Origin of the sequence: Paenibacillus sp. Leaf72 (genome assembly GCF_001422685.1) — a bacterium.
Lineage (GTDB): Bacteria > Bacillota > Bacilli > Paenibacillales > Paenibacillaceae > Pristimantibacillus.
On sequence record NZ_LMLV01000001.1, the window covers coordinates 865073 to 922743 of the forward strand.

Consider the following 57671-nt stretch of genomic DNA (forward strand, 5'->3'; position numbering starts at 1 on the left):
GCTTCGACGACCAATCCAGCAGCGTACGCTCATTATCCAGCAAATGCAGATCTGACTCCTGAAAAGCCTTATAAATAACAGGCACCTTCTGATACACTTCCTCGCGCATCCCTTTTACCTGCGTGTACATATACTTCATATATTCCGAATCATAACGCACATTGCGGCGGGCTAGAAGAACGATAAAATGGCTAGCCGTTTCCAGCTGTTTCTTCGCTCCCCAGGATACTTCAGCCAGCTTCGCGCGCAGCTCCTGGTTTTGAACAATGATAAATTTCCATGGCTCCAGCCCAATGGAGCTAGGAGACAGCCTGCCCGTTTCCAAAATAAAATGAAAATCCTCATCGGATATTTTTCGCTCGGGGTCAAATTCCTTCGTCGCATGCCTGAACCACAACGCGTCCAGGATCTGCTGTTTTTTTGCTTCGTAATCGTTCATGCTTCGCTTCCTTTCCAAACCGATAAATTAATCATAATGGAATTTTCGGCTTGAAACAAGGGGATGACTTTATGCCGCCTGCCAGGCTCCTAACACTTGTGAACAGGCGAACAACGCCCGCCAGCATCAGCTTCCTGACAGTGGCGGGCGTTGTTGAATAGCCATACATAGGCTTTAAATCGGCATATTATTTCTTACTGTGCTTGCCGCCAGCATATTTTGCCGTCCTTGCATCCTGAATGAGACCGCTCCAGTTCAGCCCGTAGCCGAAATCGTACGCATGGCCTGCTGTGTCCACATACACATCCATATCATGCGGCGTGTCTTCAAGCTGCTCTTCTACCGTCAACATGTCCCGCGGCATTTGGAATGGCAGCAGGCCAGATGGCTCGGAAGCACCGATAAGCGTCTCCAGCAGAGCCTGCTCCTGCAAGCCAAAATGGGCAATAATAGCATCCGCTTCAGCTTCAAATTCAGCGACTACCGCTGGGTTGCTGAGCGTAATCGAAACGATAACGGGCTTGCCCTTCATTTTCGCTTTCGTGTCCAGCACCATATCCAGATCGGATTCATTGGCAACGGTAACCGTCTTCCCTTTGTAGCTGCGATTCAGCACATCGCGAGCATCGCCTGCAAGACTCGTCTCACGAGCATGTACAGCCGTATAAGGACGGTATTGAAGGCTGACCGGCACATAGCCATTTCCGCCCGCTTCGGCGTCTGCCTTGCTGTAGCCCATCGTGCTATGAGGGCTTTCGATACACACCAATGCGAAATCCGCCTGCTCAGGGTTGTCCGTCACGTCAAAATACTTCTGGACCGTATCCACACTAATTGGATAACCCTCGAAGGACGGTATCGGCAGGCCGAGCCAGCTCGCACCCTCCGGCCGGAACTTCCTAGGAATATAGACGGTCAGGCGCCCGCTTGCAGCAGGGAGCGGCAGCGTCTGCCCTTTATTTTTCAGCAGCACCATCGATTTCAGCTGGGCTTCATAGCCTGCCGCCATGAAAGTCGGGGAACCGACCGTCGCAGCCGTCTGCGCCACTTCCAAATAAGGATTTTCAAAGAGGCCAAGCCGGAAAATATTTTTCAGCAGCCGCACCGCCGATTGCTCGAAACGGCTGCGCATGAACGCCTCGCCATGCTGCTGCACGCCGATCTGATAAGCTTCAATAACCGGACCCGTCTCATTGTTGCCGCCAAATTGGTCTACGCCAGCCATGAGCAGCTTGTAATGGCGCTCCGCTACGCTGTAGCCTTCCTCCACACCCCAGCAGCGGCCGCCGCTCATCAGCCTCGTAATGTCATCGCCTTCATCTGCAGTAATGCCCCAGTCCGTGCAGACGACGCCATCGTAGCCGTACCGTTCGCGCAGCAAATCGTTTATGAGGTAGCTGTTGTAGGAGTTGCCGACATTTTCGCCATTAACCGGGTCTTGTCCCTGCGAAATCGTATAGTAAGGCATAACCGCAGAAGCTTTTCCGGTCTTGCCATCCAGCTTGAACGCCCCTTCCGTAAAAGGTCGCAAATGCTGCTCAAATTGCTCTCCTGGATAAACGGCATATTTGCCATAGCCAAAATGCGCATCACGGCCGCCTTCGCCCGAGCCGCCGCCCGGCCAATGCTTCACCATCGCATTCACGCTGTCATATCCCCAGCCTTCGGCAATTTCTTGCTCACCCTCCGACGTCTGGAAGCCGTCAATATAAGCACGGCCCATATCGGTGGACAGCTGGGGATCTTCGCCGAACGTCATGCCAAATCGGAACCAGCGCGGATCGGTGCCAATATCGACCTGTGGCGACAACGCCGTGCCAATGCCAAGTGCCCGATACTCCTTCGCTGCAACCTCGCCGAATTTTTTCGCTTCCTCCGGATCAAACGTAGCGGCAAGCCCCATCGTCTCTGGCCACATCGAGATGCTGCCGCCAGCTCCGGCATTAAATTCCTTCGTCGAATCCGTCGCGTGCCTCGGATCTGAGCTCGTATTTACCGGAATGCCCAGCCCTAAGCCTTCAACGTACGCCTGCATCGTATTGTTCCACTGCGCCGCCGTTTCCGGGCTTTCCACCATCGTCAGCAGCACATGGCGCAAATGATCCTGCTCCAGAAAAGCAAGCTGCTGGTCCGTCAGCGCATACGAGTCCGCGCCACTGTCCGCGTAGGCTTTGCCCCCATAGGTTCCGGGGTGCCAGCCCAGGCTAGCCGGAACAGCCTGATGGCTGCTGTAGAGCATAAGCCCGGCGATTTGCTCAACGCTCATTTTCGAAGCGAGATCTTCGGCCCGCTCCTGCGGACTAAGACGCCAATCCTCATATTTATCCAGCTTGCCATCCTTGTTCAAATCTTTAAAATAAAAACCGTCCTGCTCCAAAATACGGACGCCGGACAAGGTGGAATAGCCGAGCTTCGGCCCATTTTTATTATGAATATATTGAATAGTCGTAGCCTGATCACGCTTATCTGCCAAACCGATCCCATCCCTTCGCCTGCCTGTAGATGTCTTGCTCACCTTCTAAGTATAGCGAATTCCGCCCTGCCCAGGCTAATCGTATTCCGACTTTTTAGTTGTGATATTAAGACTATTATCAAGGTGAAACGGCTGTCGCCATCCTCTTGCAGCGCAGCGCTTTTCAATCCGAGAAATATAGAGAAAGGATAGCGTTACAATATCCTTTCCTATATTTCAAGGATGAGCCTAATAAATCCTTATATTTTGAAAAAATGGCCGCAGAGCACATTCGCGCTCCGCAGCCATTAGATGATCGGTCGGTGAATTCTGTTCCATCACCGTTTTATTAACCCAGCCCACTGCCTTATTCGCTTATTTCTCGAACAGGCTCTGCGCATCGTCAAGCGCCATGCTGTGACCTAGCGACGAATAATCGAGCCACTTTTGCCCGTCAAGCACATAGACATGGTTGTTCTTTACAGCTTTCAGATTGAGCCATACTGGATTTTGCTCCAGCTGCTCGAAATTCGCTTTCGCCTCATTGCCTTTGCTGATGATGACGAAAATCGCATCTGCGTCAAAATCAGGCAGCACCTCCTGCGAAATGACGGCATAAGGCTCATCCGTAATTTTTTCAACGCCCGTTGCCGGAGTCAGCCCCAAATCCTCGAACATAATCGGTCCTACCGGACGCTTCATTCCCATGACGCGAAGCTCCTTCGCTGTTGTGCGAATCGCCATCACCTTGGCATCAGCGCCAAGCTTGCTGTTAATAAGCGACTTCACGCTATCCGCTTTCGCTTCATAATCTTTAATAAACTGCTCCGCTTCCGCCTGCTTGTCGACATGCTCGGCAATCCGCTTTAAATGATCTCTCCAAGTGCCATTATCCATATCGATGGAAATCGTCGGGGCAATTTTCTCGAATTTGGCGAGGTCTGCACCGGAGTACACTTCATCGATGTAGATAACATCAGGCTTCAGCGCCAGCACAGCTTCCATATCCGGATCTGTAACAACGCCAAGCTTCGCCGTGCCTTCCAGACGATCCGCCACATGTGGCAGGAAGTCCTTCACGTCGCCGCCGACAACCGAGCCAGCTGGTTTAATTCCTAGAGCAAGCAGATTGTTCGTAATATGAATCGACATGGAGGCAATTTTCACATCAGGGCCATGCGGCTCCACTTGTTCAGCGCTTGGTGAAGCACTCGCTTCTGCAGCAGCTTCGGCCCCTTGGCCTGCATTGCTCCCATTCGTGCTTTGTGGCGAGGCAGCCTGTCCACAAGCCGCCAGCATTGCCACGACAATTAGGCTGATTAGCGTCAGCAGCGCTTTAGAAGAAAACCGTGATTTTTTCATAACTCGTTAAGTCCCCCATATTCATCGTCTGAACGTCCGTTCAGCGTCTACTGTTAGTTATTGCAAAACCTTTCCTTACCTATCCGATCTACCCTTCTTCACTTAACTGCCCTGCTCAAACTTTCTTCCTGAACAGCATGTACAGAAAATATGGCCCGCCAATAAGGGCAACGATGACACCGGCTGGAATCGCATTAGGCTGAAAAATAGACCGTCCAATCGTATCCGCAGCTACGAGTATCACAAGCCCGATGCTAGCCGCCGCCGGCAAAAAATAGCGATGCTGAGGACCCGCTAGCCTGCGTGCCAAATGCGGAGCTACAAGACCAATAAAGCCAATACCGCCGGTCATGGAGACGCTGGCGCAGGACAAAGCTACGGCAAGAATAATCATAAGCAGCCGATTTCGCGTAACGCTGCTGCCTACGCCTGAAGCGATTTCATCGCCAAAGCTGAACAAATCCAGCGTCTTCGATTTTAAGTAAATGATCGGCACCAAAATGATGATCCACGGCAGCAGCGCCCAGACGTTGATCCAATCTCTGCCCCACACGCTTCCCGCGAGCCAACGAGCAGCGAAAGCATACGTATCCGGGTCAAGCTTAAGGGATAGGAACAACGTAATCGCACTTACGCCTGCTTCTACCGCAATCCCTACAAGAATGAGCCGAATCGGCATAATTCCCTGCCTGTCATACGCCAGCAAAATAATGATGATGGCGATCATGCTGCCTCCGGCAAAGGTAAACATCGGAATGAGCATCGCAAGCGAGCCCTCCATCGTCCGAAAGAAGGAGACAAATACGATTAGCCCGAAGGCTGCTCCGGCATGCAGGCCCAATATGCCCGGATCAGCCAGCGCATTGCGCGATACGCCCTGCAGCACCGCTCCGGCTACGCCAAGCCCGATGCCGCCAAGCATCGTGACAATGATGCGCGGCAGCCGGTAGTCGATTAAAATCATCTGCTCCTCCGTCGTTCCCCCGCCCAGAAGCGTCTGCCAAACTGCAAGCGGCGATAAGCGAATCGTCCCTGTGTTTAAGCCAATCATAATGACCACAATAGCCAAAATAAACATGACGATGCTTACCGTAATCGCTCTGCGAGCCCGGTATGCCGATTGATCCATGACTACAGCTCCCTCCTCTCTTTACGTGCTAAATAGAGGAAAAATGGAACGCCGACCATAGCGACCATTGCGCCAATGGCAAATTCCCGCGGCGGATTGACCATACGCGAGGCATAATCAGCCCAGACGAGCAGGCTTCCGCCAAGCAGCGCCGAAAGTGGCAGCACAAACCGGTAATCGACGCCAACGATTCGTCGGGCAATATGCGGGATAACAAGCCCGACAAAAGCGATAGAGCCGGCAGCCGACACCGAAGCTCCTGCCAACACTACAGCAATGAGCAGGCCGAGTATGCGGATGCGGGCTGTTTTAATGCCCAGTCCCGTCGCCGCTTCTTCACCAAGAGAGAGAAACGTAATGGGGCGTCCGAGCAGCATTGCACCTGCCATGCCAGCAAGTATAACGGGGGCCAGCAGCTTCAAATGCATCCACTTAATTCCCGCTACACCGCCTGCATACCAGAACGCCAAATCCTGGCTGAGGTCAAAATAAATCGCAATGCCAGAACTGAGCGAATGCAAAATAGCAGCAACAACAGCGCCAGCAATCGTCAGCCGCAGCGAAGTAAGCCCGCCCGGAGCCGCCGAGCCCAGCAGCATGATGAACAAGGTGCTTAAAGCAGCGCCGACGAAGGAGAGCAGCATTAATTGCGAATAGGATAACGCTGGAAGCAGCGCAAAGCAAAGCGCTACAACGAAAGCCGCCCCGGCATTTACGCCCAGCAAGCCCGTATCCGCCATTGGATTGCGGGTTACCCCTTGCATAATAGCTCCGGCTACAGCAAAGGCCATGCCCGTAAGTGCTGCGCCCAATACGCGCGGCAGTCTCAGCTCATGTATAATTTGATGCGGCGTCAAGCTGGCATTATAATCGAAAACAGCCGTCCAAACCGTATGCAAATCTATTTCCTTCGCGCCACCCGACACCGCTATAAACAGTGAGAACACAAGCCATGCGCAGCCTGCAATAAGCGATAAACTAATCGTATATCCTTTGTTCCATTTCATACGCTTTTACCCGTAAAGCCTCCTCGAATACCAATATTGATAATCATTATCATCTTCTTCATTATAACGATTCCCGCTTTCCCGTACATGACATAATTCAAGATTGCCATATGGATTATTCTCAGGTTTACAGCGATAATCTATTCGGTGAAAGCAGCAATTTGCTCGCTTCCTCCAACTGCAAATCTATGCCATAAGGAGCGTAGACGATCCATTTTGTTTTATCAAGGAAATAGACACGATCATTTTTCATGGCTGGAAAGCTTCTCCACACCGCATTCGTTTTCAGCAATTCTACGAGAAGCTTATGCTCCGCCTCGTTCGAGAAAGCGAGAAATAAATAATCGGCCTCATAACCGGCCAGCTCCTCAGGTGTTATCGAAACCCAGTTGAAGCCCGTTCCCGGCGCTTGCTGCGCGAGCTTCTCACGGATTTTAGCAGGCGGTGAAAGCTGCAGCGAGCGATAAAGCACATGCCCAATGTTGCGGGTGCCATAAATGCGCAGCTCCCCCTGGCGTGCGACGCAAATCGTCGCTGTCGTGCCTATGGAAAAAGAGCGCAGCAAGCTTCTGCGGATCTGCTCCGCCTTGCGTTCATGGCGATCCAGCCATTTTCGCGCAGCCTCCTGCTTGCCCGTCAGTTCGGCCAGCTCATGCATATGGCTGTATATATCCATCGTTGTCCAAGGTATGCCTACAATTGGCGCTACGTCACTCACATGCTTGAGCGCCTTCGCCAGCACATTATCTTTGCAAATAAACAAATCCGGCTGCACTTCAAGAAAGATTTGGCGCCCGATTTCCCAAGGATCGACCGCATGCTTTGGCAGTTCCAGCTCCCTTGTCACAATAGGCAAATGCCTATGAACCTGGGCCGCGCATATGTCCAATCCCAACGTAAATAGATGATCCGTATAGGCATAGGAAAGCGAGCTTATTTTCAATTCCCGATTCCGCGTGTAAACCGTCGGCGCATAACCGCTCGTTGCCTTAAAGCGGCGGCTGAAATAAAATTCGTCCCCATAGCCGACATCCCCGGCAATATCATGAATCGGCTTATCAGTCAGCAGCAGCAGCTCCTTCGCCTTATTCATCCGCAGATCGGTTAGAAAAGCGACCGGCGTCTTATTCATCACTTTTTTGAACACCTGAGAATAATAGGACGGGTGCAGCTGGGCAATTTCAGCAAGCTTATCCACTCGAATGTCTTCGCGAAAATGGGTCTGCATATAGCGCAGCGTCAGCCCCAGCCGCTCTTCTAAATCATTCGCCGCAGCGGGAGCCGCATGTGCAATAAAGCTCTCCAGCATTTCGTGCAAATAATGCTGCTCCAGAAAACGGCTTTTCCCCTGCCTCGTGCTTTCTTCTGCCGTTAGCAAATAGAGCAGCCGCTTGAAGCGGCTTCCCTTAAGCTTTATCAGCCCTTCCACAGGGAACTCCAGCTCTCGCTCATACTCCCGCTGATGCTCGCTGCTCACCTTCATGCGAAACATATCAAAAACAACCCAGTGCAGCTCTACTGGCGCAGCTGTGCTAAGAGATAGTTCAATCGTTGTATCCGGAGAAAAAAGATAATAACCATCGCGGGCAAGCGTTTCGCGTTCCCCGTTTATCGTAACCTCTCCCTTGCCCTTCACCACATAAAGCAGAGTATGGCTTGAAAGCGGAAGTCCGCCCTCCGCCCAGACCGGAGGACACGAGGCTTGCCTTGATTGTTTAATTTCCAGTAATGTATCATTCAAAAATGTCGTCATTTCCTGTGCTCTCCCTCATTGCAGCGTATGCTGCTTTTCATTATATAGAAAAACAGCCCTTCTAGCACGACTATCCAAGGGGAAAGCACAAACGTCCATCTGCATACAATTTGCCTGTGCTGGAAAAAATAGCTGAACCGAATGAATCGACAGAGAGGAAGTCTACAGCTATGCCTGACAACAATACAGAGCAAAATATACCGCATAGCGACCGCATTAGCACCGATTTAAAGGAAAACCTAGCAAAAATTCAGCAGCTTTTTACCGAAACCCCCGATATGGTTACCCGCCATCTGACCATTAAACAATCAGGCAAACAGGCTTTGCTGATCTATATCGACGGGTTAAACGACAAAGCGGCGATTAATGACGATGTTCTCCGTCCACTGCAGCAAGAGATGGGCGAGAACAGTCAGGAAATTGCCGTCACCGTCGGTCATGTAGAGCATTTATACAGCTGGGAGAAAGCAGAGATCGGGCTTTTTCAGGGGAACAGCCTGTTATTTATTGATGGCAGCGAGCGGACCTACTCCCTCGATACAAAGGGATGGCCGCAGCGAAATATCGAAGACCCTCAGCTCGAATCATCGCTGAAGGGCGCACATCAGGGCTTTCTTGAGACAGGCGATTTAAACATCGCACTCATTCGCCGTTATCTCCCCCACCGCGGACTCAAAATCAAACGGCTCATGGTTGGCGAGAGAGGACAAACGACCGTTTCCATTTTGTACATCGAGGATATTGCCAACGAGAAGTATATGGCTCAGCTGGAACAGCGAATTCGGCAAATCAATGTCGATGCCATCATTAATACAGGCGAGCTGGGCGAATTTATCGAGGATAATCCTTTTTCGTTGTTTCCGCAGCTCATAACGACGGAGCGGCCTGATACGACTGCTTCCCAGCTGCTGCAAGGACGCTGCGCGGTTGTCGTCGACCGTTCCCCAAACGTGTTGATTGCTCCCGTAACCTTCATGTCCTTCTTTCAAAATATTGACGATTACAGCTCGCGCTGGACGATTGCGACATTTCTTCGCCTGCTGCGAATGTTCGCTTTTTTTATGGCAGCATTTTTGCCCGCCTTTTATATTTCCGTCGTTTCCTATCACTTTGAAATCATCCCGCTCAAGCTGTTGCTGACGCTTGGGGAATCAAGGGGGCAGGTTCCTTTTCCCCCGTTTGTGGAGGCGATATTAATGGAAATTACACTGGAGCTGCTGCGGGAAGCTGGGATAAGGCTGCCTGCGCCAGTCGGACAAACGGTCGGCATCGTCGGCGGTATCGTTATTGGACAAGCGGTTGTGCAGGCCGGGCTTATCAGTAACGTCATGGTTATTGTCGTCGCTTTTACGGCCATTTCATCCTTTATTCTGCCTAACTATGACATGGTAGCAGCGGTGCGGCTTATCCGTTTTATTTTAATGATACTAGCGTCCATGTTCGGATTTGTTGGCCTCGTCATTGGGCTCATGACTTTGATCGGTCATATTTTGTCGCTCAAATCGCTTGGCACCGCCTATGGAACCCCGATTGGTCCAGTCAGACTGGCTGACTTGAAGGACACAATTGTAAGGGTTCCCCTGTGGCTCATGGACAAGCGTCCGTTAAGTACGGCTCCTAAACAGTCAATAAGGCAAAGACAAAGCCGGATCAAGGAGGACACAGAATGAATAGCTACGTGGGAAAGCAAATCACGCTTTTCCAGTTTATCTCCATTATTTCGGGTAGCCAGGTGAGCGTGGCAGTATTAAACTTGCCCAGAAAGCTCTCGGAGGCTGCGGATACGGACGGCTGGATCGCCCTGATTATCGGCTGGGCGCTAAGCCTGATTGCTGGACTGGCGATTGTTGGGGTCATGAAATATTATCCGAACGGCACCTTATTCGACCTGCTTTCGGAATATATGGGACGGTGGGCCGGGGTATTGGCTGCTATGCTGTTTGCGCTATATTTTTTTTACCTGATGTATGATGGGCTTGTTCGCACGATTCTCGTAACGAAAACCTGGCTGCTGCCAACTACGCAATCATTCGTGCTCATGCCGCTGCTGCTCATTCCGGCCTATTCGATTGTCCGGCACGGCATACGCAACGTTGCGAGATACGCTGAGCTGATCATTTGGATATCGCTCTGGATTCCTTTTGTGTACATATATACGCTCAAACATGCGCACTGGGTATATTTGCTGCCTCTACTCAAGGAAGGCTGGCTGCCCATTCTCAGCGCGGTAAAAGCGACGATTTATCCTATGCTGGGCATGGTATCCATTTTCATTCTGTATCCACATTTGAAGTATAAGGAGTATGCTACCAAAGGCATTGTAATTGCAAATTCCATTACGATGCTGTTGTATTTGTTCGTCACAATTATTTGTTACGTCTATTTCAGCCCGGAGGAATCCCATCTCTACAATGATCCTGTCATCAGTGTATTGAAATCGATTGAATTCAAATTTATTGAACGCATTGAGATTCCATTCATCTCCTTCTATCTGTTCATTTTCTCGCTTATTTGGATCCCAATGATGTATCTGCTTACCTATTGCATAGCTTGGATATTCAAGCGGGAGAGCATTGGCATCCCCTTGCGGCTGCTGATTATCCTGCTGGCAGTCGGGACGTTTTTTTATTTTCCGACCTACAATATAAACAACTTTCTGGTCAGACAATTATTTTGGGTTGGGCTGATAATGGAATATATTTTTCCAGTATGCCTGCTTTGCTATTTATGGCTAAGCAAGTTTTGGAAGGAAGAAAGGAGCAGCCTATGAGCTCATCCATCACCCGGATAACACTGTTTATTGTTATCATGCTCCTCCTGTCTAGCTGCAGCGACCAACTAAATTTGGAAAATGCCACTACCCCGCTTGTGCTGGGGATGGATTTGGATAAAAATAAAAAATTCCATTTTTATTTGACCGCACCTGTATTCAGCAATCGCATCAAGAAGAAGAGCATGGAAATGACCGGAACGGCTAAGACGCTGAGACAGTCCAGGTCGGAGCAGGACGCTCAGACGGCTGGATCCACTCAAGGGCGCAATTATCAGGTCATTCTGCTTGGCAGGCGAATGCTGAATTATGAGGGCTGGTTTCAAATGCTCGACGTCATCTATCGCGATGCCCGAAATACGGTTACGGACCGGGTCATTGTCGTTGACGGCTCCGTTCCAGAGATGCTGTATTTGAATCCACCGGATCAGCCGATGCTACCTATTTTGCTCCGCGGCATGGTAGACTCCACTAGTTCCCATTCGGAAACGGTCAGTACGACGGCGCATGAGCTTCACCGACAATTTCTTGATAAGGGAATAACCCCCTATTTCTCACAGGTCAAAATCATTGGCGGCAAAGTTCGAATTCAGGGAACGGCACTCGTATCGAAAGCAGGCATATACAAAGGGATGCTCGATGCACAGGAAACGGTACTGCTGCGCATTTTGCAGAAAAATGCGTTACCGGGCTTTAGCCTTTCCTATCAGCTGCCGGAGGAGCCGAAAAAATCGCCGTTTTCCACGAATACGGTCAGCTTTTCTGCAGGAAAGGTCAAAACCAAAATTAAAACCAGCTTTAAAAACAACCGCTTCAAATATGATATAAAAGTAAGCATGGTTGTTGGCCTATCCGAGCATCTTTTTCCCTTCGATGTATTTAATGACAGCAAGCTGCTGGAGGACATGATCGGCCAGCAGGTGACCGATCACTTCAAAGCGCTTATTGCCAAATTCCAAAAGCTCAAGGTCGATCCAGTCGGACTTGGAGTGTACGCAAGGGCGTATGAGTACAAAGCGTTCAAAAAAGTAGAGGATGATTGGGCAGAAGCGCTGTCGCAAGCCGACATTACCGTATCTGCGAAAGTCACAATCTCTTCGATGGGTCCGATAAAATAAACAAAGCAGGCTGCCGTCACTGGCAGCCTGCTTTCAATTGCTGTTTAAGAGAATTTAGCCTGATGCCTACCGTCCTAAACCTGCTTAATAATATCGAGCTTATCTCCCGGGGCCATCACTTTGCCGATGAGGCCGCGCGCTTCCAGCGCTTCTACAAAGTTTTGCGCATCCTGTCTGATTGGCTCAAATGTATTATAATGAACCGGAACGACCAGCTTGGCCCGGTACCACTCTGCTGCCTGCAAGGCTTCCTCCGGTCCCATCGTAAAGTGATCACCAATCGGAATAAAGGCAACATCAATGACCTCATGTTCGCCAATCAGCTTCATATCGCTGAACAATGCAGTGTCGCCGACATGCAATATCGTCAGCCCTTCAGCGCGAATGACATAGCCCGAAGCCAGCCCGCCGTATGTAATCGTCTGCTTTTCTTCGTCAATAATGCCTGAAGTATGAATAGCTGGTACCATTTTGGCCTGCGCAAAGCCTAAATCGACGGTGCCTCCAATATTCATCGGTATCGTCTGTACACCTTTCCATGACATATAAGCCGCTAGTTCAAAATTAGCTACAACAGGAGCATCATTTGCTTTAGCTATTGGCGCCGCATCCAAAATATGATCTTGATGAGCGTGTGTCAGAAGGACAGCATTCACTTTAATATCTTCGGGTTTCGTAACTGCCTGCCCATTTCCACTTATGAACGGATCAATAATCAGCGACTTGTCCCCTGTTATGAGCTGCACAGCAGAATGTCCATGATAAATAATTTGCATCGCTTCCTGCACTCCTTTAACGATAAGTTTGCTTGAAGTCCTCGTTTCCATATTACGCTCCTGCCTGCCGAGTTGCAACCTGTCACGCTGAGCGGAGCCTTGAATAGGCGTGAAGGGCAAGCAAAAGGCGGCCAAACGATAACAATCGCTTGCCGCCCGCCATGCTTGATGAAGAAGCTTTATAATGAAAAAAGTTTATTTTTTGCTGCTATCCTAGCTTAGTCCTTCAAGAATCCGATCCTGAATGATCGAGTCATCCTCAACAATCGTTGCTCCGGCCTTCATAATATAAATAATGCCTCCAAAAAAACAAGCCGTAAGAATCAAAAAACACAACATCGCTCACACCCCCTTGAACTATTTCCTCTACCCTTATTATAGGAGAGTATTGGGGGCAGTGGCGCAGGAGAATTTAACAGGATGGTGAACATCTGCTGCTGTCTGCACATGAATTTGTACAAACCCAAATTAGCTTTGAATTTTATCCATTGTACAACTGGCCGCAATCTATTATGCTAGTCGACGATAATGATTATCAATATCTTTGAGACGATGCAGGAGGAGAACCACAATGAAACAAGCAGGACGCATTATTTCTTTACTTACTACTGTCGCATTAATGGGGGCATTATTGTTGGCATGCGGAAGCAACACGGAGCAGTCGGCTGCTGAGCAGGCAAGCACCGCTCCTACTACAGAAGCGAGCAGCTCACCAGCTGCCGAAAGCCCAGCGGCTTCAGCAGAAGCTGAAACGGGAACGCGCATTTTCAAAGACTGGACAGGCCATGGGGTTGAAGTTCCGGTTACGCCTCAACGCGTTATTTACCATGGCGAGACGACAGGCGATTTGCTTGCGCTTGGCGTTACACCTATCGGGGTGATGAAAAACACAGAAGGGTCCGTCTACGAGGAGCAAATTAAAGATGCGGAAGATGTTGGCTTTCCAATCAGCGTTGAAAAGTCATTGTCGCTTTCTCCTGATTTGATCATTTTCGGCAACTCAGATGACGCCCAATATGAGGCGCTTGCCAAAGTCGCACCAACCATTACCTTTGATACGTTTGCTCCGCTTGAGGACCGCATGCGCATTTTGGGCGATCTGCTTAATAAGAAGCAGGAAGCCGAGGATTGGATTGCCCAATATACAGCGAAAACAAAAGAAATGTGGGCTATGCTGCACGAGAACGGCTTGAAAGAAGGAGAAACAGCTTCCGTCTTCACAATGTATCCAGGCAACCGCCTGTTCATTATGGCCAATGCCGGACTTCCACAAGCGGTTTACAACGAGGACGGCTTCAAGCCGACTCCGTTAATCCAGGAAATTATTGACGCTGGCGAAGGCTTCCGGGAAATCTCTTCGGAAATTTTGCCTGAAGCTGCAGGCGATCGTATTTTCATTTTGAACCCTGTACCTGAAGATGCCAAGAAAGATACGGAAGAATTGCTGAAAAGCACCATTTGGAAAAACCTCCCTGCTGTAAAAGAAGGAAAAGTATACTACTTTGACATTCAGAAAGCATCCAGCGACGCAACTTCCCGCGACTGGCTCATTGACGCGCTGCCAGCAGAAATTTTGAAAAAATAACGTTTAACGCGCAAGCTTCGTTACAAATAATAAACGATACAGGTCGAGTTACAGGGCATGATTTAGCCCTGGCTCGGCCTGTTTTCTTTTTCGTCCATTCGCTTCCCCTCCATTCTATGGCATAATGAAAGGAAACAATGCAATCCTATTGCTAATGAACTTAAAAGTAAGGAGTTCCGCTCGCATGAATGCCCATGAAACCCCGTCCGTTCCGCTTCACCACCTTATGCTTAAGCTTGTCAGCATGAAACGGTTAACGAAGTCTGCGGACATTACTTTCGCCGAGCAAACCGTCGAGAGCCATACGCTGCTCATCATTGTCGACAGTGAAGGCACCCTTTATTTGAACAATCGCTATGTCCGGTTTGAAGCGTTCAGCGCATTCCAATTAGCCCCCGGAGATTGCTACCAATTTGATGGCCAGACGAATGAAACGATGAACTACTATTGCCTCGTTTATTCGGTCGTTCGCCTCGACTATGTTCAGCCATCGTATTACCAGCAATCGCTGTTTCCTGGCAAGCATGAGCTGCGCCTTTACCCGCTTGCTCCATACGCCAAGCTGCTGGAAGCGATACAGGCAGATGGCAAAGCGCTGCAAGGCATCGAAGCGTATAAGCAAAATCTCGCTTTCCAAAAGCTGATGGGCATGCTGCTGGAGCAGCATCTTCCAGCAAGCCAAGGGAATCGCCAGCTGTATTCATTAGAAGATACGGTTCACTATATTCAGCTTCATTATAAGAGTCCGCTTACGGTCAAGCAGCTCGCAGCGCTGACGAACATGCCCCAGTGGCAATACAGCTCCTTATTTAAAGCGCTCACTGGCAAAAAGCCGCTCGATTATTTAGTATCGCTGCGCATTGACCATGCCAAGGAATGGCTCGCGAACTCCCATGCCTCGCTGCGTGAAATTGCCGAATGGTGCGGCTTCGCCGACGAATATTATTTCAGCCGCCGCTTTCGGCAAATGACCGGCGGTTCGCCAAGGCAATATGCCCTTTCCATGCGGCAGCGCGTTCAGGTCAAAGACTGGATGGGACATCAAGTTGTCATTCCAGCAGAACCGCAGCGTATCCTGTATTATGGCGAGACACTGGGTGACCTGCATGTACTCGGATTTCAAACGGTAGGGGGAGCGGATTATTCCGTTTATCCAGTGTTCAATAAAGAACAAGCAGCGGAGCAGGAGCCTGATTTGATTATTTTAGCGAGTGGTGACGAGCAGATTTATGAGCAGGCGGCGGACATTGCCCCGACGCTTGCCTTTAACTCTTGGGGAACGCTCGAGGAGCGTTTGCTTATGCTTGGCGACTGGCTAGGCAAGAAACAGGAGGCGTTGCGCTGGCTTGCTAGACATGAGCGGCGGACAGAACAGATGTGGCAGCAGCTAGGCAGCCATATAAGGGAAGGCGAGACCGCCTCCGTATTCATTTTTGAACGGGGAAATCGGCTGTTTATAATGGCTGGCAGCGGGCTGGCATCCACCCTCTATCATCCGCTTGGCTTTGCCCCAATCAGCGAAGTGAAAATGCTCATTGCCGCTCAGCGGGCTTATAAGGAAATTACAGTTGGCTCCCTGCCCCATTATGCCGGTAATCGCCTGTTTATGATCGTGCCCGACACAGAGGATTCTCGGCAAGCGATGGAATCGCTAATAAACAGCCCGCTCTGGAAGCAGCTTCCGGCTGTGCAAAAGGGCCATGCTTACGTAGTCGACAATAACTGGAACTACGGTGATGCGGAAACAGCAAACAAGCTGCTTGGCATGCTGCCTAAATTATTGCAAAAACCGTCCTGAAGCCGCAGCTTCGGGACGGTTTTTTAGTTGGATTTTAAGTTAGTTATTCAATTAGCCTTTCACTGCGCGGTTTTCCACCAAATGGAGGATGGAAGCCGGCCAGCCCCGACGGCTACCGGCTCGCCAATGATAGGCGTTGCAACTTGCACATTCAGCTGCTTGGCCGCTTGCGTCACGCGCTCTACTGGATCATTCCAGTCGTGGAAGCTGAGTGTAAAAGCTCCCCAATGGATCGGAAGCAGCGTTTTTCCTTTTACATCGACATGGGCCTGCACCGTTTCCTCTGGCATCATATGAATCGACGCCCAGCGCGGATCATATTGTCCGCATTCCATAAGGGTCAGATCAAACGGACCGTATTTCTCGCCAATTTCTTTGAAATGCGCGCCATAACCGCTGTCGCCGCTAAAATAAATGTTAGCTGCACGTCCTGTAATCACCCAAGAGCACCACAACGTAGAATCCCGGTTGTTGAGGTTTCGTCCTGAAAAATGCTGCGCTGGAGCGGCCGCCAAGCGAATGCCTTCAAACTCCAGCTCTTCCCACCAGTCATGCTCGGTTATAATCGATTTCTCCACTCCCCACCGCTCCAAATGGCTGCCTACGCCGAGCGGAACGATAAAACGGCGAACTTTGTTTTTAAGCTTGAGAATCGAATCATAGTCCAAATGATCATAATGATCATGGGATAATACAACAGCGTCAATTTGCGGCAGCTCGGCAATTTCAAACGGCAATTTGCCGCTATAACGTTTGTTTCCGAAAAAAGGGAACGGCGTCGGCGCTTGGCCAAACATCGGATCGAGTAATATATGTTTTCCATCCAGCTCCAGCAGCATAGCCGAATGTCCAAACCAAGTGACTCGCGCTTGCTCGCCCTTATCGTCCCCGCCAAATTGCAGCTTCTGCAGCGGCAGCTGCGCCTGTGGCTTGCGATTTGGGTTTGTTTTCATATAATCGCGCAGCATGGAAAATAGGTTGCTTGCACTGTTCTCCATAGCCGTCGCACTCAAATTTTTAAACTTGCCGTCCTTGTAATGGGGCAAACGTGAAAATGCAGCAAGCTGCTCCTTCGTTAACACGCCTCCAAGCGCAGGATAGAACTTTAAAACAAGCATTACCGCAAGCAGCAGTACAGCAAGCACAATAATAGCAGTCAGCATGGCGATTACTCCTTTAAATTATGGTTAATGAAAGATAAACTCCATATAAACGAACGATCATTTATTAAAATAAAACTGTTGATAATTTAAATCGAGCTCCTTCGCTAATAATAAATGATCATTCAGTTATTGTCAATATAGGTGCAGCTCCTCCTGCTAGCTATTCGTCTAAAAGATTGTAACATTTTTCACAGCTTCTCTGCGCCTAATGGATTATAATAGAAGCGAGCCCGGAAGAATAAGGAGGAAGCCCATATGTCTATCCAACATACCGTACATTTCAAAATCATTCGCCCCCATGAAACGAAGACGCTGCACGGGTTGATTTTTCTGGAAGAGAACCAGCACCCCACTGTAGAAGATTATGCCAAATGCCTTAAATTGTGCGGCCACGATGTGGTCATCCACGATGCCGATAAGTTTATTTTCAAAGCAGAATCTGACGGTCAATCCTATTTAATTGATGTTCTAGAGGATTTCGAGAAGCGCGTGCGCGATCTTGATGCTGAAAACCTGAGCAGAAGCTTCCAGAAGCCAAACCCTAGCTTTTAATCCAGCCCACCTTCTTATAGTAAAAAAACGCCAAGCTCCAGTCCTTCGCAGGTCTGATGCTTGGCGTTTTGCTTCTCATTTTGCATATTCGTCATTCATGCTTATCTCTATTATCTTGCGAATATACGTACCTATCTGACCGGACGGCGCTCGCTCGCTTGCGGAAAGTAGCCAATCGACGTTGCATACGCAAGCATATTTCCAATTAGCTGCTCATTAGGCGCTGCGCATGTAATGCCCGATTGCTGCAAAGCAGCGGTTGTCCGCTCGCAGCTGTAGCGATAGGCAGAGTCCTTCGCCCCATCGCCTTCCAATTGCGCGATCGCAAGCTGCACACCCTCCTGATTTTTCAGGATGGCTTTATCAAGCAGCCACTTCGTATAAGCGGCTGGGCTTGACGTCTCTATGGCGTAGCCATTGCTGCGCAGCATGTCCATCAACGTTTCGTAAGGCAGTGGCTCCGGGTTGCAAATATGGTAGACACCTCCGGCTGTATCCGGCTGCAGCGCCAGACTGACAATCGACTGGCCCGCATAATCAATGGGCGTAATATCGATGTCCCAAGTAACCTCTGGCGCTTGTCCAAGCAGCAGCATCGATTTGAGCATCCGGTAAAACGCATTGCTGTCAATGTTGCGCTGGAAGCTTCCGCTTACCGAGTGGCAGGACAAATTGCCTGCCCGGTAAATGCTGACGGGAACGCCCTGCTCAGCAGCAGCGTACAGCAGCTTCTCTGCTTCCATCTTGCTGTTCGTATACAAGCTCTCAACATGCAGCTCCGGCGCAAGCTCTCCAGCGGCTACAACTGCTTCCCATTGCCCGCTTAAAGCCAAGTCCTCTGGAATGCCGAGCGTAGAAATATGGTGGAAGCGAACCGTTTGGCGGCAAGCTGCGGCTAGCTCCAGCAAATACGCCGTCCCATTCACATTCGTACGGGCAAACTGTCCCTCTTCGCCAAAGTGCCTCACATCCGCTGCACTGTGCATAATTGCATCCAGACTGCTCATTAACTGCTGATACTGCTGCTCCTCAAGCCCGAGCCGCGGCATTTCCAAATTGCCTTCTACCGCTACAACGCGCCCTTCCATTAATGGAATAGCCGCATCTCCAAAATAATAGGCAAGATGGCTCCGCAGTCTCGCTTCACCCGGCTCTGTTCCTGGCCGTACGAGGCAATAAATGGTCGCGTCGCTTTGCATCAGCAATTCATAAAGCAAATAACCGCCTAGATATCCGGTAGCTCCAGTTAACAGCAAGGCCTTCGGCTGCTGCTCAAAGCTGACAGATAGTTCAGGCTTATAGCGCATAGCTGGCAGCTCTTCCAGTGGCAAAGCTGGCCCAACATGGCGGGCCGTCTCCTGCTGCTCTGGCGCTTCGGCAGCAAGCTGCTCGATGCGTGCGGCAATCGCTTCGATCGTTCTATATTGAAATAAATCATTAATTTTCAATTCCGGGTAATACGGCTTGAGACTGGCCAAAATATGAATAATTCCGAGCGAGTCGCCGCCAATCGTAAAGAAATCATCATGAATGCCGATATGAACGAGGCTGAGTGCCTCGGCCCATGCGCCCGCAATCATTCGTTGGATGCCATTTTGAGGGGCAACGTAGTCGACGCTGATCTGCTCCTCTTGGTAGGAATAGCTGTGCAGCTTTTTCCGGTCGATTTTCCCGGTTGGAGAAATCGGCATTTCGTCCAGCTGGACGATCCATTTCGGTACAAAATAAGAGGGCAGCTTATCGCCCAGCTCTTGCTTAATGGTAACGGTAGTGAGCGGTTTACCGTCCTTTGAAGTAAAGAAGCCAACGAGCATATTTTGCTCCTGTGCATCTTTTTTGCAGATGACTGCTACGTTTTGCACATTGGCGATTTTCGAAAAGCTGTCTTCGATTTCCCCAATCTCAATGCGATGTCCGCGAATTTTTATTTGCGAATCCCGGCGTCCTACATATTCAATTGTGCCGTCCGGCAGCAGCTTCGCAATATCGCCTGACTTATAAATTTGACCGTCGCCAAATGGATTGGCGACAAAGGCATCCGCCGTTTTCTCCGGCTGATTTAAATACCCTTTCGCCAGGCCGATCGTCTCAATCAGCACCTCGCCGTGCACATGCAGAGGGCAAAGCTGGTTCAGCTCGTTGACGATATACACTTTGTAGTTTTGGATCGGCTTGCCGATTGGCACGTTGGTCAAATCATCGGAAATATATCCGCTGATTTTATGGGTTGTTGTGCACACGGTGCATTCCGTAGGACCATATACATTAACGATAGCAATATTGTCCTGGAACTTCCGCTGGAACGCCCGCACCTGCTCGCCATAAAGCGCCTCTCCTGCTACAGTGATCAGCTTTACGCCTGCAAGCTTTTTGTAACCCTCCTCCGACAAATAAGCCGATAGCTGGTTAAAAAAGACGGTTGGCAAAATCGTAATAATCGTCGTTTTCGTCCGTTCGATCGCTGAAGCAAATTCCTCTACGGATACGCGTTCCTCTGGAGACAATAAGTACAAATGCGCACCATAGAACAGCGCTCCAATCGTATCCCATACCGATGCGTCAAAGCTGTAGGTCGCGAACTGCGTCAGTATATCCTCATGCCCAATTTCACAATCCTGCCGCACCGTGTCGCCGAGATTGACGACTCCTTCATGCGCAATGAGAGCTCCCTTCGGCCTTCCCGTAGAGCCAGACGTATAAATAATATAGGCCAAATCATCCGGTGCTACCTGAACGTTCGGGTTCGAAGCCTCTACCCTGTCATAATCGATATGCTCCACTACGATAATTTCCTTCAACTGCTCCAGCCCTTCGGACTGATGCTGCGCCTGCTCTTCGTATTTCGCTTTGGTCAGCACGAATACCGACCGGGTATCTTGCAAAATGTAGCGGTTGCGCTCCTCTGGATGCTCGGGATCGAGCGGCACATAGGCGGCTCCCGCCTTCAAAATGCCAAGCAGGCTGACAATGAGCTCCAAGCTCCGCTCCATGTAAATGGTGACGAAATCGCCTTTGCTCACGCCTTTGCTGATCAACAGGTTCGCCATTTGGTTCGCCTGCTCATTGAGCTCGCGGTATGTAAGCTCTCCGTGAATAGATGATACTGCCGTTCTTTCTCCATGCTGCGCCGCAGCAAGCTCAATCATGCCATGAATCGTCTGCTTGCGATCATAAGCGCCAGCTGTCGCATTCATTTTCTCATAGACGAGCCGGTCCTCAGCGGTTAATAGATCAATGGCTGCCACATGCGAGGCCGGATCTGTTACAGCTGCTGTGAACAGCGTCTGATAATAAGCGGCATAGCGGTCGACGGTCGCTTTATCCAGCAACGATCGGTCATATTGCATGCTGAGCTGCCACTTTCCATTGTGTTTCAGAAGTTGAAGGCTGATAATTTCCGAAGTAGGCTGTACCGGGTGTCGATGCGAGAAGCGAGTGTCATAATGGGCTTGTTCCGAGGTTGATCCATCCTTTACAGCTTGCACTAACGAGGTTTTTAGGCTATCAAATGTAGGCGTTTCTTCGATCTGGACTAACCATGGCTTATCGTTGCCCTGGCTATCCTGCACACCGATGAGCAGCTGCTTCTCGCTTGAAAGTCGGTATAAGAGCGCTGCATACGCCGCAGCGGCCTCTGCTTCTAAATCCTTTTCTTCTCTCGTTTCTATCAGTTGGCTTACCTGTTCGCCCAGCGCGTATTCTTCCGTTGCATAAGAATACGTGCGGTTATGACGCGAAAAATCTAGTGGAATTAATAAGACAAAATCGCTGGAAGCAATCTGGTTAGTTGTAGTGTGTTTATTTTCCGTCATAATTGTAAAACCTCCTGTGGGGGATTTGCCCCGCAGCCGCCACGCAGCCGCAGGGCTCCCTTTATGATAGTTATACCGGGATTAAGAAGTACGGACCTGGAAATGGTTGATGAGCTCCTGCAGCTCTTCCGACATTTGCGTCAATTGAGTCGACGATTCCACAATGGCATTCATCGATTCTTTTTGCTCGGCAATCGATTTGGAAATTTTCGCACTGTTTGCTGCTGTAATGCCTGCGGAAGCCGACAGATTTTCAGCCGTAGCCGTCAATTCTTCCGTACCAGCTGAAATTTGCTCTGTGGAGCTCGATACTTCTTGAATTTGCAGCGTTACACTGCGGGTAGCGGACAAAATATCGTCCAGAAGCGAACCCGTCTCGCTGGAAATTTGCAAGCCCGTACGAACTTGGCCTGTTCCCTGATTCAGTGCATGGACAGCTGTCGTAATTTCCTGCTGGATTTCTTTAATCAATCCGGAAATTTGCGTTGCCGAGCTATTGGACTGCTCCGCCAGCTTGCGAACCTCGCCTGCTACGACTGCAAAACCTTTGCCATGTTCGCCGACTCTTGCCGCTTCAATCGCTGCGTTAAGCGCCAGAAGATTGGTCTGTGTCGCAACGCCCATAATGAGCGAAACGATATTTTCAATTTCCTGTGAACGGCTGGCGAGTGATTGAATGGCACTGGAGGATTCGACCACAAACTTTTCAATCTGTTCCATCTGCTCAACAACCTGGCCTACGACTTTATTGCCTTCCTTCGATTTGTGCTCCATATCGCCAGCTTCTTCTGCTACGCTCGACGAGCTGTGAGCAATGTTTTGAATAACGGTCGACATTTCGTTCATTGCTTTGGCTGCTTCCCCGGAGGACAACTCCTGGTTGGCAATTTCGATGTTGATTTCCCGCATGTTTTCGGTAATTTCCTCTACCGTTTTGCTGTTCTTTTCGGAAAACTCATACAAAGATTTAGCCGAATCCGTTACAGCATTCGACGTTTGACGCACTTTGACCATCATGTCGTTGATCCGGCGAATCATGATGTTGAACTTGTGATTGACGACACCGAGATCGTCGACGCCCGATTTCAGCTCGACATTTAAGTTGCCGCCGCTTACTTCTTCAATGCCTTTAATCAGCTCTTTAATTGGCTTCATCGTCATACGCGAAATGAAGAACTGGAGCAAGAAAATAAGCACAAGGAAAATGAGCATGATCGAAATGCCGCTGACCAGCAGCGTGTGCAGACCGTTAGGCACAGCGCTCGCATCTACATCCGCCGCGAAGAAAGCAAATACGTTGCCACCGCTGTCTTTGATCGGATAAAGAATTGTCGTCCAAATGCCAAAATCATCGGAGTAAAAGCTGGTGAATGTAGGAACTCCGGTATTCAGCATTTCCCCTACAGCGGTCGACATCGCTGCTGGCTGCTCATACATCGTGCCAACGCCCATATTTTCGCTGGAGAAAGCTTCTACCAGATTCGTAGGCATAGCAATAATTGACGTTTGATTGCCATTCGTCAGCTCCGTTCCGAATACATAAGCCTGTGCAATATTCGGGTTATATTTATGTATCAGATCCAGCGTTGCTTTCAATTCCAATTGGGTAGCGCCTTCGTAGCTTTTCTCGGCGATCGCTTGCTGGATTTTCGCAGGCTCCATTTCCTGTGCCCATTCCTGTGTAATGGCGCTAATTTGTCCACGAAGCTGCTTAATCAAAATATCCTTCTGAATGATGTAGCCTGATGCAATTAAAATGGATCCAATCAATACGATGTTAAAGAAGGCAAGCAGCAAATTTTTAGAAAAAAAGGACATTCTTTTTATGAATTGCATTCTGTCAACGCTCCTATATGTATGATGTAATGCTACTTTCAAAAATGATTGTGACGGTTCGTTCACGGCTCGGTCATCCGGCTGTTGCAGTAGGCTGCATTCTATTTGCTTCCCACCCATGACTGTGACTAAAGTTCTATTGTCAAAACTTGTTATGTCCCGATTCGCACTTTAGCCTTATACCGGTTTGTTTATCAGAAAATTCTAAACATTAACCACTCCCTCGCTTTTCTACTCTATATCTCTCTATATGATCTGTCGAAAGTTTCCCCTCAAACTAGTTCAATACATTATTCAACAGATACTACTAATACTATCGACCTATTCAATACGAATAGTAATAGATTTTGCTAAATTGTTATTTATCTTATGTAAAAATTTATACAACAGTTAAAACGAAAACAAGCGAACGACAGGAAATCCCTGTGTCCGCTTGCCCTCAAACCGAGTATAACAGCTTGCTTCAACGACTATATCACTTGCCTGACCATACCACTGTAATTTCGTAATAGCCATCTTTGTCCCGGTCTGGAGCACCCGTAATCGTTACAGCTAAATCATCACCCTTTTTGCCTACCATCGTTAATGAATTGCTGCTTACATCCTCTGACGTATCCGTCAGCTCTTTCGTTTGAAAATAAGCTTTGTAGGATACGCCAAGCGAGTCTAATCCATTTTTCGTCTCATAGACGAAGTACACCGATTTTTTGTTGTCGCGATTGTTTTCCACCGTCTCTTTTATTTTCGCATCTTTCGGAATCGGGAAATCTGCTGGCAAATATTTCGGACGCTGGCCTGTGTACACATTGCTATCGGTTCCGCCGCCTCCGGTGGAGGAGCTGCTGCCGATGGTTACCTTACTGCTTCCTGCATCGTAAGTAACGGACACATTCAAAGCATCTGCAATCGAACGCACCGGCAAGTAGGTCGACCCTTTATAAGTAATTGGAGCCTGCTTGGCGCCATTGCCATCAACTAGCGTGTACGCGCTGCCATTAAGCTCGATTTTTAAGCCATTATTCAAATATGCTTTAATTTGCTCCAAGTTGCTTCCTGCATATACGCCTGCCGAGCCGGTAAGCACCATGCCGAACACCGCTGCGGAAATGACCATTTTTTTGCTTTTCACATCTATCTACCCCTGTCTATTGAAAATAATATTCCCCCCAATCCTTACCTCCTCTGGATGCTCCTAAAACCATTTTCTGCAAAAATAGTTCTAATTTCCTTGCCGCGCTTCAGCAGCTATCTTGAAGCCTGCGACTCAGGAACCAGCAGCAGGGCTGTACATGCGCGTTTCTTCAAGCAGCCTTACGACTTCCTCCAAATGCTTATCTAGCGTAATCGGATTGTAATTCCCCCATATTGGGTCGACGATATAGGCGCTGCCGCTGCGGACGGCGGGCAAACTGTTCCATATCGGATGATTCAAAATCGCCCGTCCTTGCTGTTCATCCACCCCGGTAGGGGCAAGCGAAAAAAACACCCGGTCACCCGCGTAAACCGGCAGCTCCTCAAGCCGTATCGGCATCCATTTCAGCTGCTTGTTCCGCTCCGTCAATGCTTTCAAACGCTCAGGCAGCTTAAAGCCGATCCCCTCATAGAGCGTATGCCCAAAATGATGCGTCCCATACATATACAGCGTCTGATCCACATAAACGAACGCCGAAGCCGTCTCGCTCGGACGGATACAACAGCCTAGCCGCTCGCGCGCCAGCGCCGCCTTTTCCATATAGCCCGCGATCCACTCCTCCGCCTCCTTTTGTCTGCCCAGCAGCTCGCCCATCGCACGCAGCCGTCCATACACATCATCGTTCCAGCTCACATGCGCCATAGGAGCAATTTTCACCAATTGATCGATGAGCGCTGCCTTTATAAAGCTGGGGTACAAAATTAAATCGGGATTGAGCCGCATAATTTGCTCCGCATCAATCGGCTCCTCAATGCCATGAACGCCGCGCAGCGCCTCCTCCTCAAATACAGGAAACATCGCGCTGTTCACCGCTATCGGGCGAATGCCAAGCGCCAGCAGCTCGCCAATGTATTGAATCGAAAATATACGCGGAGCGCGACCGAATTCCTGCATATATTGCGTCGGTGTAAGTCCGGTCGTCTGCTTGAAGCGCCGGCTGAAATAATATTCATCCCCGAAGCCGACCCGCCCGGCAATTTCGCGAACGCGGGCCGTTTGGCTGAGCAGCAGCTGCTTTGCCCGCTCGATCCGCAGTGCAGTCAAATAAGCAGTTGGCGTGCTGCCCGTTAATGCTTTGAACTTTTCCCCATATTGCCAGCGGCTCATATTCACTTCCTGTGCCAGACGCCCAATCGAAATTTCCTCTTTGTACGAATGCTGCATAAAAGAAATCGTCCGCTCCACTGCCCCTCTGGCATCCGGCTCGTCCTCTTCTTTGTGCTGGCGCTTCAGTACTTCCAGCATGAGCTGCTGAAACTGAATATGGCGCTGGAGCGCCTCCAGCTTTCCAAGGGGCGGCTTGCCGCGAAGCGACAGCAGCATATCTTCCAATAATGCAAATGGTTCAAAAACCATTTCGCCGCCATCCGCAAGCAGCTCCTCATCCTGTGCACCGATCTCGAAAGAGAGCTCGTATAATCGAATCGGCTGAAAAGCTTCGCTTTCGACGCCGATCGCTGTGTTGGGCGCCAGCAAAAAGCATTTGCCGTATGCAGCGGGATGGCTCACCCCGTTAATCGTAATGGTGCCCTGCCCCTGCGTGACGGCCAGCAACGTATAGGCGGTCAGCCAGACGAAGGCCCGCCCTTTACCCTGCTCTTCATCTTTCCGGCAGTCATAGAGCCGATACTCCAGCCCCGAGAACAAAAGTGCTGGAGGAAGCGCAGCCGCTTGTCCATCATGCTGATATGCCATCCTTTACCTCCCGCTAGTGATAACCGTTATCAATATATGCTCCCATTATAAAAGATTCCGGGAGAGGCGTAAACGGCTCATAGCTAAGGCTTCATATTATTACGATTATACTCGTATATGGCTTGCTCTTAGCAGCTTATTGCTTCGCTAGCAGCTCATTCGTCATTTCATCCAGCAGCCAATCAAGTGTAAGCGGATCGTTGAACGACCAGCGTTTGCCCACGATGTAGGCATGGCCATTTTTCACCGCAGGGATGTTTTTCCACACAGCGCCGTTAATTATTTCTTCCGTGCCCTTCTTGGCATCCTCGTTGTCATCCTGCAAAATCAGGAATATATGGTCGCCAGCAAAATCCGGCAGCGCCTCTAGCGATATTTCCTTCCACAAGTCCTTGCCGTCCTTGAACAGCTCGCCTACTTTGTCCGGCGCTTTAAATCCGAGTGCATCATACATCGTTGGCCCCAAACGCTGCGGCCCATAAATGTACAGCTTGCCGTCTACATGCACGACGAACGCGGAAGCTGTTCCACCCGCTGCAACAACTGGCTTCAGCAGCTCACGCTTCTCTTCGCTTTTCGCCTCATATTTTTTAATCCAATCTTCAGCTTGCTCCGGCTTGCCGACAATTTCGCTCAAGGAGCGCAGACGGCTAAAAATGTCGCCGCTGTAATCAATGACCACCGTTGGGGCGATTTTGGACAATTCCTCGAACTCCGCCGCATCCAGGAAATTTGGCACGATAATAAGATCAGGCTCCAGCGCCAGCACCTTCTCCAAATTCGTCGATACGCCCTCACCGCTAACGTCTGCGATACCTTGCAGCTTCTCCTCACCAAGAACCGCTTTGGCATTCAGGAAGTTCGTACCTACCATTGGAAAACCAAGCGCCATCATCTCGGAAGCATAATAATGCGCAACAATTCGCTGCGGATTGCTTGGCAGCTCTACCTCTCTGCCCATTACATCCTTATAAATGCGGGCTGCAGCCTGCTCTTCCGTCGCTGCTGGCTGTGCAGATGCAGACTCAGTTGCTGCTGCGGCAGGCGTCGAGCCCGCACCCTCCGCTGAATGGCCTGCATTCGAGCCGCAGGCTGCAAGCAGCAGCATGAGCAAAGCTGCCGCGCTCACAAAAATCAATCGTTTTGAAGCAGAAAACAACGAAACAAACATAAGACCTCTCCCTTTTATATGATAATAATTCTCAATGATAGCTTCTTTATTCTACTCTGCCCTTTTGCTTCCTTCAATGGACTTTTTCACAGTTTTGCATAGACGAATTTTGCGGAGGCCCAACCTGAATTAAACGGCTGCCAACAATAAAAAAAACCACTGGGTTACAGTGGTTTTTTGTCAAGCTCTGCCTTTTCCGGCTTCTCTACATCCAGCACATCCATGAGGAACATGAAGATGGGAATACCGATGATGAGTCCCCATATGCCCATATAATGCTGGGAGAAGATGAGGATGATAAATGTGTAGAACATCGGAAGCTTTGTTTTGTGCGCATACAGCCTTGGATTCAGGAAATACGTCTCCACCGCGTGAATGAACAAAATAATGCCGATCGCCCACAGCACCATCGGCAGCCCGCCAATCTGGTAGCCGATAATACCAATCGGGATGAACGAAATGATAACGCCTGCCACCGGAATCAGACTGAGCAGGAATACCATAATCGTCAGCGCGATCAAATAGGGGAAACCGAGTATCCAGAGCCCAATCATCGTCAGCGCTGTATTAAACAGGGCTATCAGCAGTTGTACCTCTATCACCTTGCCGAAGGAGGAAGCAAATTTGCTGCCGAAATAATGAAACTCCCGGTATGCCCAGGAAATTTTGCTATAGCGGAATTTCTCGGTAAACTGATCGACCTTGTTTTTTTGCAAAAGGTAGAAAAAGCTGAGCAAAATTACGAACAAAATAATTTCCAGCCATTTTCCCAGCTTCATAATATAATCAACGGCACTGCCCAAATACTTCTGGTAGTCCACCTTCTCTAAAGCATCGACCAGTACTCCGACAATCTGGTTGTCTTGAGAGGTGTCTAAAAACCTCGTAATATTATTAATCATATCCACAACTTGATTGATCATTTTAGGCAAATAATTAGATATCCCGAATACTAATCCGGTCACAAGCAATACGTATAACACAACCGTCACCAAAATTGGCGATATCGGAAACAGCTTGCTGAGCTTTTTCGTAATAAATCCTTCAAGCCGTCCCATAACGAACGTTACAAGAAAGAGGAGCAGCAGTAAATTGAGCATATTGTGAAGGCTGTAGAACAACAGTACAACCAACATAATAAACAATATTCTCCTTACAACTGGGTGGGCAAAAAATGTGCGCAACGCTTCCATAGACTTCCCTCATTTTTATCTAGTCTCGTCTCTTTGAACCCTTTCACCTTATACGGCGCAAGCCTGTACATGTTTCACTTTTTTTGTAGAAGGCTGCCGATTAAAGCAATATGTTCATCACTAATAGTACCTGATACCTAAGCGAGACACAAGCAGTCACCGCGCTTTTATCCTTCATATAAAAATCAAACAAAATCATAAATTTACGGCATCGCAACTAGCTGGGTCAAACCTTTAAGATAAAGGAGGATTGAACATTAGCTGATTATAAGCAATCCGTTCGTTGGAGGGGATCTATGACTACGATGATGCTAAAAGATAAAGTCGTCTTTATTACCGATGCGGACAGCGGCTCTGGAAGAGCGCTTTTCCGCCTTTTTGCCGAGCAGGGCGCGCATTTTATTTTAAATAGCATGTCGGGCGGCGCCCAGATTAACGAGGAGCTCAAGCGAGCTAGCGCCTTAGGACTCCAGGTCTTCGTGAGCAATGCGGATCTTTGCAGCAGCAGTGGGCTGCAAGCGATGCTGGAGCAAGCAGCGACCAAACTTGGCCGAGCAAATGTAGATGTGCTCATTCATAATAATGATCTCATGAAACCGATCTCTATTGAATATGGCGAGGAGGATTTGTTTCGAGATCTGCTGCATACGAACGCTAAATCCGCTTTTATATGCACGAAGATAGTCGGCCAGCATATGGCTGATGCCGGGTCAGGGTCGATCATCTACGTCTCCTCGATTCATGCGCAGAAGCCGACCGGCTCCTCCTTCGCCTACAGCGCGTCCAAAGGCGCAGTCAGCATGCTGGCGAAAGAAGCAGCTCTCGTACTCGGACGCAGCGGCATAACTGTCAATACGATTGAGCTGGGCCCAATAGAAGGCGATGATAAGCGGTTCGCGAGCGAGCTATCCACGCTGTATGAGGATTACGCTTACAAAGTGCCAAATGCAGTACTCGGCAGCTATGATGATTTGGCGCAGCTTGCCCTATTCTTATCCTCTGGTGAGGCGCGATATATCAATGGCGCAGACATTCGGCTAGATGGCGGATTTTTGCAGCATTATATGGATTTCAATATGAAGCGTCCCCCAGAGCTGAGCGATCAAGGAGGATGAGCATGGACCTGACAGGCAAGGTAGCTCTCGTAACAGGCGCAGGAACAGGCATCGGCCAAGGTGTCGCCATTCAGCTCGCACAATGTGGCGCAAAGGTCGTCATTCATTATAATCGCAGCGATGCCGGAGCGAAAGAAACGCTAGCGCAAATTCAGGCAGCCGGCGGCGAGGCCGTGCTAGTGCAAGCCGATGTTGCCAGCAAAGCGGAAATTGAACGATTAATGAAGCAAGCCGCACATGCCTTTCCTGCAGCGGAGGGTGACGGAACAATCGATATATTAGTCAACAATGCTGCGTTGCAGCTTAATTATGGGCTATTTGACCATGACGAAACGTCCTTTGACCGCATGATGAACATTAATTTGAAGGGTTATTGGCAGTGTATGCAAGCCGTTATTCCTTTTATGAAAAACAATCCTGCCGGGGGCCGTATCATTCTCATCTCCTCGGTTCACAGCAAGCGGCCAACTGATTTTGACGCTGTTTATTCCATGACCAAGGGCGGCATTCGCATGCTCGGGCGGGAAGCTGCAATCGAGCTGGCTAAGTATGGCATCACCGTCAATACCATAGAGCCTGGGCAAATTGACGTTGGCGTACAGTCTGCAAGGGATTCTCGGCCCATTGGCCCGGCTGTCTCAAACCCTGACGCAGTAAAGCCCGTACGCCCAAAGCGGGATATCCGCAAAAAGTTTCCGCTCGGACGTGTCGGCAAGCCGCTTGATGTCGCCCGGCTCGTCTGCTTTATCGCATCCGAAGAAAGCGAATTCATGACCGGCTCCGCCATCCGTTTGGACGGGGGCAGCATGCTGTTGTAGCAGCCGAGTAAGCCAAATTATAACGATAATAGAGGAGTGACGGTTATGATGAATAAAGAAACGTACGAGGAAACGCTAGCCCATGTGCGAACAAGCTCGAGTCCGACAGAGCTGCGCATTACTGATATCCGGTTCACTGACATTGTAGGAGGCCCTTTCCATAGCAGCCTCATTAAAGTATATACGAATCAGGGGCTGGTCGGATTTGGCGAAGTGCGTGACGGAGCCGATAAAGTGTATGCACAAATGCTGAAGGCACGGCTGCTGGGCGAAAATCCCTGCCATGTTGATAAGTTGTTCCGCCGCATCAAGCAGTTCGGCGGCCATGCCCGTCAAGGCGGCGGTGTAAGCGGTATTGAAATTGCGCTATGGGATTTGGCTGGAAAAGCGTATGGCGTTCCTGTCTATCAAATGTTGGGCGGACGCTTTCGCGACCGCATTCGCATGTACTGCGATACGGAAGTTGTAGGCAAAGACACGGGCAAGGCTATGGGCGAGGCGCTCAAGAAACGCATGGACGAAGGCTTTACTTTTCTAAAAATGGATCTCGGCATTGGCCAGATCATCCATGAACCGGGCACCCTAAGCGCCCCCCTTGGCTTTCTTGAGGAAATGCGGGAAAAATCACGCAACCGCTACAATCAAAATTTTGACGGCATGACAGATGATCAGCTCCGCGAAATAACGAACCGCCATTATGATATTTATAATATTGCTCACCCGTTTACCGCCATTCAAGTGACTGAAAAAGGGCTCGATCTGCTTGAGCAATATGTGGCAGACGTCCGTTCCGTCATCGGCTATCAGGTACCGCTCGCCATTGACCACTTTGGACATATCGGGCTGGAAAGCTGCATCAAGCTTGGCCGCCGCGTCGAGAAGTTTAACCTCGCTTGGATGGAGGATATGCTGCCGTGGCAGTATACCGAGCAATATGCTAAGCTTGCACGAGCAGTCGCAACTCCGATCTGTACGGGCGAGGACATCTATTTGAAGGAAAACTTCAAGCCATTGCTGGAAGCGGGCGGCGTTTCCGTCATTCATCCGGATGTGCTCACGACCGGAGGAATTTTAGAGACGAAAAAAATCGGCGATATGGCGCAGGACTACGGCGCAGCAATGGCCATCCATATGGCAGAAAGCCCGATTGCCTGCCTCGCGGCGGCTCACGTCGCAGCAGCAACGGAAAATTTCCTCGCCCTCGAATACCATTCCTGCGAGGTGCCTTGGTGGGATGATATTATGATTAGCAGCAAGCTGCCAAACAAGCTGGTGCAGAATGGCTTCATAACTGTCAGCGATGCGCCTGGACTAGGCATTGATGATTTGAATGACGAGGTGCTTGCCGAGCATCTGCATCCCGATGTTCCTGGCATCTGGGAGTCCACTGACTCGTGGAACAAGCTGCTTTCTAATGACCGTTTGTGGAGTTAGTCAAAGGGAAGTATAAGAATACAATACCATTCTAAAAATAGATAAGTGTTCATATGTAGCAAGCTGCTTCACATGCCCTGAGGCCTAAGGGGATTTGTGAAGCAGCTTGTTTGTTTTTGCTTTTTTGCTGTTTATTTTAGACTTTTACCACTTGGAAGGATCAATGTCCCCGGGGTTAAGCCCTGCCCATACGTTCGGTACGTTCACCGCAGAAGGATCGTCAAATACGAGAAACGCGGTTGGCAGATATCGCCCGCCTTCGCTTTTAGAGGAGGGCTTATTAATGAGGTCGCCACCCTCCTTAATCAGCACGGAAGAGGAGCCGCCATCCAGATTGGCTGCAATGACTGCGCCATGCTCCAGCATAATTTGCTGGCAGTCATACAGATCGGCGCCAATGCTGTAGCCGATCTGCCTGCCATCAATGACGAGGAACAAAATCGAGCCGTCCTCCTTCTGCCCCATCACCGTCCGTGGCGCGACGCCCCAGCCATCGGCGTGATTTTTGATCAAGCCTTTGCCGTTCACAATCATTCGCGGCTCGAAGCTGACCGCCTCAGATATGCCCAGCTTCATAAGCTCCTTGATCGAATAGCGGCCTGCCAGCATTTTACCTTGCTTGTCCAGCCCGACAATTTGCGCGCTTGCATCCTTGCCAAGGCCGTTATAATAAATTTCCCCCTGCGTAATGACAAGCCCAATCGGTTGAAAGCCATTGCCCTGCCACTCTGGATCGGCAAACCCTCCGGCATTGACGCCAGCAATGGCACCTGTCCGCTTGACCATGCTTCCTACCTTCTCGCCTCGGCCCGCTTTCTCCGGTACGACGAGCCGGATTTTCGTCGGGTCCTTCACCGTCATGAGAAAACCGTGATAACCTTTGCCATCGACTTCCTCTACGCTGGTCAGTGACTCTGCAGCATGGTCGCCTGCACCAGTCGGCAGCGTAATTTGATGGGTGTCCAGCTCCTCGCCCATCTCCTGAAACTGCTTGGCATAATCGGCTACACGATCGGCAAGTCCCTGCTCGCCGATTAAATATTTTGCCAGAAAGCGGTGCTGGGTTGTAATTAACGCATCCGCCAGCTTATAGCGAAAGCTCGTTCCTGAAGCGGTAAAGAAAAACCAGCTCAGGAAAAGCAGGGATGATATCAGGATGGCAGCGAATAACGCTGCCACTACCCGCCAAAAGCCAGGCTTCTTGCGTTTGCGTTTGCTCACAGGAGAACTGTTCTTCCTTGCAGAAGTACGGCTTCCCATCGACGGGGCAGAATGTGGTGCATGCGGTAAATTTGAAATGGTGCCCACTCCCTAATCCATAAATTTGATCAATGAACAGACGGGTGTAGGAGGCAAGTTGTTGCAAGCGTGCTGCTTTACACAAATCATTCCTTTATTGCCGCTGAAATTGTTATAATGGACGGGAAGTGTTAAAGGCATTACAAAAACAGGAGTGCACCTATTGGAGGTAGAGAAATGACTGCAAACCAAGCAGGCTATGAAGTAACCAGCTTTACAGATACGTATCAGATCTATGAGCTTAAAGAAGATGCGACTCATTCCCGCGTCCTTATCTGCCCTGAGCGCGGCGGCATCGTAATCGGCTGCCAGCTGCAAGGCCAAGAGCTGCTGTACCTTGATCGCGATACCTTTATTGATCCAGATGCCAATATTCGCGGCGGCATTCCCGTCTTGTTTCCGATTTGCGGCCAATTGCAAAATGGTGCCTATGAATGGGATGGCGTAAGATATAATATGCGTAATCATGGCGTAGCCCGCCAAGCATCATGGGACGTTGAAGGGCAATCTACCGACAACGGAGCCTCGCTTACGCTTTCTCTGGAAAGCAGCGCACAGACGCAGGCGGCCTATCCCTTCAACTTCAAGCTGACATTCACTTATCGCTTGAAGGACGGCAAGCTGTCCATTGAGCAAGCATACAGTAATTTGTCCGAGACCAGCATGCCTGTACATGCCGGCTTCCATCCTTATTTTGCAATTGCCGAAAAAAATCTGACTTACCGCTCTAACGCGCTGCAAGCGCTGGATTACAACGACAATCAGGTCAAGCCGTTTGCTGGCCCGCTGGATTTGAACGGTCTCGTTGAATCGGTCGCTTTGCTGGATGCCACTACACCAGAAATTTCCTTTCCGTTTGGAGATCAGCAAATTAAGTTGAGCTACAGCGAAGTATTCGGAACAACCGTCATTTGGTCGGTAGAAGGCAAGCCTTTTATATGCGTCGAGCCATGGACTGCCCCGAATGAAGCGTTGAACCACAAAAAAGGACTTGTCATGGTGCAGCCGGGCCAAGCTTTGGAAGCCAGCTTCACGATTGAACTGAAGGCTTAATTTAGCTGCAAGTCATTTAATAGCAATAAAAAAGGTACTGCTCGTGGCCAGCATGTCAACATGCCAGCCGTGAGCAGTACCTTTATTTTGCCTAAAGCTATATCTTATTCTACCGCTATTTTTAGTGCTGCTGCTGCATTTGTGCTAGTTTGCGCGCTTTCCTCTTGCCGTCTGGACGCTGCCTCCATCAACCCTTTAATGTAGCCTACCCCGAACAAACGTCCCAGCAGCTCATAGCCGGGATTATCATTCGTTTCGCCTTCCATCGTCGGCACATGATCGGGCCTTGCCGGCCCAGTGAAGCCGACATCATAGTAGGTGTACATCGCCTCCAGCATGTCGGTAATGCCATCATCGTGGAACGTTTCCTCAAATTTCTCCGCTGTGCCGCGCACATCTCTAAAATGAACAAAAAACATTTTATCCTGCCCGGCAAAATGGCGAATGACGCTGGGGATATGCTCCCCCGCCGTCGCCAGCGTGCCTTGGCATAGCGTAATGCCATTATAAGCGCTTGGCACAAGATCAATGGCGCGCTGCAAAGCATCTGCACTGCGCAGTATACGCGATACGCCGCGAATCGGCGTAATCGGCGGATCATCGGGATGCAGCGCCAGCTTCACCTTCGCTTCCTCCGCCACAGGCACAATCTGCTCCATAAAATAATGCAGATTTTCCCACAGCTGCTGCTCGGATACGATGCCTGCTTCGGTAAGCGGGGCATCCCGCATTAAGCTGTGATCGTAGCTGGAGACGAGCGCACCTCCCCGTGTACGTGTCGTCGTGGAGGTGCGGAACCAATTGAACTGAGCCATAAAATTGTAGCAAAGCACAGGAATACCGGCCCTTCCCATATTGACAATAAACTGCTGAAAGGTTTCAATTTCCGCATCGCGCCCTGCGGTTCCAAGCTTAATCTCATTGCTTGGCGGCATTGATTCAATAACGGCCAGTTCAATGCCGCTGTCCGCAAAACGCTGCTTCATGCGAATAAGAGGCATAAGCTCCCAAGGTTTTTCGCTTTTTTCGTCCCATGCCAGACCGCTCACCGCATAATTGATATCCATTTGCTTCGCGAGCTGCCATAGACGGTCAGGCCGCGACGAGAAAAATTCTGCCAGCTGCATTACTAATTCCTCCTATTTCGTATTACAAGCGATGCAACGATTGCTTGAATTAAGATTTCCCCGCTTTGGCGGCTAGTTCCTTGCCCAGCTTGTCGATTTTATTGAATGCGTCTTCAATCGATTGCTGGCCGAAGGAGACGGCATCCATTTCTTTTTTGTACGTATCCACCCATTCTGAAAATCCGGCAGCCGGCGAATAAAACGGCAGTGCCTTATCCACCGACATATCGTAAATCTCCTTGCCTAGCAAATCCTTGGCTTCAAGCGTCGGCTCAAGCTGCTTGAATATTTCCGGATTAATGGGCAAGCCGCGCGTCAAGCCAAGTGCCTTGCCCGCCTCTTGATCCGTTATAAACCATTTCACAAACTTCTTCGCTTCCTCTTTGTTTTTCGAATTGGCGCTTACGCTGAGGAAAATCGTCGACTGCGCCCAGCCGCCGCCAGCCGGTCCCGTCTGCAAATTGACAACGCCCAGCTTGCCTGGCATCAGCTGCTCCAGTGCGCTTACGGAGCCGGTCGTCGCACCTCGGGTCATCACCACACCGGAAGCCATAGGGTCAGCTTGCGGGTCATTTTCCAAGAAAGATGCGGCTAGCTCGGCTAGTGGAACGATTTTATTTTTGCGGAAATCATCATAAATGCCATAAAACTTCATGAACAGCTCCTTATCGAGCGTGAACGTCTTGCCTCCGTCCGACATAATAGGCGGTTTGCCCATCGCCGTCTGGTAATAGTTGAAGCCATCCCATGTCGATGTATCACCAATCGGATATTTGCCCTCAGGCAGCTTGGCACGGGCATCTCTCGCCCATTGAAAAAATTCATCATACGTCCAATCTTTATGCGGTAGCGGGATGCCGAGCTGCTCCAGCTCTGTCTTGTTGTAAGCGAAGCCCTGCGCGTTCTGGCTGAGCGGAATGCCATACAGCTTGCCGTTTATTTGCAAATTTTTCAGCACATTCGGGTCCACAATGCCGGTCAAGTCAATGTCGGATAAATCCTCCAGCTGGCCTCTGGATACGTATTCCTGAATGTAAGCCGCATCCATTTGCAGTACATCGGTAATCGACTTGGAGGCTGCCAGTGTCGGAAGCTTCTGCCAATAAGCATCCCAGGCCATAAATTCCGGCTTGAATTTCACATTTGAAAACTGCTGAGAATAAATGTCCAGCGCTTTTTTCGTCGCTTCATGACGGACGTCTGATCCCCACCACATAATGCTGAGCGTCGTCGCTGCCTCGCTTGCTCCCCCAGCCGCCGCCGTCTCCGTTGCCGAGCTTGGCTCCATACCCTGATTGCCCCCGCTCCCGCTATTGCTGCTGCATGCGGTCATTGTAAGCACTACAGCGAGCGTCAGCATTGCCCAGCCTTTACTTTTCAGCCACCTTTTTCCCATTATCCGTTCATCCCCTTCAAATGAAATACCTTTTTCTAGAAGCGCTTTTCATAAAAAGCCGTTACCCTTTGAGTCCTGTTGTAGCAATACCTTCTACAAAGTGCTTTTGGGCCAGAAAAAAGATGACAACGGAAGGCATAATCGACAGCAACGACATCGCAAGCAGCTGCCCCCACTGAATATCGAACTGGTCAATGAACATGCGCAGCGCAAGGCCGACCGTAAACTTCTCAACCGAGCTTAAATACAGCACCTGCGCAAAAAAATCATCCCAGCTCCAAATAAAGGTGAATATTCCCACTGTCACAAGCGCTGGCTTAATGAGCGGAAAAATAATCCGCAGAAAAATGCCGTAGACAGAAGCACCGTCGATTTTGGCCGCCTCATCGAGATCACGCGGGATGCCGCGAATAAACTGCACCAGCAGAAAAATAAAGAAGGCGCCGCCACCGAAAAAATGCGGCAGCACAAGCGGAACATAGCTGTCGACCATCCCCAGCTTGTTGAACAAAATGTACTGCGGAACGACCGTCACCTGGCCAGGCAGCATCATCGTCAGCAGCAAAATCGAAAACCAGAAGCCTTTAAGCCCGAAATACAAGCGGCCGAAGCCATAAGCTACAATGGCCGCTGTCAAGACGCCGCCTGCTACATTGCCCAGCTCCATCAGCAGCGTATTGCCGAAAAAGTGGGCAAACGTATAATCTCCGGAGAAATGCCAGCCCTTGCTGTAATTTTCCCACATCGGAATGGAGGGCCAAATGGTCGGCAGTCTTAGCTCTGACGTTTTTTTGAGCGAAGCGCCCACCCACCAAATGACGGGGTAAATCATAATGAAGGAGAACACCGCCAGAAATACATGATCGAAGCTTTTTGCCCGCAGCCTGCTCATTTCGCTTTCCCTCCATCCGACTCGTAAAATACCCAATAACGGGAAGCGGCAAAGTTAATGATCGTCAGCAGCGCTACAATGACGAGCAGGATCCAGGCCAGTGCGGAGGCATAGCCCATCTGGTAATGCTTAAACGCTTTTTCATAGAGGAACATGGCGTACATGTAGGTTGAGTTAATGGGCCCGCCCTTCGTAATAATGTAGGCGGACGTAAACGTTTGAAAGGAACCGATAATGCCAAGCACCAGGTTGAAAAACATAACGGGAGAGAGCATGGGGAGTGTAATGCTGAAAAATTTTCGCGTCTTGCCCGCTCCGTCCACCGATGCGGATTCGTACAGCTCCTGCGGAATTTGCTTAAGCCCCGCGAGAAAAATAACCATGGTGGAGCCGAACTGCCACGTATTAAGCAGGATTAGCGTAGCCAGCGACGTATCGGGATTGGATATCCAGGCGACGCCTTGAATGCCAAACCAGCCAAGCACCTGATTCACATACCCGTCCAGGCTGAACATATTGCGCCACAGCGCCGCTACTGCAATGCTGCCGCCGATGAGCGACGGAAAATAAATCGCAGTGCGGTAAATATTCATGCCGCGCAAGCTTTTATTCAGCGCCATCGCCACCATTAGCGAGAAAAACAGCTTCAGCGGCACGGAGAACAGCACGAACATGAACGTAACCTTGAGCGACGTAGTGAATGTGGAATCATTCGTAAAAATGTTGACGTAGTTGTCCATCCCGGTCCACTGCGGCGCTTCGAGCAGCGAATACTCTGTAAAGGATAAATAAAATGACTGGGCAATCGGCCACAACGTCAGCAGTAAAAATCCTAGCAGCCATGGTGAAATAAATACGTAACCAGCTAAATGGGTAATCCGGTTATCTTTACGCTTCACCCCATTTCTCCCCTCCCTTTGATTATTCGAGTCAAATGCTTGCCTGAGTCAGTTGCTTTTTGTCTAGCCTTACTTTATACGAAAACGCTTTCATAAATGAAGGAGACAATTTTATGATATGGTTGGATTTTTTTATAGTCCGCTGCTTAAAACCTTAAAAACGTCGCATCGACAAATTTGCCGCTACCTGCAACAATAAAACTATAGCTTGAACAGCTCTACCCTTGAACCAATTACAGTAGCGAAAAGAGGTGCTGCAAGATGAAGTTCGATAATCAGGAAGATATAAGGCAATTGACCCCGCTTTGGGAGGGTGAGCGCTTTGAGAATGGCCGCCCTAAAGTAGATGAAGATATATTGCGCCGTATGCGAAAAATAACGCTGGAGGAAGCGTGGGGCCCGCTGTGGAATCGCGGCTATACGTTTCAATTCGAAGGAGAGTTCAAAATCATGCATCCCGAGCAGGTGATGGTCGGACGTGCGGTTACTGCGGTCATGGTGCCCAAGCGCCCCGACCTGCATGAAACGCTGCTTGATTACGGGCATGAACAGGAGGATCGCCACGGCTTTTTCAACCAATGGGTCATTGATTCGCTCGTGGAGGATGATGTCGTCGTCGTGGACATGTTCGATAAAATTCATAGCGGCACTTACGTTGGCGGCAATTTATCTACGGCGATTGCCACCCGCACGAAGCGCGGCGGCGCTGTAATCTGGGGCGGTATTCGCGATAATCAGCAGGTGAAGGAAATCGGCGGCATTAACGTCTATTATCGGGGCAGCGATCCGACAGCGATTGCCGATGTGACGATGGTCGGAATGAACGTGCCAACACGTATCGGCAAGGCGATATGCATGCCAGGGGACGTCGTGCTGGGCACGCCTGCGGGGGTTATTTTTATTCCGCCGCATTTGGCTGAGCTGACCGTTGTACAGGCGGAGAAGTCGCAGGTGCGCGACGTATTCGGCTTCATTCGCCTTAAGCAGCAGGTGTATTCAACGGCGCAAATAGACGCTGCGTGGAATACAGCCCTTTGGCAGGACTTCATCGACTGGTTTAACAACGATGAAGCCGCAGCGGAATATCGGCATTTGAGCTGGGACGATGAGCTTGAGGATGCGAAGAAGAGAGAGCATGATGGGCCGCGGAGCGATGTGCGTCTATAGAACGCAAAAGGAGGTTAGGAAAATTTTCCTGACCTTTTCGCATTTTTTATTAACCCTTTTTAGGAATCCGTTTAATCAGTCTATCATTGTTGTCGTAGACCAGAATGCATAAATCTTTGAATTCTCCCTTCAATTCGAAGTACTTTTTAATAGCCTCTTCCTTTGACATCGCTTCGCCAAATCGCTCACTCTTGTATGCAATATAATATTTTGTCATAAACAAATACTGACAATTATCTACATTTTTATCAATTTTCTATTTTCACTGGATAACCATTAGTTCGATTAAACCATACCATGCTTTCAACTGTATTTGTGCCAACATGTTCTCTCCCTGTAATCCCTCACTCCACAAATTGATCAACTTTCGTTTAGTAAATTCCGGTTTCTTATTTTGCATGGTATAATCATGTTGAATGGAGCTAATTTGGGATGAACGAATTGCTTGATCCTCGTAATGATTTCGTCTTTAAGCGCATTTTTGGCAGTGAAGAAAATAAAGATGTTTTGCTCGCCTTTTTAAATCGCACTTTTGCCGAGTCAAATGAACCTCCGCTAACTGAAATTGTACTTTTAAACCCCTATACGGATAAGGATGCTCCGTTGGACAAACAGTCCATTTTTGACATTTGGGCCAAAACATCTGAGGGTAAGCTGATTAATATTGAAATGCAGTTATTCAACAAATACGATATAGAGAAACGTACTCTGTTTTATTGGAGCAAACGGTACTCCAGTCAATTGCAGGAAGGAAATACGTATAAAGAACCAAGGTGAAACGGTTTTCGCCATCCTTTGGCGGCACAGCGCGTTTCATTCCGAGAAATAGAGAGAAAGGATGAAAAAATCATATCCTTTTCTATATTTTCAAAAAATGTGTGACCATTAATATATTGAATTATTCCTTCCTGGCTAATGACCGTTATCATAATGTGTTTCATTTGCGGGAAGACCATACCGGACTTACATTATCCGATGATATTGAAGTCCACTTTATGGAGCTATCCAAGCTAAGCGACCAAATGCTGCCTCATAATGGCGGCTTAATCAATTGGCTTTTATTTCTGAAAGGTGCCGATAAATCAAATTGGGAGGTGCTAAAGATGAATGAACCGACGCTAGGCAAAGCGATGGATACGTTAGAGTTTCTAAGCCAGGATGGGGAAGCTCGCCGTTTGTATGAGGAGCGGCAGAAGTTTTTGCACGATGAGGCTTCCATGATTGAATGGGCTACGGAAAAGGGCATAAAACAAGGGATCGCACAAGGGATTGAGAAAGGAATTGAGAAAGGGATTGAGAAAGGGATTGAAAAAGGCGAACGCCAAAAAGCGATTGAAATTGCCAAAAACATGCTGGCATTAGGCATCGAAATTGCGCTTATTGCCAAAGCAAGCGGCTTGTCTGAAGCAGAGGTTAAAGCATTATAACTGGCCTGCCAGACCGTCTATAACACAGAGGGAGCCCGCCACTGCGCGGGCTCCCTCTTCGTTTATGCTTTCCAATCTAATGCCCCGCCGACTCCCGATACTCGCTGGGAGACAAGCCAACCCGTTTTTTGAAAATTTGGCTGAAATAGCGTGAATCCTGATAGCCTACCTTTTCCGCCACCTCGTAGTTTTTAAAATGTGTCGTCTTGAGCATGGCTTTCGCTTTGTCGATGCGGATATCGGTCAAATGCTCGATGAATGTTTTACCGGTATTCGTCTTAAACAGCAGGCTCAAATAGGTCGGCGTCATATACACCTTCTCCGCCACGCTTTGCAGCGAAACATGCTGGCATTCCTGCTCCATATAATACATCGTTTTCTTAATGATGCTGCGATGGCTCTCGCCCTGATAAGGCGACACTGCCTTCCACAAGCTCGTAACAAATTCGCTGACGCAGCGAACCAGCTCATGAAGCGTTTTCATTTTTAGAATGGATAATATCTCATAAGGTTTATTAGCTACAGCGGCATCCGTATCAGCCAGCACTCTTCGTTCCATTCCCACAAGCAAACGCAGCGTCAGCTCATACATATGTGAAATAGCAATCGGCCCGCCGCGCATCACACTGCGATAGAACACCTTTACCGCTTCTTCGAGCTGCCCTTCCGACGTCGCCGCCTGGCAAGCATCGTACAGCTCCTTCTCCTTATGCTCCGGATAGTCCTGAAGCGGCACATAAGCACGAAGCTCGCTATAATAAATAATTTCGCCAATGCCCTGATAAAATTGATGCTGAAGCGCCTGCCCTGCCTGTTCATAAGAATGCTTCACTTCATGCAAATAGCCACAGGGCTTCCCTACGCCAATCGTAATCGGATCGGAAAATTGCTCACCCAGCATCGCCTGCACATTATCGAGCATCTTCTTCGACACCCAGGAAAAGAGCAGCACGAGCCGATGCTCCTCATCTAAAAAAAGAACGCTTCCCGCCGGAATGCGCGGCTGCAAATATTCCCTTATTTTCTCCATATAACCGACCCGATCATGTTCATGATGAAAATAAGCCGCTGGCGCAAGCAAGGCTACAGCCGGATACGTAAAATAAGGGTTTACATTCAGCTTCGCCAATTGTTCCTTCATATTCGCTCGGCCGCCGCCTCTTTCCGACATTAGCTCCTGCAGCAAACGATCCCTCATCCAAGTCAGCATATAATCGTCTTTCAGCCATTTCTCTTCTTTCAGCATGCTCCATTTCCCCTTTAAATTGAAAGGTTAACAAGCAAGTTGCCCCTCGACTTTCGTCGCGGCCTAATCCAAATGAATGATTTTGTAAGCGTGCATATGCTCGATAAACGCCTGCTCGGCCGCTGCAACATCCCCTTTGCGCAGCACGTCAATAAGTACAGTATGATAATCTGCCAGCCCTAGTGTCGTGTAATGCCGATTGGAAATTGCCATAAACCGCATAAGCTTCGTCTTCATATCCTTCCATAACGTTAAAATGGCCCCGTTGTCGCATTTACGATAGAAAAAACCGTGAAACTCCATGTCCAGCTCCAAAATGCTCAGTATATCGTTTTGCTTAACGGCTTGATCCATTTGCTCAATAATGTCCGCCAGCTCGGAAAAATCCTGCTCCGTCAGCAGCGGCATCGCCTGCCTAACTGCGAAGCCTTCAATCATTTCCCGCAGCACGAACAAGTCCTTGATTTCCTTCGCCGTTATGTTGGAGACCACCGAGCCTTTGTTCGGAACGCCAATAATGAGCCCTTCCTGCTTGAGCCGTTCAAGCGCCTCCCTTACAGGAGCCTGGCTAATCTGGAATTGGCCGGCGATTTCAAGTACAATAAGGCGGGCACCCGGCTGAAGCTCGCCAGCCAAAATCTCTTTCTTGAGCTTCATATACACATGTGTGCTAATAGAATGAATGGGTACAATTGCTGGATTTTCTGGCACATGAACACGTCCCTATTCCAAATTATCGATTATCGTTAATTTATCTACTTCCATTATATCGGCTCATTTCCTGCTTAACAACCCAATTTTGGAAATGATGCCGCAACAGCCCTAGCGACAGCTTTTGCTTCTAACTTTGCATAAAGTATGAGAAGCTGGCCTAAAGGGGATATTGCAAGAAAAGGAGGAACTTTCCCACATGCTTAAAAAAATGACCTCAATACTTCTTGCTTCATTTCTCGTTATATGTGCGAGTTCCTGCGGCAGCGCGAGCGATCCTGCCAATAGCAGCAACGGCAGCAACTCCGGCTCTAATCAACCAGCCACTGCCGAGGCGCCAAGCCCTTCCCCCGCAGAGTCGGCAGCAGCAACTCCAGCTGTATCGCCTACGCCAACTGTGACGGAAGCGCCTGACCTAATCAAACAAGAAATCGCCGGCATGTCGGTCGATGAGAAAATCGGACAGCTCGTGCTTGTTGGCCTGGAAGGTACCACCCTTCAAGAAGATGCCATCGAAATGATAAATACGTATCATGTAGGCGGCTTTATTTTGTACAAAAGAAATATTACCGACGCTTCGCAGACGCTAGCCCTGCTCAATGAGCTTAAAAAACAAAATAAAAAAAATCCCGTCCCGCTGTGGCTCAGCATCGACCAGGAAGGGGGAACCGTGAGCCGGATGCCCCAGGATTTCGTGAAAATTCCATCCGCCCAGTCTATTGGCAGCAAAAATAAACCTAAGTACGCCTATGGAATAGGTGAAGCTATCGGCGCCGAGCTGTATGCCCTTGGGTTTAATATGGATTTTGCCCCTGTGCTCGATATTAACAGCAACCCGGACAATCCGGTCATTGGCAACCGGGCGTTTGGCTCCACAGCGGAAAGCGTCATTGCCAGCGGCATCGAGACGATGAGGGGCATACAAGCGGGACATGTCGTACCCGTTGTTAAGCATTTTCCCGGTCATGGCGATACGTCAGTCGATTCGCATCTGGACTTGCCGGTAGTGGACAAAAGCTTGAAGCAATTGGAGCAGTTCGAGCTGCTGCCCTTTAAAGAAGCGATAAAGCAGCAAGCCCCTGCTGTCATGATCGGCCACCTGCTTATTCCAGCAATGGACAAGCAATATCCCGCTTCCCTATCCAAGGCGATCATTACCGATTTATTACGGGATAAGCTCGGGTTTACCGGTGTTGTCATCACGGATGACATGACGATGGGCGGCATTACAAAGCATTTTGGCATTTCGGATGCGGCGGTCAAAGCGGTTCAAGCGGGCAACGATATTCTTCTTGTCGGACATGATGCGAAGCAGCAGATCGCTGTGCTGAAGGCGCTAAAAAAAGCGGTCAAAACCGGCGATATCTCCATGCAAACACTCGATGACAGCGTCTATCGGATCATCCGCCTCAAAAGCGCCTTTACGCTAAAAGATGAGCTTATCAGCCGTACTAACGTTGATGCGGTCAACCGTCAAATTAAAAAAGCGCTGAACGCTTCTAAATAGAAGCATTCGGCGCTTTTTCTTCTTTAATCGGTTAAATTTCTAGTATTGCTTTACACCGGCGACATATAACGGCCATAGCTGATGTCAAGCTCGGATAGCTTGCCATCCTGCTCCGAAAGGAACGATACGTTTTCCCCTTCCGCCCCCATCCATTTAACTCCGAGAACGATACCTTCAGCTGTCTTCGCAGCGAATAGGAAGGAAAACATTTCCGGCATAACCTCACCACCATCGTCTACCCGCCACGTCGAGCTTTCATCGAACTCGGTTGGATAGTCTTGAAAAATAAAGCCGTCTGCGGTTTGCAGCGCCAGACTCGCCAGCATGTCCTTGCCCTGACGCTCGAACTGCACCAAATACAAGGTATTTCCTTCAGCGCCTATTTCCTCAAGCGGCCATAGCTTCTCTACGCTGCGATTTTTGCTCTTGGCAATGGCCGCCTTCACATCATCTGCTGCCTGCCCGCTTCTTGTATCAGCTATGGACAGCAGCATTTCCGGTTTTACCGACTGATCATCGGTTAGAAAATACGTTTCATTCGGCTCCGCCTTGCCCTCCACGACCTCAAACAGCTGGCCTTGCTGGTTTGCAAAATTTTGCGCCGTTTGCCTGCCGTTATCGGCTTCGGTCGCCTTTTGCTCATTTTTGTATTTAATTTTGAGCAGCTGCCCATTGTGACCAACCGCGAGGTTGAAGCTGGCCCACTGCTCGCTCCCCCCTTCAGCCGGGCTGACTAGCAGCTGTTTGCCTGCTTCATCGGCAAAGCCAAATGCACCTTTGCCAAGCACAGCAGTATCCAGCAGCGGCGCTGCTGTCGGCTCCGCGATGGGCTCCTTCGTCGCGGCTCCAGCATTGGTTCCGTCATCCGCTGGCGTATTAGAAACAGTTGGAGTCTCCGCTGTCCCGCTTGCGGCAGCCGAAGCTTCTCCAGATGGCTTAACCTCCGAGGAGCATGCACCTAAACATATAGTCAATATGAGCAACAACATGAACAAGCTGTTTTTTCCCATTATATCTCCCCTTTTAAACAAATGATGCAACGACTACAAGCTTAAGACGAAGCAGCCATTCAAAAGGGTGCAGCCCAAACGTACTCGAATGGGCCATTCGTTTATTGGGTTAAGCCTTGCGCTTCATAATAATGCGCCACTTCAATAATCATCGCACCCATTCGTTCAATATCCGGCACGATATATCGTTGTACGCCATTTAATTGCAGCGCCTCGGCAGTTACTTTGCCCACAGCTGCTGCCAGCACCTGACCAGCGAATAGTTCCAGGAGCTGCTGCTCAAGACCTATTTTTCGCGCATAGCGGAATAAATACTGGACTTGAACAGCTGTTGTAAAGCAGATCGCGTCAACCTCGCCTGCAGCGAGCTCTTCCATGAGCTGAGTAAGTACGCTTACTTCGGGCGGAACATGTTTGTAGGGCAGCAGCGAAATAACCTCACCCGCTTTTTTAGCAGCAAAAAAACGCTCCAGCTCGGGCGAAGGCTCGCCATGCAGCTGAATGACGATACGCTGGCCGGCAAAATCATGCTCCGCCAGCTTTTCGATTAGATTTTGCACCGTGCCATCATCATCTGCAACAACCGCTTTCAAGCCGGTACGCTTAAGATAAGCCGTCGTCTTGTAGCCTCTGGAAGCAATCGATGCTTGCGTCAGCTGCTCCAAGAACGCTTCCTTTATATCCAGCTTTTCCGCGTTGCTGGCAAGCGTCTCCGAGCCAATGCCCGTCGTTAAGACGACCCAGTCCGCCCCCTCCGCCGCAAACCGCCGCAGCGGTGCTTCCAGCGTCTCCTCATCCAGCAGCGTCAAACCCTGAAGCGACCGCACGAGCGCTGTCCCGCCCTGCTTTTCAATGATGGCGCTCATTTCCTCTGTTTTTCGAGATCCTGCTATGACCAGTCGTTTCCCCTTCAATGCTTCCATTCCCATGCTTACCCCGTCACCATGCTTTCTTCTATTGTGTTTGTCATATATTTTAACATAAGCATAAAAAACTGTCGCCATTTCAAGGCAGGCAAAACTTGTTTTACATTTTTTTACTTGTTGCTGACATGAAAAAAAACCGTTCTCAAAGTCAAGAACGGCGGTTTCTTTACATCATTACTAATATTCGACATTAACGAAAGATAGCGAAAAACAGAGAAAAACATCGAAAACTAGATATAACATATATTTCTTTATCTATGTTATAATTCCAATTGAAATTCAGGTATTCGCAGTTTGAGTCTCACTTTTATTCCACTTTTAGGAGAAAAGAGGAATTTGATGCAGGAAGCAATAGACACAGGCAGCACCTACAACGAGCTCCCCCTATTGATTACCGGATCTGGAAGCGTTACCGTCACTGAGCCCAACCGTTGCCCTGGAGGCAGCCCTGATTACAAAATCGTAAACTGCGTAGGAGGTACAGGCCGCCTTGTTTTTCAAGAACGGGAAATTCAGCTGCAGGAAGGCGTTGCCATTCTTTATTTTTCCCACACCGCTTCTATTTCGTGCGAAATTAGTGAAACGCTAAGCATCAAATATTTAACCTTCACCGGTTATTTGCTGCCAGCCTTTTTGCAAGCCTTACATATCGCTAACCTTTCCGTATTTCAGCTTGATCCCGCTCCGCAAATGCTCATTGACGAGATTATTTTAAGCCAGCAATCCACCCGGCAGGAGCGTATTTTCACTGGATCAGCACTCTTGTATATGCTGCTTATCAAGCTGAAGCTCTCCAAGGACCTTTACCTCGTCCCTGAACGCAAGGAGCATACACCGAAGCTGTCCAGCATCCTGACCTATATTAAGCAAAACTATCATCTCGACATTTCCCTATCCATGCTGGCCGGGCAGCTCTACATAACCGAGCAGCATTTGAATCGCATGTTCAAAAAAGAATATGCGATGACCCCGCTCGATTTTTTAACCCGCTACCGACTGCTCAAGGCAAAAGAAATGCTCATTCATGAGGATGCCATGACAGCCAATGACATTGCCAAGGCGGTCGGTTTTAATAGCGCGAGTTATTTTGGCTCCGTTTTCAAAAAGCATGAAGGCTGCTCGCCAATGGTGCTGCGCAAAAGCTACAAAGCTTCGAAATCAAATTCGGCGATTGAGGCAAGCCGCTGATCATAATTCAAAAATTCCAAATCCCTTGTCACTTCATTCGGCACCACGATACAGCGGATGCCAGCCGCCTTCGCAGCTTTCAAACCATTTGGCGAATCTTCAAAGACGATGGCTTCTGAGGCATCAATGCCAAGCCGTGCCAGCGTAAGCTCATACAGCTCCGGGTCAGGTTTCACCCGCTGCACATCTTCAGAGGTATGAATCACATCAAAAGCTTCAAAGATGCCAAGCTTCTTCAAATAGCTATGAACCCAGTCACGCGTAGAGCTGGACGCAACCGCAAGGTGCAGATTTCGCTGCTTCACGCTCGCCAGCAGCTCCGCAACCCCAGGCAATAGCCCGGTTTCGCCAATATAAACGGCATATTTTTGCTCAGAGAGCTCTTTAATATGGTCATGGTCAATCGGCGTTTGCAGCGCTTCCTCCAAATAATGAAAAGGATTGAATTCGTCGAAATTTGTGCCCACATTACGGGACCACAGGCCCAGCGACAGCTCTACGCCATGCTCCTGATAAATGTCCCGAAAAGCATAATACCAAGGTGTCTCGGTATCCATAATCAAGCCGTCGAAATCAAAAATGATCGCTTTCAGACTCATCGCTACTATCAGCTACCTTTCCTGCTTTTATTTGCAGCTTACCGCCAGCGACTTTCAGCTTGCAGCTGCTAAAATCGGCTTTCCACGTTCGGCTCGGTGAGATGGACAAAGCTGAACTCGGTCCTGCTGCCGCTGCCCTTCGGACATTGCGCGACGACACCGGCCTTTACTTCATCAGGTGTGCGCATGCCGAAATAACGGATCAGCCTCCAATCCTCGCCATCAGGCGAATAATAGAAGGACACGCAGTCTTCTACTTTATTGATTCTCAAATACGGATTGTCCGACTGAATCTCTTCCGAGTTGCAATCATCTGACCAGCCGTCCTTGGTGACGACCGAGACGATCGAGGCTGCCCGACCATTGAATTCAAAGCATAATTTGCACCAATTGTCGCTATCGACGTACAGCATAAGGCACCCAGAGTCATACTGCTGCTTCATCTCCACCGTAAGTCGCGCCGTTAATTCGAAGGAGCGCTTGACTGGAGCATACAAAAAAGGAGCTGAGCTGGCAAAATGCTTGCCTGATGGATCGCAGAAAAAATCCGCCTCCGGTGGCGCCTCAATGATCACGCCGCCCTGCTCTGTGAAGTGCCACTGCGATGGCTCGTTCATCCAAGCCAGTGTATCGCGTGTTTCATGATTCAATACATTAATCATTAATTATCCCTCCGTAGCCATTTTCTGTATAACCATTCGACCTAATTAGCTTAAAACCTTCTTTTGCCACAATATAAGAATTTATAAGTTTCCCCTTATAAATGGGCTTATATTTCTCGGACTGAAACGCGCAGCACCGCCGGAGGACGGCTTTCGGCCGTTTCACCTTGAAATAAAAGAATTTATAAGTTTTGCACTTCAAATAGGCTTATATTTCTCCGACAAAGCTCTTCGCGCGTCCTGGAAGGACGACGAAATCGTTTTTGCTTGCAAATGGTTATTAGACGTGATGGTTCGCTTTCATCACCTGCTGCTGCCTGGAAGGAACCGGGAGGAAAAACACGACAGCCATGAGCACCATATACAGCGCAACAATGACGGCGAACAGCAGCTTCGGACTGTAATTATAGAGGAGTCCCGTCAAATAACCGGAGGGAATGGCAATAAGCGTCATGACCGTCTGTACGGCCGAAAACATATCGGCTTTCTCATGCGTGCCAAGGCGATTCATCAGCAGCGCATCCCGGTACGTTTGCAAAATAAACGTTCCTGCTGCCAATATAATAATCGTCAGCATGAGCAGCGGCACATTGCCGGAAGGAATAAAGAGCAGCAGCAAGGAGCCGGCGGTGCATAAGGCAATCGACAGACTGACATATTTTTCATCCGAGCGTTGTTTCAGCCGGGGAATGACGACCAAGTATAACACCATGACCGTTACCGCAGTGACTACTGGAATGTAGGAAATTGTCCAATCGCCGAAATGCAGCTCCTCCTTGAAAAACACGACCTGAAAAAAATTCAGCTGCAAAATAAAATTCGACAGTACCGTTATGATTATAATCGGGAACAACCGGCGGGTATAAAACGCTTTGCCAAATAGTCGTAGGCTCGCTCCCAAGCTTTTCAGCACCTTGGTCTGGCTATGTACCTCAATGAGCTCTTTGCCCGCCTCCGTCTCCTCTGTCAGCCGGTTTCTTACAATAAACATTATCGTCATCATTACGCCACCGGCAAAATAAATGACGGCAAGCGTCTTCCCGATACCAAAATCGGCGATGACAAAGCCCGCTAGCGGTGTAAGCACTCCTGCTGCGGTAATAATCATATTCATAATGCCAAAAACTTTCGGTCGCTTTCGCTCCTCGACATCTTCAATAATGAGCAAATTGAACGACACGGTGACGAACTTGGACGTCGCATTTAATAAGTAGGCAATCATAAACAGCCAGAAGCTTTGCGAGAAAGCCCAAATAAACATCGGAACGCTCCAGGCTACAATATCAAAAATGAGCGAGGTGCGCTTGCGTCCCAGCTTATTCGTAATCGACCCGGCAAACAACTGAAACACAAAAGCAAAATACAGGTTTATGGAATTGATCAACCCAATTTCAATATCGCTCAGTCCCGCATCCTTCATATAGAGCGGCGCATAAAACAAAACGATCGTTCCAGGAATCGCCCAGAGCGGCTCCAGAAAAATCGAATACCGCGGATTTTTTGGCAAATCGGCAAGCAGCTTCATCTTTAAGGCTCATCCCCTCTTCTTCATGCGTCATTGCTGCGCGGCGCCCCGTAAGCCTTTCGCCGCGCAGCCATAACGCCCTTGCCTTGCCCTACCTTATGAAATAAGTGCTGTCTTTACGGAGGTCATCGCTCTTGGCGCGCCTGTGCTCATGTCATAACCAATCGTTTCATTAAAAGCGCCTTCGTAGTCCTGCAGCTTTTTGGTTGAAGTGACCATGTTTTCGAGCTCCGGCAAGCTTTGAGCAAACTTGAGCGCCGTACTGATCATTTGATGAACCGCTACATCGCCAATGACATTGACACCGTTGTTAATAAAATCCGTCGGCTTAAACGATACTTCATAGCTGTCGTCATAGCCCATAGGAATAATTCTGCCGCCTTTGCCGATCAGCTCCAGAGCGACATGCAGCTGATTGCCGACCGCATCAATAATAATATCGAATTTATGGCCATTATTAATTTCGAGCACTTTTTCCAGCGTCAGCTCCTGAGGATGGAACACATAATCAGCAATGTTTGCAGCGAAGCTTTTACGGTATTCATCCACTTCTGTGCCAACGGTCAGGCGGCCAAGCCGCTTGCCAACAAGCTGGCACAAGGAGCCAATCGCGCCAGAGCCAAGCACAAGTACCGAATCGCTTGGTTTAACGCGAGCTTTCAAAAAGCTGTTGAGCACGCAGCCCAGCGGCTCGACCATCATGGCCGCTTCCCAGCTCATCGTGTCAGGAATTTTGAACACGTATCTTTCCTCGCCTGCGTAATATTCCGCGAAAGTGCCGTGGATGGTCATGCCAACCTGATGATCCTCGAAATTTTCGCAGTAGCAGTGCAGCCCTTCACGGCAGTAAGAACAAATGCCGCAAGATTGGGTTGGGTCAATGAGCACACGGTCGCCCACTTTAACACTTCTTACTTTAGGGCCGACTTCAACGACGGTGCCAACGCCTTCATGACCGATAATCGTGCCGGAATTGGCCGGAATTTTTCCTTTTACAATGTTAAGGTCCGTTCCGCAAATGCCCGAGCCAAAAATTTTAACCTTGACGCCTGTCGGCGATACGATGGTTGGCTCCTCCATCTCCAGAAGTTCCACCTTGCGATAATCCTGATATACTAATGCTTTCATTAACTTGCCTCCTCTTTCGATTTGTGAATAATCGTCTAAACAGCCGACTTGCTGGATCTATGTTCTTGTTTGCTCCACTCCAGCAAAACTTCCTTAAGCGACTCTTGTACAAGCAACAGCTCCGCCTCCGAATGAGCATCCGAGAAGACGAAAAATCCCTTCGTAAAAATCCCCTGCTGAGCGAGCCGCTTCATCATATAAGCGCGGAAGGGATCACGGTAAAAGTCCTGCTCCGCCCGCGACCTCAGGCAGAAGCTCGCATAGGTGCCGTGCAGGGCCAGCTCCTCTGTCAGTCCCAGCACATCCAGCTGCGCCTGCAGCTCTGTCATCAGCTTCTGCGTACCGCCGCGCCAGCTTGGCCAGCTCGGTGCCGCCTGCATCAGCTTCTCGCAGGCAATAAGCGCTGCCAGTGCAATCGTCTCGCTCGAATGGGCGCTGCTGAACTTGACCTGCCCACATAGCCGCATAATCGGCTCTGAGCCTAGTACGACGCCCAGCGGCAGGCCATTGGCCAGCCCCTTCGACAAGCAAAGAATATCCGGCCACAGCCCGTATTCGCCTGCGGTCGCCTGCTTGCCCATTCTTGCGCCAGATGTTACCTCGTCAAATATGATTAGAATGCTGTGGCGTGCGGCCAGCTCCATCACCTTGGCCAGCTCCTCGCGCTGCCAGTCGCTGGGGCATAACACGATGCAGGCGAGCTGGTCGCCATGCCGGCGCACCTCGTCTTCGATCCGCCGCAGGCTTGCATGCGGCACCCAAACAGTGCTGCTGCGGATTTCCGCCGGAATCCCCATCGCTTCCGCGTCTCCGCCGTAATAGCCATAGGCTGACCAATCGCTCCAGCCATGGTAAGCCGTCGACATCACCTTTGGCCTGCGGGTAAAAGCTCTTGCCAGCCGGACTGCGCCGCTAACTGCATCGGCTCCGCCTTTGCAGAAGCGCAGTGCCGCATAACGCTGCTCAAAGCGGGCGAGTATAAGCTCCGCTGCCGTCAGCTCCACATCAGCGGGCACCGAGAAGCTTGTCCCTTTGGCGAGCTGCTTTACAATCGCCGCTTGCACTTCCTCACGGGCATGTCCCCATGAGGCGGTGCCCATCGCCATCTCGCAATCGAGCCACTCATTGCCGTCGATATCGATAAATCTGGATTGTCTGGCTTCTACGCAGCAGATGGCCGTTTCGCCGGGGAATAAGCGCTCTGGCGTCTTTGCCAGCGTGCTGCATCCGCTCGGAATCAATTGCTGCACACGCTCCAACCATTGCAGGCTTTGGGTAAATACCGCCTGCTCCTCTCTCGTCTTCATGGTTTCTCCTCCATTTAGCGCGTACTAGCGCACCTTAGTTCCTGGCCAGCAGCTTTCATAAATCCGGTCGATGGAGATAACATTGCCATAGAGGTCAATGATCAAATCCTGTGCCCGGTGGGCGTGGCGCATTTCAATCCAGTAGCGGTTTTCCAGCAGACGCGTGAAGTTGTCTACGAGGAACAGCAGACGGCTGCGGCTCTGAATAAGCTCCTTGCCCAGCACCTGCGGCAGCCAAATCGCCCCATTCGAGTTGAAGCGGTTCGAATAGTCATACACCTCGGTCAGCGTAGCGAATTCTGCCTCGCGAAGCTGGCTCCAGAACATATCCGCATCGCTGCGCACCTCAGCCAAATCGACGCCAATCATCGGCAGCGATGCAGATGCTGCATCCTGCTGCTCCAGATGCGACTTCAGATGGTCAAACATGAACGGCCAAATATCGGCCTTGATGTCGCTGCCCCATTTTTTCCAGAAGCGGGCCAGGTTGTTTTTGCGATTGAAGCTGCGGTGGATGCCGCTGCTGCGCTCCCAGTGATAGGCCAAAACTTCCGGATTAATAACGATGTCATAGCCGGCTGCACGCGCTCTCATCTGGTAATCGAAATCCTCGTAGCCGTTGAAGAACTTTTCATCAAGCAGCCCCACCTTCTCATACACTTCGCGCTTCATGCCAAACATTGCGAAAATGACGAGCTGCACAGAAAACGTCTGCTTCGGAATATCCATGGGCGACGCGTTTAGAAATAGATGACGGCCAATCGTATCCGCAAATGCAATGCCGCAATGCTGGACGCCGCCTGTTTGCGGATACAGCAGGACGCCGCCTGCCATGCCGATTTCGTCGCTGCTGTCCAGCGTTTCGCTCATGAGCTGCTGCCAATTGTGATTCAGAATCGTGTCGGAATCGAGAAAATAAATATATTGCCCCTGTGCAATTTTTAGCGCGCTATTAATAGAAACGGCGCATCCAAGCGGATAGTCGTGCTGCAAAATCTCCACCGTCACGCCTTCCTTGCACTCTGACTGAAGCTTATCCAAATGCTGTCTGACTGCTGTGCCGGAACCGTCATTGATGAAGATAATCTGGGTGGATGGGCTTACTGTCCGCAGCAATGAATCCGTAAATAAGTTCAAAATGTTATAATCTTGGTTTACTGGCACAATAACTGTGTGTAGCATGTAATCTCCTCCACATGATTTATAGTTTCAACATCGTTCGACGCCAGCTGCCCTCCCTTTATTTCGACTCGACTCTATCTAATTTTGGAATTTATGACATGTGACTGGAATAGAATCTGGTTACAGTGTATGTTTATGCACCTTGCTGTGTAAATCTCAATATCTGAACTCTATTAAATTTTGAACCTTTTCTGTCGATTGGTCGGTAAATTTGACAAGGGGTTTTAATTCGTTTTAACTAGAGATAACTGGTTTTTTTTAATATAAGAATTTATAAGCTTCACACTTATAAATTCTTATATTTCTCGGATTGAAACGCGCCGCGCCGCCAAAGGACGGTGAAAGCCTTTTCACCTTGGCTGAGTATCATTTCGCAAAATTCATATAGATCGGAGCTATTTCAACATGTATCGCCACTTGGAACAATGTGTACTCGATTTGGAACAAAACGGACATCTCGTTCGAATAAAGGAAGAGGTCGACCCCCATTTGGAAATGGCGGCGATTCATATGAAGGTATTTGAAGCTGGCGGTCCCGCCCTATTGTTCGAAAATGTAAAAGGCTCCAAATTTCGTGCCATATCTAATTTGTTTGGAACGGTTGAGCGGAGCAAATTCATGTTCCGCCATACATGGGAGTCCACCCAGCGCGTCATCGATTTGCGCGGCGCCCCCATGAAAGCAATGAAAAACCCGTTTGGGCATATTGGAACGGGGCTTGCAGCATGGAAAGCGCTGCCGAAGCAAAGCTCAGGCAGCGTGCCAGTAGCGGCGCAGGAAATTCAAATTTCCGACCTGCCGCTCATTAAGCATTGGCCAGACGATGGCGGCGCTTTCGTAACGCTGCCGCAGGTGTTTACCGAGCAGCCGGGCAAGCCGGGACTGATGAATGCGAATCTCGGCATGTACCGCGTTCAGCTGAGCGGCAATGATTACGAGCTGAATAAGGAAATCGGCGTCCATTACCAAATTCACCGCGGCATTGGCATTCATCAGGATATGGCGAATAAGCTGGGCAGGCCGCTGAAGGTGAGCATCTTCGTTGGCGGTCCGCCAGCCCATACGCTTGCAGCTGTTATGCCGCTGCCGGAAGGCTTAAGCGAAATGACCTTTGCCGGCTTGCTCGCAGGACGCCGTTTCCGCTATAGCTACCGAGATGGATTTGTGCTTAGCAATGACGCAGATTTCGTCATTACTGGGGAAATTCATCCTGGAGAGACGAAGCCGGAAGGCCCATTTGGCGATCACTTGGGCTATTACAGCCTGACGCATCCGTTTCCGCTCATGAAGGTGCATAAAGTGTATGCAAAGCCCAATGCGATCTGGCCGTTTACGGTTGTCGGAAGACCTCCGCAGGAGGATACCGCCTTTGGAGCACTTATCCATGAGCTTACGGGAGATGCGATCAAGCAGGAAATTCCCGGCGTGAAGGAAGTCCACGCCGTTGATGCAGCAGGCGTGCATCCGCTGCTGTTCGCTATTGGAAGCGAGCGGTATACGCCGTATCAGCAGGTCAAGCGGCCAACGGAAATTTTGACGCTGGCGAACCGGATTTTGGGCACAGGGCAGCTCAGCCTGGCCAAATATTTATTTATTACGGCGGAGGACAAGCAGCCTGTAACGACGCATCATGAGGCGGAATTTCTCGCCTATGTGCTGGAGCGGCTGGAGCTGCGCCGGGATATTCATTTTTATACAAATACGACGATCGATACGCTGGACTATTCGGGTACGGGGCTTAATGAAGGCAGCAAGGTCGTTTTTGCCGCCTATGGAGAGAAGATTCGCGAGCTGTGCCGCGAAACGCCTGACGTGCTGAAGGAGCTGCGCGGATTTGAAAACGCGCGTCTCGTTATGCCCGGCGTCGTAGCCATTCAAGGTCCAGCATTCACGAGCTACGCCGATGCGAAGGCGCAATTGCAGAGCTTGAGCGAAGCAATTGCTGAGAAGGGACCTCTGCCTTCCTGCCCGATGATTGTTTTATGCGACGACAGCACGTTTTTAAGCGCGAAGGTGGATAACTTCCTGTGGGCTACGTTTACGCGCAGCAACCCTTCCCATGATATTTACGGGGTAAATAGCGGCTACGAGCACAAGCACTGGGCCTGTGATAACGTCATTATTGATGCGCGCACGAAGCCGCATCAAGCGCCGCCGCTCATCGCCGATCCAGCTGTGGAGAAACGGATTGAGCGTTTGTTCGCAGCCGGTGCGAGCCTCGGCGGGCTTAAGCTGTAGGCTGATTAAATGCCGCCGCATTATAAATAGACAAACAAAGGAGTACAGGCTCATGTCCTGTACTCCTTTGTTTTGCTCATCATGCGTTGATTCATTCGCTTTATAGTTGACAATGCGATTGTACAAAATAACTTTAATCTCGAATAATATAGCCTTGACCGGGCTCAAGCTCCACGAATCCAGCCATGTGGCGAGCTTGAAAGGCGACAGGCCGATCGCTGCCCATGAGGATGATATTTTGCAAATCAGCTGATCCATCTGCTGGCAAAATGAACGCCTTCGTATAAGCAAAAACCTCCCCAAGCGTCGTTTGAATGGCATGAATGAGCCTGTCCCGCTCCCCCCTGCCCATGAGATTCAAAAGGACAGCGCCACCTTCGCTGAGCTTGCTTCGAATTAAATGAAAAAACTCCAGTGACACAAGCTGCTTTGGCGTTCCCTGTCTGGTGAAAGCATCAACAATGACATAATCGTAAGCATGTTCCGCTTCTCCTTCCAGCAAAGCACGCCCATCTCCAATGACGACATTATCCTGATTATAGCCAAAATACAACCGGCTCAGCTCTACGACTGTCTCATCAAGCTCGGCTACCTTGAACGTTTTATCTTCAAAATAACGGGCGATCGTGCCGATGCCATGACCGATGAGAAAAACTTTTTCAAAAGCCGCTTGATTGCTTTCCATCAGATGAATGATCGCCCGTGGATATTCGAACAATATACGTCCGGGGCGTTCCAGATCAAGCGCGCCCTGCGTCGCATCTCCAGAAAATTGCAGGACGCGAAAGCGCCCTTTTTCCCCATCCAGCTCTGTCGTGTCGTAGACGGCAATTTCGTGATGAGCGGTTCGCTCCTCAAACCATAGTTTCACTTGTTTATTCGCATCAAAAATCACTAAACGTCATATCCATCGCTTCAATCATAAAATCAATTAATCCCCCAGCTTTAGTATCATCTTTCGCCAGTCCGATAAACTCCGTAACTTTGCGGTCTATCCGATCGGCATTACCAG

46 protein-coding genes and 1 pseudogene (2 of these 47 running past the window's edge) are annotated in these 57671 nt (G+C 49.6%); 15 read left to right on the forward strand and 32 right to left on the reverse strand.

The annotated features are described in order from the left end of the window. From ASF12_RS03825 to ASF12_RS03850, 6 genes are all read right to left on the reverse strand, one after another. Positions 1-439: the 5' portion of an NAD(P)H-dependent oxidoreductase gene (locus ASF12_RS03825; RefSeq protein ID WP_056029739.1), read on the reverse strand. The gene continues 236 nt to the left of window position 1, outside the view; 439 of the gene's 675 nt are visible here — the first part of the coding sequence; the start codon lies at positions 437-439; its stop codon lies beyond the left edge, outside the window. A gap of 187 nt (positions 440-626) precedes the next feature. Next, positions 627-2912 carry a glycoside hydrolase family 3 protein gene (locus ASF12_RS03830; protein ID WP_081418594.1) on the reverse strand — a complete coding sequence of 762 codons (2286 nt, stop codon included), beginning with the start codon at positions 2910-2912 and terminating at the stop codon, positions 627-629. Between the two features lie 354 nt (positions 2913-3266). Further along, a complete protein-coding gene (locus ASF12_RS03835) occupies positions 3267-4253 on the reverse strand; it encodes an iron-hydroxamate ABC transporter substrate-binding protein (RefSeq protein ID WP_056029744.1) in 987 nt (328 codons plus the stop codon). A gap of 115 nt (positions 4254-4368) precedes the next feature. Next, complete coding sequence (locus ASF12_RS03840) at positions 4369-5382, reverse strand: FecCD family ABC transporter permease (RefSeq protein WP_056029747.1); 1014 nt, start codon at positions 5380-5382, stop codon at positions 4369-4371. Positions 5383-5384: 2 nt separating this feature from the next. Then, positions 5385-6389, reverse strand: a complete 1005-nt coding sequence (locus ASF12_RS03845) for a FecCD family ABC transporter permease (RefSeq protein ID WP_056029750.1) — start codon at positions 6387-6389, stop codon at positions 5385-5387. Positions 6390-6516: 127 nt separating this feature from the next. Further along, positions 6517-8142, reverse strand: a complete 1626-nt coding sequence (locus ASF12_RS03850) for a helix-turn-helix domain-containing protein (RefSeq protein WP_056029752.1) — start codon at positions 8140-8142, stop codon at positions 6517-6519. A 170-nt stretch (positions 8143-8312) separates the two neighbouring features. Between ASF12_RS03850 and ASF12_RS03855 the strand changes: the two genes are divergently transcribed. The 3 genes from ASF12_RS03855 to ASF12_RS03865 are packed head-to-tail and all read left to right on the forward strand — an operon-like array spanning position 8313 to position 12030. Continuing rightward, positions 8313-9812, forward strand: coding sequence for a spore germination protein (locus ASF12_RS03855; RefSeq protein WP_056029754.1), 1500 nt, complete (start codon positions 8313-8315; stop codon positions 9810-9812). Continuing rightward, positions 9809-10912, forward strand: a complete 1104-nt coding sequence (locus tag ASF12_RS03860; RefSeq protein WP_056029757.1) for a GerAB/ArcD/ProY family transporter — start codon at positions 9809-9811, stop codon at positions 10910-10912. The genes ASF12_RS03855 and ASF12_RS03860 overlap by 4 nt, the downstream gene beginning before the upstream one ends. After that, a complete protein-coding gene (locus tag ASF12_RS03865) occupies positions 10909-12030 on the forward strand; it encodes a Ger(x)C family spore germination protein (protein ID WP_056029760.1) in 1122 nt (373 codons plus the stop codon). Before ASF12_RS03860 ends, ASF12_RS03865 begins: the two co-directional genes overlap by 4 nt. A 74-nt stretch (positions 12031-12104) precedes the next feature. Here ASF12_RS03865 and ASF12_RS03870 read toward each other — a convergent pair whose 3' ends face one another. Both ASF12_RS03870 and ASF12_RS36120 read right to left on the reverse strand, forming a co-directional pair. Continuing rightward, the gene (locus tag ASF12_RS03870) at positions 12105-12806 is read right to left on the reverse strand and encodes a metal-dependent hydrolase (RefSeq protein WP_056032784.1); all 702 of its coding nucleotides are present in this window, start codon (positions 12804-12806) and stop codon (positions 12105-12107) included. 213 nt (positions 12807-13019) lie between these two features. Next, the gene (locus tag ASF12_RS36120) at positions 13020-13145 is read right to left on the reverse strand and encodes a hypothetical protein (protein ID WP_257790756.1); all 126 of its coding nucleotides are present in this window, start codon (positions 13143-13145) and stop codon (positions 13020-13022) included. A 232-nt stretch (positions 13146-13377) separates the two neighbouring features. Between ASF12_RS36120 and ASF12_RS03875 the strand changes: the two genes are divergently transcribed. Both ASF12_RS03875 and ASF12_RS03880 read left to right on the forward strand, forming a co-directional pair. Further along, positions 13378-14391, forward strand: coding sequence for an ABC transporter substrate-binding protein (locus ASF12_RS03875; RefSeq protein WP_056029763.1), 1014 nt, complete (start codon positions 13378-13380; stop codon positions 14389-14391). Between the two features lie 184 nt (positions 14392-14575). Further along, positions 14576-16189, forward strand: a complete 1614-nt coding sequence (locus tag ASF12_RS03880) for a helix-turn-helix domain-containing protein (RefSeq protein ID WP_056029766.1) — start codon at positions 14576-14578, stop codon at positions 16187-16189. 59 nt (positions 16190-16248) lie between these two features. Here the strand turns inward: ASF12_RS03880 and ASF12_RS03885 are convergent, their stop codons facing one another. Further along, on the reverse strand, positions 16249-17352 hold the full coding sequence (locus ASF12_RS03885) for an MBL fold metallo-hydrolase (protein WP_056029769.1): 1104 nt from the start codon (positions 17350-17352) through the stop codon (positions 16249-16251). A gap of 255 nt (positions 17353-17607) precedes the next feature. On the opposite strand from ASF12_RS03885, the gene ASF12_RS03890 reads away from it, so the two are divergent. Further along, positions 17608-17904 (forward strand): hypothetical protein, encoded by a 297-nt coding sequence (locus tag ASF12_RS03890; RefSeq protein ID WP_056029773.1) that lies wholly within the window; start codon positions 17608-17610, stop codon positions 17902-17904. A 131-nt stretch (positions 17905-18035) separates the two neighbouring features. Here ASF12_RS03890 and ASF12_RS03895 read toward each other — a convergent pair whose 3' ends face one another. From ASF12_RS03895 to ASF12_RS03920, 6 genes are all read right to left on the reverse strand, one after another. Then, positions 18036-21716 (reverse strand): non-ribosomal peptide synthetase family protein, encoded by a 3681-nt coding sequence (locus ASF12_RS03895; protein WP_056029776.1) that lies wholly within the window; start codon positions 21714-21716, stop codon positions 18036-18038. Between the two features lie 81 nt (positions 21717-21797). Then, the gene (locus ASF12_RS03900; RefSeq protein ID WP_056029779.1) at positions 21798-23552 is read right to left on the reverse strand and encodes a methyl-accepting chemotaxis protein; all 1755 of its coding nucleotides are present in this window, start codon (positions 23550-23552) and stop codon (positions 21798-21800) included. Positions 23553-24027: 475 nt separating this feature from the next. Further along, the gene (locus tag ASF12_RS03905; RefSeq protein ID WP_056029782.1) at positions 24028-24681 is read right to left on the reverse strand and encodes a stalk domain-containing protein; all 654 of its coding nucleotides are present in this window, start codon (positions 24679-24681) and stop codon (positions 24028-24030) included. Positions 24682-24816: 135 nt separating this feature from the next. Further along, on the reverse strand, positions 24817-26439 hold the full coding sequence (locus ASF12_RS03910; RefSeq protein WP_056029784.1) for a helix-turn-helix domain-containing protein: 1623 nt from the start codon (positions 26437-26439) through the stop codon (positions 24817-24819). 136 nt (positions 26440-26575) lie between these two features. Continuing rightward, positions 26576-27610 (reverse strand): ABC transporter substrate-binding protein, encoded by a 1035-nt coding sequence (locus tag ASF12_RS03915; protein ID WP_056029787.1) that lies wholly within the window; start codon positions 27608-27610, stop codon positions 26576-26578. A gap of 164 nt (positions 27611-27774) precedes the next feature. Further along, positions 27775-28746, reverse strand: coding sequence for an AI-2E family transporter (locus ASF12_RS03920; RefSeq protein ID WP_235533036.1), 972 nt, complete (start codon positions 28744-28746; stop codon positions 27775-27777). 353 nt (positions 28747-29099) lie between these two features. Between ASF12_RS03920 and ASF12_RS03925 the strand changes: the two genes are divergently transcribed. Genes ASF12_RS03925 through ASF12_RS03935 form a run of 3 tightly spaced genes read left to right on the forward strand, consistent with a single transcriptional unit; the run spans position 29100 to position 32170 of the window. Then, positions 29100-29918 carry an SDR family NAD(P)-dependent oxidoreductase gene (locus ASF12_RS03925; protein ID WP_235533037.1) on the forward strand — a complete coding sequence of 273 codons (819 nt, stop codon included), beginning with the start codon at positions 29100-29102 and terminating at the stop codon, positions 29916-29918. Between the two features lie 2 nt (positions 29919-29920). Next, positions 29921-30736, forward strand: a complete 816-nt coding sequence (locus ASF12_RS03930; protein ID WP_056029793.1) for an SDR family NAD(P)-dependent oxidoreductase — start codon at positions 29921-29923, stop codon at positions 30734-30736. 45 nt (positions 30737-30781) lie between these two features. Further along, positions 30782-32170, forward strand: coding sequence for a mandelate racemase/muconate lactonizing enzyme family protein (locus ASF12_RS03935; RefSeq protein WP_056029796.1), 1389 nt, complete (start codon positions 30782-30784; stop codon positions 32168-32170). 144 nt (positions 32171-32314) lie between these two features. Here ASF12_RS03935 and ASF12_RS03940 read toward each other — a convergent pair whose 3' ends face one another. Then, complete coding sequence (locus ASF12_RS03940; protein WP_056029799.1) at positions 32315-33430, reverse strand: phosphodiester glycosidase family protein; 1116 nt, start codon at positions 33428-33430, stop codon at positions 32315-32317. A gap of 216 nt (positions 33431-33646) precedes the next feature. On the opposite strand from ASF12_RS03940, the gene ASF12_RS03945 reads away from it, so the two are divergent. Beyond that, entirely contained in the window at positions 33647-34522 is an 876-nt protein-coding gene (locus tag ASF12_RS03945) for an aldose epimerase family protein (RefSeq protein WP_056029802.1), read from the forward strand. Between the two features lie 104 nt (positions 34523-34626). On the opposite strand, the gene ASF12_RS03950 is transcribed toward ASF12_RS03945, so the two are convergent. The 4 genes from ASF12_RS03950 to ASF12_RS03965 form a co-directional block, all read right to left on the reverse strand. Beyond that, positions 34627-35649, reverse strand: a complete 1023-nt coding sequence (locus ASF12_RS03950; RefSeq protein WP_056029805.1) for a mannonate dehydratase — start codon at positions 35647-35649, stop codon at positions 34627-34629. A 49-nt stretch (positions 35650-35698) separates the two neighbouring features. Next, positions 35699-37045 (reverse strand): ABC transporter substrate-binding protein, encoded by a 1347-nt coding sequence (locus ASF12_RS03955; protein ID WP_056029808.1) that lies wholly within the window; start codon positions 37043-37045, stop codon positions 35699-35701. Between the two features lie 61 nt (positions 37046-37106). Further along, on the reverse strand, positions 37107-37937 hold the full coding sequence (locus tag ASF12_RS03960; RefSeq protein WP_056029811.1) for a carbohydrate ABC transporter permease: 831 nt from the start codon (positions 37935-37937) through the stop codon (positions 37107-37109). Then, positions 37934-38836, reverse strand: a complete 903-nt coding sequence (locus ASF12_RS03965) for a carbohydrate ABC transporter permease (RefSeq protein WP_056029814.1) — start codon at positions 38834-38836, stop codon at positions 37934-37936. Before ASF12_RS03965 ends, ASF12_RS03960 begins: the two co-directional genes overlap by 4 nt. A gap of 261 nt (positions 38837-39097) precedes the next feature. Between ASF12_RS03965 and ASF12_RS03970 the strand changes: the two genes are divergently transcribed. Together ASF12_RS03970 and ASF12_RS03975 are read left to right on the forward strand one after the other, a co-directional pair. Then, positions 39098-40003, forward strand: a complete 906-nt coding sequence (locus ASF12_RS03970) for an RraA family protein (RefSeq protein WP_056029817.1) — start codon at positions 39098-39100, stop codon at positions 40001-40003. Positions 40004-40435: 432 nt separating this feature from the next. After that, positions 40436-41430: pseudogene (locus ASF12_RS03975) on the forward strand (Rpn family recombination-promoting nuclease/putative transposase). A 76-nt stretch (positions 41431-41506) separates the two neighbouring features. Here the strand turns inward: ASF12_RS03975 and ASF12_RS03980 are convergent. Together ASF12_RS03980 and ASF12_RS03985 are read right to left on the reverse strand one after the other, a co-directional pair. Further along, on the reverse strand, positions 41507-42676 hold the full coding sequence (locus ASF12_RS03980) for a helix-turn-helix domain-containing protein (RefSeq protein ID WP_056029820.1): 1170 nt from the start codon (positions 42674-42676) through the stop codon (positions 41507-41509). Positions 42677-42739: 63 nt separating this feature from the next. Further along, positions 42740-43387, reverse strand: coding sequence for a GntR family transcriptional regulator (locus tag ASF12_RS03985; protein WP_235533038.1), 648 nt, complete (start codon positions 43385-43387; stop codon positions 42740-42742). 199 nt (positions 43388-43586) lie between these two features. Between ASF12_RS03985 and nagZ the strand changes: the two genes are divergently transcribed. Then, the gene (gene nagZ / locus ASF12_RS03990) at positions 43587-44894 is read left to right on the forward strand and encodes a beta-N-acetylhexosaminidase (protein WP_056029823.1); all 1308 of its coding nucleotides are present in this window, start codon (positions 43587-43589) and stop codon (positions 44892-44894) included. A gap of 50 nt (positions 44895-44944) precedes the next feature. On the opposite strand, the gene ASF12_RS03995 is transcribed toward nagZ, so the two are convergent. Together ASF12_RS03995 and ASF12_RS04000 are read right to left on the reverse strand one after the other, a co-directional pair. Further along, a complete protein-coding gene (locus tag ASF12_RS03995; protein WP_056029826.1) occupies positions 44945-45904 on the reverse strand; it encodes a hypothetical protein in 960 nt (319 codons plus the stop codon). A 101-nt stretch (positions 45905-46005) separates the two neighbouring features. Further along, positions 46006-46827 carry a uroporphyrinogen-III synthase gene (locus ASF12_RS04000; protein WP_442952496.1) on the reverse strand — a complete coding sequence of 274 codons (822 nt, stop codon included), beginning with the start codon at positions 46825-46827 and terminating at the stop codon, positions 46006-46008. A 342-nt stretch (positions 46828-47169) separates the two neighbouring features. Between ASF12_RS04000 and ASF12_RS04005 the strand changes: the two genes are divergently transcribed. Further along, entirely contained in the window at positions 47170-48018 is an 849-nt protein-coding gene (locus ASF12_RS04005; protein WP_056029832.1) for a helix-turn-helix transcriptional regulator, read from the forward strand. On the opposite strand, the gene ASF12_RS04010 is transcribed toward ASF12_RS04005, so the two are convergent. From ASF12_RS04010 to ASF12_RS04040, 6 genes are all read right to left on the reverse strand, one after another. Continuing rightward, positions 47973-48617: an HAD family hydrolase gene (locus ASF12_RS04010; RefSeq protein WP_056029835.1), complete on the reverse strand. Its 645-nt coding sequence runs from the start codon at positions 48615-48617 to the stop codon at positions 47973-47975. The genes ASF12_RS04005 and ASF12_RS04010 overlap by 46 nt on opposite strands. Before the next feature lie 68 nt (positions 48618-48685). Continuing rightward, the gene (locus ASF12_RS04015; protein ID WP_056029841.1) at positions 48686-49279 is read right to left on the reverse strand and encodes a DUF1349 domain-containing protein; all 594 of its coding nucleotides are present in this window, start codon (positions 49277-49279) and stop codon (positions 48686-48688) included. A gap of 280 nt (positions 49280-49559) precedes the next feature. After that, the gene (locus ASF12_RS04025; RefSeq protein ID WP_056029847.1) at positions 49560-50804 is read right to left on the reverse strand and encodes an MFS transporter; all 1245 of its coding nucleotides are present in this window, start codon (positions 50802-50804) and stop codon (positions 49560-49562) included. Between the two features lie 96 nt (positions 50805-50900). Beyond that, positions 50901-51932, reverse strand: a complete 1032-nt coding sequence (locus tag ASF12_RS04030) for a zinc-dependent alcohol dehydrogenase (protein ID WP_056029850.1) — start codon at positions 51930-51932, stop codon at positions 50901-50903. Positions 51933-51967: 35 nt separating this feature from the next. Beyond that, positions 51968-53239, reverse strand: a complete 1272-nt coding sequence (locus ASF12_RS04035) for an aminotransferase class III-fold pyridoxal phosphate-dependent enzyme (protein WP_056029853.1) — start codon at positions 53237-53239, stop codon at positions 51968-51970. 24 nt (positions 53240-53263) lie between these two features. Continuing rightward, complete coding sequence (locus ASF12_RS04040) at positions 53264-54421, reverse strand: glycosyltransferase family 2 protein (protein WP_056029856.1); 1158 nt, start codon at positions 54419-54421, stop codon at positions 53264-53266. Positions 54422-54826: 405 nt separating this feature from the next. Between ASF12_RS04040 and ASF12_RS04045 the strand changes: the two genes are divergently transcribed. After that, entirely contained in the window at positions 54827-56659 is a 1833-nt protein-coding gene (locus ASF12_RS04045) for a UbiD family decarboxylase (RefSeq protein ID WP_056029859.1), read from the forward strand. A gap of 133 nt (positions 56660-56792) precedes the next feature. Here ASF12_RS04045 and ASF12_RS04050 read toward each other — a convergent pair whose 3' ends face one another. Together ASF12_RS04050 and ASF12_RS04055 are read right to left on the reverse strand one after the other, a co-directional pair. After that, positions 56793-57530: a spermidine synthase gene (locus ASF12_RS04050; protein ID WP_056032794.1), complete on the reverse strand. Its 738-nt coding sequence runs from the start codon at positions 57528-57530 to the stop codon at positions 56793-56795. Between the two features lie 13 nt (positions 57531-57543). Continuing rightward, positions 57544-57671: the 3' end of a hypothetical protein gene (locus ASF12_RS04055; protein WP_056029862.1), read on the reverse strand. Its footprint extends 1273 nt past the window's final position; 128 of the gene's 1401 nt are visible here — the last part of the coding sequence; the start codon falls outside the window, past its right edge; its stop codon occupies positions 57544-57546.

Excerpts from the sequence above, each read along its gene's own strand:
- ASF12_RS03885 (WP_056029769.1), bottom strand. The coding sequence starts at position 17,352 with ATGCTGACTGCTATTATTGTGCTTGCTGTACTGCTGCTTGCGGTAATG.
- ASF12_RS03970 (WP_056029817.1), top strand. The coding sequence starts at position 39,098 with ATGAAGTTCGATAATCAGGAAGATATAAGGCAATTGACCCCGCTTTGG.
- ASF12_RS03935 (WP_056029796.1), top strand. The coding sequence starts at position 30,782 with ATGATGAATAAAGAAACGTACGAGGAAACGCTAGCCCATGTGCGAACA.
- ASF12_RS03890 (WP_056029773.1), top strand. The coding sequence starts at position 17,608 with ATGTCTATCCAACATACCGTACATTTCAAAATCATTCGCCCCCATGAA.
- ASF12_RS03910 (WP_056029784.1), bottom strand. The coding sequence starts at position 26,439 with ATGGCATATCAGCATGATGGACAAGCGGCTGCGCTTCCTCCAGCACTT.
- ASF12_RS03960 (WP_056029811.1), bottom strand. The coding sequence starts at position 37,937 with ATGAGCAGGCTGCGGGCAAAAAGCTTCGATCATGTATTTCTGGCGGTG.
- ASF12_RS03895 (WP_056029776.1), bottom strand. The coding sequence starts at position 21,716 with ATGACGGAAAATAAACACACTACAACTAACCAGATTGCTTCCAGCGAT.
- ASF12_RS03850 (WP_056029752.1), bottom strand. The coding sequence starts at position 8,142 with ATGACGACATTTTTGAATGATACATTACTGGAAATTAAACAATCAAGG.
- ASF12_RS04015 (WP_056029841.1), bottom strand. The coding sequence starts at position 49,279 with ATGATTAATGTATTGAATCATGAAACACGCGATACACTGGCTTGGATG.
- ASF12_RS04035 (WP_056029853.1), bottom strand. The coding sequence starts at position 53,239 with ATGAAGACGAGAGAGGAGCAGGCGGTATTTACCCAAAGCCTGCAATGG.
- ASF12_RS03925 (WP_235533037.1), top strand. The coding sequence starts at position 29,100 with ATGACTACGATGATGCTAAAAGATAAAGTCGTCTTTATTACCGATGCG.
- ASF12_RS03980 (WP_056029820.1), bottom strand. The coding sequence starts at position 42,676 with ATGCTGAAAGAAGAGAAATGGCTGAAAGACGATTATATGCTGACTTGG.
- ASF12_RS03835 (WP_056029744.1), bottom strand. The coding sequence starts at position 4,253 with ATGAAAAAATCACGGTTTTCTTCTAAAGCGCTGCTGACGCTAATCAGC.
- ASF12_RS03945 (WP_056029802.1), top strand. The coding sequence starts at position 33,647 with ATGACTGCAAACCAAGCAGGCTATGAAGTAACCAGCTTTACAGATACG.
- ASF12_RS03915 (WP_056029787.1), bottom strand. The coding sequence starts at position 27,610 with ATGTTTGTTTCGTTGTTTTCTGCTTCAAAACGATTGATTTTTGTGAGC.
- ASF12_RS03930 (WP_056029793.1), top strand. The coding sequence starts at position 29,921 with ATGGACCTGACAGGCAAGGTAGCTCTCGTAACAGGCGCAGGAACAGGC.
- ASF12_RS03875 (WP_056029763.1), top strand. The coding sequence starts at position 13,378 with ATGAAACAAGCAGGACGCATTATTTCTTTACTTACTACTGTCGCATTA.
- ASF12_RS04045 (WP_056029859.1), top strand. The coding sequence starts at position 54,827 with ATGTATCGCCACTTGGAACAATGTGTACTCGATTTGGAACAAAACGGA.
- ASF12_RS04010 (WP_056029835.1), bottom strand. The coding sequence starts at position 48,617 with ATGAGTCTGAAAGCGATCATTTTTGATTTCGACGGCTTGATTATGGAT.
- ASF12_RS04005 (WP_056029832.1), top strand. The coding sequence starts at position 47,170 with ATGCAGGAAGCAATAGACACAGGCAGCACCTACAACGAGCTCCCCCTA.
- ASF12_RS36120 (WP_257790756.1), bottom strand. The coding sequence starts at position 13,145 with ATGTTGTGTTTTTTGATTCTTACGGCTTGTTTTTTTGGAGGCATTATT.
- ASF12_RS03950 (WP_056029805.1), bottom strand. The coding sequence starts at position 35,649 with ATGCAGCTGGCAGAATTTTTCTCGTCGCGGCCTGACCGTCTATGGCAG.
- ASF12_RS03840 (WP_056029747.1), bottom strand. The coding sequence starts at position 5,382 with ATGGATCAATCGGCATACCGGGCTCGCAGAGCGATTACGGTAAGCATC.
- ASF12_RS04000 (WP_442952496.1), bottom strand. The coding sequence starts at position 46,827 with ATGGAAGCATTGAAGGGGAAACGACTGGTCATAGCAGGATCTCGAAAA.
- ASF12_RS03920 (WP_235533036.1), bottom strand. The coding sequence starts at position 28,746 with ATGTTGGTTGTACTGTTGTTCTACAGCCTTCACAATATGCTCAATTTA.
- ASF12_RS03940 (WP_056029799.1), bottom strand. The coding sequence starts at position 33,430 with ATGGGAAGCCGTACTTCTGCAAGGAAGAACAGTTCTCCTGTGAGCAAA.
- ASF12_RS03900 (WP_056029779.1), bottom strand. The coding sequence starts at position 23,552 with ATGCAATTCATAAAAAGAATGTCCTTTTTTTCTAAAAATTTGCTGCTT.
- ASF12_RS03880 (WP_056029766.1), top strand. The coding sequence starts at position 14,576 with ATGAATGCCCATGAAACCCCGTCCGTTCCGCTTCACCACCTTATGCTT.
- ASF12_RS03870 (WP_056032784.1), bottom strand. The coding sequence starts at position 12,806 with ATGCAAATTATTTATCATGGACATTCTGCTGTGCAGCTCATAACAGGG.
- ASF12_RS03955 (WP_056029808.1), bottom strand. The coding sequence starts at position 37,045 with ATGGGAAAAAGGTGGCTGAAAAGTAAAGGCTGGGCAATGCTGACGCTC.
- ASF12_RS04025 (WP_056029847.1), bottom strand. The coding sequence starts at position 50,804 with ATGAAGCTGCTTGCCGATTTGCCAAAAAATCCGCGGTATTCGATTTTT.
- ASF12_RS04040 (WP_056029856.1), bottom strand. The coding sequence starts at position 54,421 with ATGCTACACACAGTTATTGTGCCAGTAAACCAAGATTATAACATTTTG.
- ASF12_RS03860 (WP_056029757.1), top strand. The coding sequence starts at position 9,809 with ATGAATAGCTACGTGGGAAAGCAAATCACGCTTTTCCAGTTTATCTCC.
- ASF12_RS04030 (WP_056029850.1), bottom strand. The coding sequence starts at position 51,932 with ATGAAAGCATTAGTATATCAGGATTATCGCAAGGTGGAACTTCTGGAG.
- nagZ (WP_056029823.1), top strand. The coding sequence starts at position 43,587 with ATGCTTAAAAAAATGACCTCAATACTTCTTGCTTCATTTCTCGTTATA.
- ASF12_RS03995 (WP_056029826.1), bottom strand. The coding sequence starts at position 45,904 with ATGGGAAAAAACAGCTTGTTCATGTTGTTGCTCATATTGACTATATGT.
- ASF12_RS03845 (WP_056029750.1), bottom strand. The coding sequence starts at position 6,389 with ATGAAATGGAACAAAGGATATACGATTAGTTTATCGCTTATTGCAGGC.
- ASF12_RS03855 (WP_056029754.1), top strand. The coding sequence starts at position 8,313 with ATGCCTGACAACAATACAGAGCAAAATATACCGCATAGCGACCGCATT.
- ASF12_RS03865 (WP_056029760.1), top strand. The coding sequence starts at position 10,909 with ATGAGCTCATCCATCACCCGGATAACACTGTTTATTGTTATCATGCTC.